Genomic DNA, 56,220 nt, shown 5'->3' with positions numbered 1-56,220 from the left:
CTAGTCGCGCCTGACGCGCGACGGCCTCGTCGATCATCCGGCCGGAGGGGTCGACCGCGACGCCGGACCCCGCACCGGTCAGAGCGTCCAAGACCGCGAAGGCCTCGACGACCTCCTCGACGGACGGCGTGAAGACCTCGTTCACCACCGCGACCTGGGCGGGGTGGATGCAGGCCCGGCCGACGAAGCCGAGCCGGGCGAGCCCCTCCGTGGACACCTTGAGGGCGTCGAGATCGCGGAACTCGGTGGAGACCGACGCCATCGGCGGCGCGATGCCGGCCGCAGCCGAGGCGAACACGACCTGGGAGCGGGCGAAGAGCAGCTCGCGCTCGTCGGGTCCGGTCCGGATGCCGAGGTCCGCCTTGAGGTCGGCCTCGCCCACCTGAAGCCGCTGCACCCGCGGCGCGACAGCGATCTCGCCGGCTCGCATCACGGCGCCGGCACTCTCCAGGAGCGGGATGAGCTTGGCGGCCGAGCCGAGCGAGGAGAGCAACCGGTCGAGCTCGACCAGCTCGCCGGCCGACTCGGTCTTCGCGACGAGGAAGCCGCTCAGGGCCGGTGCGCCGGCGACGGCACGGACATCGGCCTCGCGCAGCGCTCCAGCGTTGATCCGCACCCAGACGCCGACGTTGGCGAGCTCGGGGAGGTCGTGCACCCAGGTGCGAGTGATCTCGCGAGCCCGGTCCTTGTTCGCCGCGGTGATCGCGTCCTCGAGGTCGACGATGACCTCGTCGGCGCCTCGATCCAGGACGCGGAACAGCTTGTCCTCGGCATCCCCGGGGACGTAGAGCGCGGAGCGCGCGAGCAGGTTCTTAGCCAACATCTGGTGTTACCCCTCCAGGCTGAGCAGGAACGCGGCCACGGTAGCGGGCCGAGTGAGCGGCGCGTCGTGGCCGCCGTCGAGGACGACGTACGGCGTCGCCGCCGCGTCCAGGCGGGAACGCGTCGTCCCGCACGGATAGGTCGGTGGTGTGTCCGAGAAGAAGGCGTAGCTCGCCGGCGCGATCGGGGCCTCGCCCGCCCGGTCGAGCGAGGGCGCGAACGGCGTCGGCGCCAGCCGCGCATTCACCCAGGCCGCCATGGCCGCGTCGATGTCGCCACCGACCTCGAGCGGGCGCGACGGGATCATCGCGCTGCGCGGCGGCAGCATCGTCTCGGGCGGCGGGGTCGCGGCGATGTCGACGGCACGCTCGCCCGGCTGCGGCACCGCGGCGTCGAGATAGACGACGGCGCGGACCCGCTCGGCCGCCACCCGGGCGACCTCGTGCGCCACCACCCCGGCTTGGCTGTGCCCGACCAGGACGACGTCGTCGAGATCCTCGACCTCGAGGAGTCGGACCACCTCGTCCACCCAGACGTCCAGTCCCACGGCGTCCTCGGCCAGGGTCGGGGCGTAGACGTCGTGCCCGGCCGCGGTCAGGAAGGGCCGCAGGCGGCGCCAGGCCCAGCCGCCACGGAAGGCCCCGTGCAGCAGCACGAAGGTGGTCACGGTGCGTTGCCCGGCTCGTCGATCACGACGTCGAGGTACTCACGCGGGTAGGAGTCGTAGGGCTCGAGGTGCTCGTACATCAACACGGTGTGCTCGACGTACCCCTCGGCCTTCGTGCACTCCTCGTAGTTCTCGACGGTGTCGAAGAACCTCAGGTGGGTGAAGTGCCACGGGTTCTCCTGACCACGCACCAGGCGCCGGCCTCGGAATCCCGGGTGGGAGCGGAAGAAGCGACCGAACTCCTCGTTCAGCCTGATGTAGGCCTGGGCGTCTTCCTCGGTCTGCTTGGTCCACGCTTGACTCACAACGACGATCATCACGAACCTCCTGTCAGAATAGATCATATATCGTTAGGCTCATCACATGACGAATAGCGTTCAGACGAAGACCATCCACGAGTTCCTGGCTGACGAACCGAACGTCGACCGCTCCGAGCTCTGGGCCGCCCTGTGGGGGATCCTCAGCGAGGCCAAGGACAAGATCACCGCCGAGCTCGACGTGACGCCCTACCACTCCGGTGCCGGGCTGGAGTACTGGACGTCGGAGGACGGCAACTACGAGGGCTCCCTCAACCCGTACACCGGCGACCCGGACAACGGCGTCGAGTGGCTGGTGCACTCCTGGATCGGCAACCGCAAGGCCTCCATCCTCGACATGAACCTCCAGGTCTGGCTCGGCCCGCACATCGACGTGCCGCACCTCGTCCTGGTCTTCGGCACCGTGCCGAACATCTTCCACTTCTCCGACGTCGTGCCGCGGCGCGACCCGATGGTCGACATCGACTACCTGAACAAGTACTTCGACCCGGAGAACGCCAAGTGGCTCGAGCTCCGCGGTGACGACCGGTTCATCTGGTCCGTCAGCCACGGCACCTACATGCGGGCCTTCAACTCCCCCATCGCCAACTCCTACATGGCGACCTGCCCCGACGCCGAGGCCGTCGAGATCCTGCGCGAGGCCGTGCGCGACCGGGTCGACACGTGGCTGCAGTGGGTCCGCGACGCCCAGCCGGTCCCGGTCGAGGAGCGTGCCGCGCTGCGCGAGCGCGACCACCTGGTGCGCACCTACGGCTACACCCAGGACCCGATGAACGAGCTGTCGAAGAAGTTCCTCGGTGAGCAGCGGGTCAACGAGCTGGTCGCCACCCGCGCCGGTCTCGACCAGATCGAGGCCCTGCGCAAGGGTGGCGTCGCGTGAAGGTCCTGGTGATCGGTGCCGGACTGGTCGGCTCCGCCGTCGCCGAGCGGCTGATCGAGCGCGGCGACGACGTCACCGTGACCGCGACCAGCGCAGAGAAGGTCGCCACCCTGACCGAGCGGTTCGGCTCGGCCCTGGTGGTGCGCGGCTCTGACGCCGATGCGGTGGCTGCCGCCGTCGCCGGGGTCGACGCCGTCGTGATCACCGCCGGGCCGTCGGCCCAGACCTCGATGACCCCCGAGGGTCGCGCGGCGACGTACCACGACGTGCTGGTCAAGACGGCGGAGAACGTCGTCGCGACGACGTCGCCCAGCACCCGCCTGGTCGCGCTCTCGTCGCTGTCGGTCTACGGCGACGCCGCCAACCACCTCGCCCTGATCGACGAGTCCTCGCCGGTCACCGCGTCGGCCGACCCGAGCCCGAGCAACTTCCTGGCGATGGAGCGGACCTACGCCGGCGCCGGGGATCGTGCGGTGGTCTTCCGCTGCGGTGACATCTTCGGTGCCGGTGACCCGCCGATCGAGCAGAAGGTCGCGATGGCGCACCAGTACCTGAACGGCTCCGTGCCGTTCTCGGCTGACGCGCTGCTCTACCGGTTGCACGTGGAGGACGCGGCCGACGCGATCCTGCACGCGCTCGATGCCGAGCTGAGCGGGGTCTACAACCTGACCCATGCCGAGGTCGGTCCGCGCAACGCGGACCTGTTCGACTCGATCAGCGCCCAGCAGGGTCTGCCGCCGCTCGAGTACCGCGACGAGATCGCCGCCCCGTCGGCGCCGATCTCCATCGCCGCTCTTCAGGCGACCGGCTTCACGCCCAGCCGTTCGTTCTGACGCAGAACCACCAGAGCCGCTCTGATCCTTCCGGATCGGAGCGGCTCTGGTGTTGGTGGAGCTGGGAGGTCCGTCGACCTCAGACCGTGGCGCGACGGCGCAGCAGGACGATGCCGGCTCCGCCCATCGCGATCAGGCCGAAGCCCCATACAAGCACGACACCCACGTTGGTCGCGCCGGTTGCGGGCAGCGTGCCAGACCCGGTGCCGGAGCCGGAGCCGGAGCCGCTGGCTGCCTCGGTCCCGACCGTGAGGGTGCCGATCGAAACCGACTTGGCCGTGCAGCTGGCGTCGATGCTCATGTCCGGGAAGTTGAAGGTGAAGGTCCGGACGAGGACGGCGAGCTCGTCGCCAGCGGCCGCGACCGTGCCGGTCAGGGTGGGAACCGGGACCGCCTGCTTCGGGTCGGCCTTGGCCTGGGTCGTCCCCGCCAGAGTGGTCTTCTTGCCGCCGACCGTCAGCCCGAGGGTGACGTTCATCGTGCCGTCGATCACCACAGGGGCGATCCCGGGGAGGTTCGTCATCGTCGCCGAGAGCGAGACGTCCGCCGAGGGGCTGGAGCGGTACCCGGCGACCGTGATCGTCGGGTTGTAGGTGAAGGCGCTCCCGAGCGGGTGCAGGACACAGGCGTAGGCGGCCTTGCCCTGAGCGGGCTCACCGGTCGCGTCCGCAGTGGGCGTCGCGCTCGCCGAGGTGCCGGAGCCCGGCTTCGCGGTGGCCGACGTGATGGTGGTCGGGGTGACGGGCGGCGGAGGCGGCGTACCGGTGACGATGGTCAGGTTCCCCATCGCTGCGCCAGCGGTCGGCGTGCACGTGCCCGTCAGACCGGAGAGCTTGAACGTGTACCCCGTGATAGCCACAGCGACCTCGGGTGCCGTCGAAGTGAAGGTCCCGGTGGTGTCGGGCAGCATGAATTCCGAGTTGGGGGGTGCCACAGCGCGTCCTGAACCTGCCAGCGTGACGGCACCCCCGTCCGCCGTCAGCTTCAGCTGGTTGGTGACGTTGTAGTTGAGGGCGACCGGCGAGACCGGCTCCATCTCGGTGGTGTGGGCCGTGACCGTCACGAGGTTGGTACCGGCAGGACGCACCGCCGACAGAGTGACCGTCGGATTCCAGGTGTAGGAAGGAGTGTTCTCAGTGACCGGGACCAGGCAGGTGAAGGTCACCTCTTTCGCCAGGTCGCCGGTCGCAGCCGACGCGCTCGGCGCGAACGGGACCAGGCTGGCGACAACGATCCCCGCCGCCGTCAAGGCGGAGCGCAGCCGGGTCACGCCGCGCTCCCGTTGCGTCCGCGACGCGGCTGCATCATCAGCATGATCCCGACGCCACCGGCGATCAGGGCACCGGCACCGAGGAGCAGGAATCCGACCGCGCCGTTGGAGCCCGACGCGGTGACGGGGCCGGACACGGTCACGGCCGTGGTGGTGGCGGCGGAGGTCGCCACCGGCGCAGCGGGCGCGGCCGACGTCGTGGGCGCCGCCGGGGCGGGCGCCGGCTTGCCGAAGTAGATGTCGACGACGTACGTGTTCGCCTTCACCTTCTCCGGGGTGTTGCCGGTCGGGAGCGGGGCGCCGGCGATGACGCACGGCTCCTTGGTGCAGTCGTGGCTGCCGAACTTCTCCTTGACCACGATGGTGAAGGAGGCGACGTTGCCCGAGGCGTCGGCGTTCTTGAACGTCGCACCACCGCTGGTGTTGCAGTCCGCCGGACCGGTGTAGCCCTTGATGCACTGACCGATCGCGATGCTCGCGAGGTTGGCGTCGAAGCCGCCCCCGGAGATCGTCAGGGTCTGGCCGTCGGTCAGGTTGTCGGTCGCGCTGACGGTCAGCGTCGGCGCAGCGAAGCTCGGCGCAGCGGTCAGCAGCACCAGCGCGAACGCTGCCACCCCTGCCAGCAGCCGCCGGATCGTGCGTGGGCGTCGACGAGTCACGTCAATCTCCTCCGTGTTCAGGAACATCATCGGGTCGGCACCGGCTCGATCTCGGTGCGGGTCTGGTCATCGGGTCCGACCTCAGCGGCGAGGTGGACCCCGGAACGGTGGATCGCGGCCTGGTCGGCGCCGAGGTACGACGTCACGACAGCGGGGTCGGTCCGGACCGCGTCCGGGGTGCCACTGGCGATCACCCGGCCGAGGTTCATCGCGACCATCCGGTCGCACAGCCGTGACAGCAGCGGGAGGTCGTGCTCGATGATCACCATGGTGGTGCCGAGCTCCTCCCGGATCGCGAGCAGCAGGTCGCCGAGGGCGTCGGACTCGCTCTGGGCGATACCGGCCGACGGCTCGTCGAGCAGCAGCACCCGCGGCTTGAGCGCGAGCATGCAGGCGATCTCGACGACGCGGCGCGTGCCCGTGGAGAGCTCACCGACGGCGTGACGCGCGTAGCTGGTCAGCCGCATCTGCTCGAGGATCAGGTCGGCAGCAGCGGCCTTGTCCCGCTCGGCGGAGCGGACGCCGAGCGCCGAGGTCCACAGCTGGGTCGGCTCGACCGACTCCAGCGCGACCATCACGGTCTCGTGCACCGTCAGCGTCGGGAACAGCGCCGCGTCCTGGAAGGACCGGACGAGACCCTCGCGGGCACGCTCCTCCGGCGTGGCTGCCGTGACATCGATGCCGTCGAAGATGATCCGACCCTGGTCGGGCTTGGTGAAGCCGGCGACGATCTCGAAGCAGGTGGTCTTGCCGGCACCGTTCGGGCCGATCACCCCGAGGATCTCCCCCGGCGCGACCTCGAAGCTGACCTGGTCCACGGCGACGACGCCGCCGAACCGGCGACCGACACCCTCGACCGTCAGGATCGGGCCGTAGCCCGGCGCGACCGGAGCAGCGGCGTCCAACCGGTCCAGCTGGGGACGCGACCGCAGCGGGGACGTGCCCTCGGCCCCTCCCCCGACGCCGTGACGCTCGCGGAGCGGGTCGAGCCCGGCACGACGGGCGAGCCAGTCGTAGACCCGGTCCCGGCCGCCGATGAGGACACCACCGATGCCGTCCGGGAGGAAGATCACGATGAGCAGCCAGGAGACCGCGAGCACCGCCTGGCCGACGGTGCTCATCCCAGTCAGGGCGGGCAGGCCGACGATCAGCAGAGCACCGACGAGCGGGCCGAGCGTGACGGTCAGACCACCGATAACGGTGAGCGCGACGACGTCGATGCTGGCCTCGGCCGGGAACGAGTTCACGGTGAGCTGGGACTGGCCGTGGCCGATCACGATGCCGCCGAGGCCCGCCAGGGCTCCGGAGATGGCGTAGAGCTGCATGAAGCGGAGCCGGTTGGGGACGGTGAGCGCCCGGGCGGCGTGCTCGTTGTCACGCAACGCCTGCAGGATGCGACCGAAACCGCCGTGCCGCAGGTTGTTCGTGATCCACACGCCGATGCAGAGGGCGAGGATCGCGAACAGGTAGTAGTCGACCGCATAGGTGAGCGGGTAGTTCCACCAGGTCGGCTTCGCCGGGGAGACGCCGTCGCCGAGGAAGAGCTCCTGGCGCAACAGCCAGGTCGACGTCGCCAACGCGAACGCGAGGGTCGAGACGGCGAGCGCGAGTCCCTTGAGCCGCATCGCGGGGATGCCGACCAGCGCCGAGGCGATCGCGCCCGAGACGATGCCGCAGAGCATGCCGAGCAGGAAGCTGCCGGTCGCCTCGGTGACGTGGATCGAGGCAGCAGCCGCGATCCCCGCGTAGGCGAACTGACCCAGCGACAGCTGGCCGGACAGACCGGTGAGCAGGCCGACACTCAGGCCGACGAGGGTGTAGCCGGCCACCTGGGTGAGCACGGACGCCGTGTCGTTGCTGACCACCCAGGCCAGCCCGAAGGCGACCACGACACCGACCGCGACGCTGACTCGCGGCAGCCAGACGATGCTGCGCACCGACTGGTAGGCCTTCGGCAGCGGCGGCAGCACCACGCGACGCCAGCGGCCCTTGTCCTGGCCGGCGCGGCCGAGGCTCGGCTGGCGCAGGAGGGCGACGACGATGATCAGCGCGATCACGACGGTGACCAGGTCGGCGGTGTCGGGGTTGGAGAGCAGGATCTGCTCGATCACGCCGAGGCCGAGCGAGGCGGCGATGGCGATCGGGATCGAGGTCATCCGGGCGATCACCGCACCGGCGAGACCCTTGAGCAGCAGGCTCGGCCCAAGGCCCTCCATGCCGGCTCCGGCCGTGGTCGGGGTGACCAGGATCGCCGAGAACGCGGCGATGCCACCGGCGATGGTCCACGCCAGCGTGGCCATCCAGCGGGCCGGGATGCCCTCGAGCGCGGCGACGTCCGGGTCGTCCGCCGCAGCGCGGATGGCGATCCCCATCCGGTGGTGGCGCAGGAACCAGCCGAGCACGGCCAGGACGACCGGGCCGAGGATCAGCATGGCGACGTACGGCGTGCCGATCGGCAGCGACTGGATCTCGAAGGTCGGCAGGCCGGTGGGCTTGGGGAACGTGAAGCCGCTGACACCGTCGGTGTTGATCAGCAGGGCCATCACCAGGATCAGCTGGGACAGACCCAGCGTGGCGATCATGCCGACCATGCTCGGTCGGCCCTCGAGGCGTCGGACCACGAGGATCTCGATGAAGCCCGACAGCAGGCCCGCCACCACGATCGCGACGACGAAGGAGACCCAGTACGGCGCCCCCCAGTCCCCCACGAACAGGGCGAGCATCGAGGCGCCGAAGGCGCCGACGGAGCCGTGGGCGAAGTTCACGAACCGGCTGGAGCGGTAGACCAGCACCAGACCGACTGCGAGCATGCCGTAGGTCAGGCCGGTGAAGAGACCGATGACGAGCCGGTCGAGACCGAAGTCGAAGCCGCCCATCACGCACTCACCTCGTGGGCGTGGCCGCCGAGCATCAGGGCCTGGACCCGAGCGGGGTCGGCGGCCAGGACATCGGCGCGTTCCTCAGCGATGATCTCGCCCTTCTCCATCATGTAGACCCGGTCGACCAGGGACAGGGCGACGTTGACCGACTGCTCGACGAGCAGGACGGCGCTGCCGCGCTCGTTGAGCCGGCGGACGAGCTCCATCAGGCCGCCGACGACGACCGGCGCGAGGCCGAGCGAGAACTCGTCGATGACCAGCACCCGCGAGTCCACGACGATCGCCTTGGCCAGCGCGAGCATCTGCCGCTCGCCACCGGACAGGTTCGAGGCGGGCTGGTCGCGCCGGGCGTGCAGCCGCGGGAAGACCTCGAGCGCCGCCTCGCTGGCCTGCTTGGCCCAGCGCCGGTCCGGGGCGCCGTAGGCGTGCATCGCGATGTTCTCGGCGACGGTCAGCGACGGGAAGGTCGCCTGACCCACGACCTGGCACAGTCCGAGGCCGACCCGCTTGCGGGGAGCCATCGTGGTGACGTCGACGTCACCGAGGTGGACGGTGCCCGCGTCAGGACGCAGCAGGCCGCCGATCACCTTGAGCAGCGTCGACTTGCCGACACCGTTGGGGCCCAGCAGCGCGACCTTCTCACCCTCCTCGACCCGGAGTCCGGCGTCGAAGAGCACCTGGACCGGGCCGTAGGAGGCGCGGATACCCGCGACCGACAGGGCCGGGGTCCCGGCGCTGGATCGCGCCAGAGGCGCCGCGAAGTCACTGGTCATCGAGGGGCACCTCGGGGCCGACGTACACGAAGTGGCCCTTGTCCTCGTCGAACTTGAGCACGCGGTACGCGCCGGGTGCCGCGCGGCCACCGTTGCCGAGCGTGTTGCCGAAGCCGGAAGCGGTCTGGAACTCGGTGCCGTGAGCGTCGACGGCCTCGGCCCACCCGGCGGCGTTGAACGTGCCGTCGGCGGCCATGTTGTCGGCGCCGAGCTTGAGCAGACGCGTGGCGTCGCAGTAGGGCAGCGCCACTCGGGCGGCCTCACGCGAGGGGAACGTGATGCCCGCGTCGGAGTAGATCTTGAGGCAGTCCTTCTCCGCGTCGCTGCTGGGGAACTTGTAGTCGCTGTCCGGGACGTCCTGCGGCGGGTGGAAGCCGATCCCGACCATGCCGTCCATCGTCCCCGCGGGGATGGTGTCGGGGTTGTTCACGAAGAAGGTCGGGTTGTCGAAGCTGGAGATCGCATAGCGCGGGGTGAAGCCGTCCTGGGTGGCCGCGACGCTGGCGAAGACGCTGGCCAGTCGGGAGCCACCGAGGAACATCACCCGGTCCACGCTCTTGCTGCGGAACGTGACGGCCGCCTGGGTGAGCCCCTCGAAGAGGCTGCCCGTGTCCGTGGTGTCGACCCACGAGACCGACGGCGTGACGCCGGCGTCCTTGAGCAGCGGGACGGCGAGCTTCTCGATCGCCTCCCGGTTAAGCGGTGAGTCGGCGGCGACGAGGCCGACGCTCTTCTCCCCCTTGAAGAAGTCCTGCTCGCCGAGCACCTTGATGAAGGAGCGGACGAACGCGTGGTACTCCGGGAAGCTGGCCGTCCAGAGGTACGGGGACTGGTCGTCGAGGTAGTCCTGGCTCATCGCGTAGAGCGAGGCGTCCAGGACCAGGGTGTTGCGGTCGGTGTAGCAGGGCCGCGCGTTGGTCTGGTACTGCCCGGTCATGACGACGGCGAAGGCCTTGTCGTCCTGGGTGATCTGGTTGCAGAGCTGCTCCTCGGCGGCCGGGGAGTCGGTCTGGGCGTCGTAGAGGCGAAAGACCGCTTCCATCTTCTTGCCGTTGAGCCCGCCGTTGGCGTTGACCCAGGTCTCGAGGGCCTTGACCTGCGCCTTCTGGTCGCCGACCGAGGCGGTGTTGAAGCCGGTCAGCTTCTTGACCGCGTCGAGGTCGACGGCGACGAAGTCGACCTTGACCGTGTCCGCCGTGACGCCGGGGCCGTTGGGGCCCGCCGTGCCGAGGTCCGAGGCGGTGTTGCCGCCGGGCATCCAGGTGCCGCAGCCGGCGACGGCCAGCGCGACCGCTGCGCCGACCCCGCCCAGGCGCACCAGCGCCGAGCGATCCCGCGACCACTTCCGCTTGCTTTGCACAGCTCGTCCCTCGTCGATCATTCGGTAAGAATATACGATATCTAGTTTGCGTGTCAGGAGGCTCGAGCGCCTGATTTCGCGCCCTGACCCGCCCACCAGCGCTCGGCGGCCTCCAGATCCACGATCGCGTCGGCGTCAGCCGGGGCGAGCGGGGTGGCCGCCACCTGGGGCGCCGGCGTCTTGCGCGAGGCCACCCGGTAGCCGACACCGACGATCAGCAGGGCGAGACCGATCGCGTCGAGGGCGAGCAGACCCCACGGGTACGACGACCACGGGACGACGAAGGAGCCGGCCTCGTCCTCGCCGACCTGGACGACGACGTTGTAGGTGCCGATCGCGGCCGGGGGAAGCTCCACCGGGACGCTCATGATGACCTGGCCACCGGGCGGGATCGAGCCGGTCGCCGTGGTGATCGGGAGCGGCACGACGTCGGCCGACCGACCGACCGCAGCGCGCACCATCGGCGCGGGGACCGTGGCGGTGCCGGTGTTGGTGAGGACGAAGCGCAGCGTCCGGGCCGGTGCGCCACCGAAGAGCACGCCGAGGTCGTCCTGGCCGTCGAGCCGGATGTCGGAGACCACGAGCTGGCCGGTGCCGGTGGCGACCTCGCCCGGCGCCACGGGGGCGGTCGGGACCGGGATGGCCGCGGGCGGCGTCGTGGTGGTGACACCACCAGTGGTCGTGGTCGTCGTGCCTCCACCGGTCGTTCCGGTGTCGGTCTCGGTCCCGGAATCGGTCTCGGGGCCAGCAGCGGGAGCACCCGACCCGATCACGCCGGAGATGACGTAGACCGAACCGATGTGGCTGGTGGTGCGGGCCTGGTCGGCGATGACGGAGACCGTCGCCGCGTCCTTCACCGTGTAGCTCGCGCTGAACGTGCCGGTCGCGTCGGCGCGGGCCGTCACCACGCCGTCACCGGTCCGGGCCGAGGAGCTCGAGGTCCCGGCGAAGCCCTGGATCGTGATGTCGCGGGTCGGGTCCCACCCGGTGCCGGCGAAGGTGACCGTGGTGGAGTCGGCGTTGAGCTTCTCCGACGCCGCCATCGTCTGGACGCCGAGGACCGTGAAGGGCGTGGACGCCTGCGCGGTGCCGGCGACGACGCGCAGCGTGCCGCTGCCGGGCGCGAGCGCGGGGACCATGAAGGTGGCCGTGCCGCCGCCGTTCTTGCCGAGGGTCAGACCGGCCACGCCGAGGCAGTCCGTGGCACTGGGACAGAACTGGATGGAGGCGCTGGCACCGGAGATGAGGCCGGTCACCTCGATGGTGACCTCGTCGGCCGGGCGGGCCGCGTTGGTGACCGCCTGGTTGGTGACGTCGTCGATCGTGACCTTGGACGTGGCGGCGGCATTGAAGGTCGTGGTGACATCAGTCGGCAAGGGCCAGGTGGCGGGGTTCTTGCCCGGCGTCGCGGTGCCGAGCACCTGTCCGTTGCAGGCCACGCTCAGGGTCCCGGCTGCGTTCGCGAACGTGACACCGACGAGCTTGACGTCGTGCGCGCCGGCGGCGTCGATCGGGAAGGTGGTCCCGGCCGTCAAAGCGGTGACCGGCTGACCGGCCGGCACCGTGAGGTCGGCCTTGGTGAACGCCGGAAGGTTCGTGCCGTCGACCGAGACGACGAACGTGGCTGAGCCCGTGAAGGCGGCACCGGAGAGCACCGGTCCGTCCGTGATCGTGACGTCCACGCGACGCTCGCCACCCACAGCGGTAGCGCCGGAGGAGGCGAGCTGAACACCGCCGGTGGGCGAGCTGGTCCACGGCTCGAGCGATGTGGAGACGTCGTCGATCGGGGTCGTCGGCTCAAAAGCCCAACATCCGCCGCTCGGCGTGACAGGATCGGCCGCGGCTGACGGCGAGGCGTTCACACCGATTCCGAGCCCGACGACGGTCGTGGACAGCACCAGCAGGGCTGCGGCAGTCCGCCCGGGCACCGCCCGTCGGATAGACCTCGTGACCACGCCGCCTCCTTCTTCGTTCACAGCATGACAAACCTGAATGTAGCGATGATATATTTTCTCCATGAAAAGCGCAGCAGGTTCGGCGACACGTTCCGCAATGCGGATCGTTGCCGAGATCGCGATCACGCTCGGCGTGGTGCTGCTGCTCTTCGTCGTCTACCTGCTGGTGTGGACCGACCACCGCACGACGGTCGCCCAGAAGGACCTCCGTCAGGAGTTCCACGCCTCCCAGGCGGCCAAGCCCACCAGTGACGGCAGCGCGGGCGACGGCGTCGCGATCCTGCACATCCCCGCGCTCGGGAAGAAGTGGCAGTGGGTCGTGGTCGAGGGTGTCGGCAATGAGGACCTGGCGCTCGGTCCGGGTCACTTCCCCGGCACCGCCCAGCCGGGAGAGATCGGGAACTTCGCCGTCGCCGGCCACCGCGCCACCCACGGCGAGCCGTTCGCCCACCTCGACAAGCTCAAGGAGGGCGACCCGATCGAGGTCGAGACTCCGAAGGGCTGGTTCACCTACCGAGTGACGTGGACCCGGATCCTCGCCCCGACCGCCACCGAGGTCCTCGCCCCCGTGGCCGGACACCCCGGCATGGCGGCCACGCAGCCGACCCTCACCCTGGTGACCTGCAACCCGCGCTGGGGATCGACCGAGCGTCTCGTGGTCGGCGCCCAGCTCGTCGACCAGCGCCCCGCCTGATCCCTCTTCTCGTCGAGATGGCCCGTCTGGGCTGCCGAGATGGCCCGTCTGGTCCGCCGAGATGGCCGGTCTGGGCCCAGAACCCTCAAGTCGACCGCATCAACCCTCAAGTCGGCGGGCGGCGGGAGTCGACTGATCCACGTTCAACCAGTGCTCGATCGCCGGGAACACCCACATCATCAGGGCAGCGAGTACGACGACGACCAGTGCGACGAGCTCGATGGCCTTGAGCCAAGCCGGGCCGGGCAGGAGGCGCCACAGGGCGGCGTACATGAGGCGAGCCTAGAAGGGGCCGCCACATGGAAACGGTCCCCCCACGCCGACAGGTGACGTAGGGGGACCGCGATCGGGGGGTGGCGGGTCAGGCCCGCCGAGAGCCGGGCCGGCGCAGCGACGCGCGCCCGGAGAGGTTGGCGATCGTGCCCGCACCGAGGAGGAGCAGGGAGCTGGCGATCAGGAGGAAGAGCGGAACGAAGGCCGTCTCGCCGGTGTGTGGCAGCGTTGCGCTGCCCGACGTGCTGGACGCCAGCACGAGTGAACCGACCCGCAGCGTGCCGAGCGACGTATTGGACGGCACGGCGCAGTCGGCAGTCAGCTCCGAGCCGTCGACCTCGAAGGTCGCCGAGGAGATGGAGATCGGGATCTCGTCGGCGTTGGACTCCAGCGTCCCAGTCGCCACCGGCACCGGGATCGCGGACTTCGCCCCCACCGAGATGGTGTCCTCCCCCGTGAGGACGACGGGGGTGCCATCAGCCGTCACCGGCAGGCGTACGGCGAGGACTCCATCGATCGGTTGGGTGGAGATCCCCGGCAGACGGGACAACGTAGCCACCAGCCGGACCGGCGCGCCGGCGGCCGCCCGGGTTCCACTGACCGACACCGTCGCCGGGTAGTCGAAGGCACTCCCCGCAGGCGAGACGGTGCAGCCGAAGGTGACGCTGCGTGTCGCAGCCATGCCCGACGAGCCCACCAGGACCGCGGTCGCCGAAGCAGTTGCCAGGGGCACGGTCGAGACACTGGTGGTCGCGCTCGGCGAGGTGCTCACCGACGGGCTGGTCGACGTCGACGGGGAGGTGCTGGCTGACGTGCTCGGCGAGGTCGAGGGGCTGGTCGACGGGCTGGTCGACGTCGAGGTTGAGGCGGACGGCGACGGCGAGCTGGTCGCGGCCGCGGCAGTGAACGAGCCGGTCAACGAGGTCGGCACCGGAGCGGTCCAGGGGTTGTCGCCCACTGGGTTGCCCGAGGCCTGCCCGTTGCAGTCGATGTAGATCTTGAACTTGGCCGCGAGATAGGTGACGCCGTCGAAGACGACCGTGTTGGTCCCGGCGACAGCCGTGAAGCTGAAGGTGACGTCTCCGCCGGCGATGGCTACGCCGCCGGCCGCCTTGCCGAAGTCCTTCACGCCGGTGACGATCGTTCCGTTCGCGTTGAAGCGGAAGGTGCCGATGAGGTCAGCGGCCGGTCCGCCGTTCTTGGGACCCTTGTTCCAGGTCAGGGTTCCGGTAACGGTCTGGCCAGCGGTCGGCGACGCGGGGCTGAACGTCATCGCGTAGTCGGCCGGGCCAGCCGGCGACGCGGCGGAGTCGCTCCAGGGTGCCAGGCCGCTCGAGACATTCCCGTCGGGATCGCCCTCGTACCAGACCCAGCAGCCTCCGTCCGGGGTCGTCGCTGATGCCGGCGCCGCGCCGATCACGGAGCTGACCGCGCCGGCGAGGGCGAGGAGGAGGGCGAGGGTGGTTCCGACGAGCGTGCGTCGTGATGTCGTCATGAGCGTGAAGCCGTTTCTGCAGGGGGGCGGACGGTGCCGGGCGCGCTCTCAGCGAGAGGGACGAGGTCCTCGACCTCGACGCGACCCTTGACCCGAGAGAGGACATGAGCTCGTTTGGCAGCAGCGGGACTGAGCAGGAACCCGCCGAGCGACTCGACGTAGACCACGTCGGGCAGCGGGTAGGCACGGCCTTCCAGGCGCAGGAGGGCGTCGGCACGTTCACGGCGCTTGCCGGCAGTGCGACGACGCCACACCGCCCACCCGATCGCGAGGAACCCGATCAGGTTCAGCGCGAACAGGCCCCAGGGATAGCTGTGGCCCATCGCCGTCCGCAACGGAGCATCGGCGTCGCCCGAGGTGGTCGCGACCGCGAAGTAGCTGCCGAACGTTCCGGCGGGCAGCCGCGCATCGATCGTCACGTCCACGCTCTGCAACGGTTCGATCACCGCATCGGTGACGGTCACGTCGGTCGGCTCCAGGTCGTCGGACTTCCCGACCCCGACCTTGATCGACGGGTTCGTGGCGACCAGGTTGCCGCGGTTGTACAGGGTGACGATGACGCTCGCGTCCTGCCCGCCACCGAAGAGCGACGCGACACCGCCGTGGGCCTTGACCCGGACGTCCGTGACCACCACGTCGGCCTCAGGTCCGGCCACCTTCGGCGGTGTCCCGACCCGGTGGCCCACCACGGTGAACGGCAAGTCGAGAGTGATGGGCGCACCCGAGTACGTGGCGACGCGGACGATGCACGGACACGGCTTCGGAGGGTCCCCGACGATCAGGTCGAGGTACAGCCTTCCGTCCTTGTCGGCAGCTCCGAGTTGGCCGGTGCTCTGGTCACAGGCGTTCGAGCCGCCAACGCCGAGGTTGCCGCACACCACGCCCTGGACCTGGGCGTACGCCGGCCAGCCGGTGCTCTGCACGATCGCGTGCTCGCCGGGCAACGCACCGACGGGCGAAACACTGCCCGCGACGCCTGCGACACCGGGGTCGGTGTCAGCGGCGCGGGCAAAGCCCGAGCCACTCACGAGGCCCCAGACAGCGAGGGCGGCGAGCGCGAGGCGGGCGAGGCGGGCGGCGAACGTCATGGGGTTCCGGTGAGGTCGAGGGCCGGCGCCTGCTCAGCAGTCTGCATACCGCGGGCCACCGCCGTGCGACGACGCTGGATCCCGAAGCCGACCGCGACCAGTACCGCGAGGCCGACAGCGAGCCCGGTCCAGGGGGTCTGCCAGTTGACGGCATCGGCATGGGCGGTGGCGCCTTCGTTGGACGTGGCCACAACCTCGGTGGAGAGGCGGTCGAACCAGCGAATGCCGTTGACCCGGGCGGTGAGCTGCACCTGCTGCCCGGGCAGCAGATCGACCAGGCCCTTGGTGTGCGTGGTCGCCTGGTGGCCCGCAAGGCCACCGACCTTGATCGCGGTGTCAGGCGAGAGCCGGACGTTCCCGGTGTTGGTGATGGTGTAGGTGACCGTGCCACTGCCGGATCCGGCCCACGGCAGGATCCCACGGTCGGTGGCGAGCTTGACCTTGCTCACCGCGAGGCCAGGCGTGGTGGGTCCGGCGACGCGGAGATAGAGACGGGCGCCGATGGCCCGCTGGACGCCGATCTTGACGTCGCCCTCCTCCTGCGTCCCTTCGATGGCTTCATTCAGAGCCACCACTCCACCGACGTGGTCCCCGGGAGTGGCGTTCTGCGGAACGCGGACACTGAAGGGAACGTCGACCTGGGTGTGGCCGGCGAGATGGATCTGGGTGATCGGCAGGGCGACCCAGGACCCGACATCTGCCTGCGCCTCGTCGTGCCCCTTGAGCGCAAAGAATCCATCGGTGGCGGTGTTGAAACCGTCAGCACCGTAGAGAGTGAAGGTGAGCGTCCGGGCGGTGAGGTTCTGGACCCGGAGCTTGTCCTTGATCGTGGCGCCGGGGGCTGCGTCGTAGACGAAGTAGCTGCGCGGTGCTGCCGAAGCGGACGTCGGTGGGGTCGGGGTGACGGCCCAGCTGCCGTTGTCGGCGGCCTGCGCGGAACCGCTGGAGATCACGAGGAAGCCGACGCACGCCACGACGGCTGCGGCCAGACGGGCGCGAAGGCTCATGGGGATCTCCTGTGGGCTGTGGGGGGGTATCCGGCCGGGCGCAGGGGAGCGCCCGGCCGGATGGTGGTGCTAGGTGTTCAGGACCGACTCACGACAAGGTGAGCGTGAGCGTCCCGATGTAGGCGCCGGACTTCTGGTTGGCCAGAAGCGACAGCGACAGCCCGGCGTCAGCAGCGGTGTCGCCACCGCTCACCGTGTCGGCGCCGAGCGCGGTCGTGGCGACCGAGCAGAGCGGCTTCGCGGTGGCGGCGTCAACGAACGCACCCGCCGCACCGGTGGAGACGGTGTCGTCGTTGTTGACGGCATCCGCGAGGCAGGTCGGCGTCCAGCTGAGCTTGTCCGGAGCGATCGCCGTCGGGCCGTTGAGTCCGGAGAACTTGCCGGTCAGCGACCAGCCGAGAGCGCCACCGCGGTAGTCCTTGACCGTGACGTCCTGGAGCGAACCCGTGGAGGTCTGCGCGGTGCCGTTGAGCGTGACGCCCGACATCACGACGTTGCCGCTGACCTTCGAGGTGGTCAGGTTGCCGGCGGTGACCGTCAGGTTGACCGTCTCGAGCAGGGCACAGGTGCCGCTCGAGGCAGCGCCGACCTTGGCCGTGCAGGAGTCACCGGAGAAGGTGAACGTCGCGCTGGCGAAGTTCACGACCGGAGGAGGCCCAGCGGCGTGGGTCCGGCTACCGCCGACGTACGCGGTCAGCGGGTCGATGACGGTGAAGGTACCGCTGATCGTTCCCGTGGCCGAGGCGGTGACGGTGATGGTCGCGTCGGTGGTCGCACCGGGCGGGAAGGGCGGGCCGGCCTTGTAGCCGCCGACCGTGACGACCTGGTTCGGGTCCCACCCGGTGCCGGTGAAGGGCACGATCGAGTTGGCGCCACCACCGGCGAGGGTGGTGGTGAAGGTCGCGGAACCGAGGACCGTGATGGGGGTCAGGCTGACGTCGGACCCGCTCGTCACCTTCAGCGCCCGCGAGCCGGCAGTCATGGTCGCCGGCACGGTGAGGGTGCCGGATCCGGTGCCGTCGCCGGCCACCGTCAGGGTGCTGGACGCGGCGTTGCAGCTGGCGCCGCTGGCGTCGCACAGCTCAGCAGTCGCCGTACCGGGGGTGAAGTTGGTGACGCCGAAGCTGATCACGTCGCCGTTACGCGCGGAGTTCGTGACCACCTGGTTGCTGATCGCGCTGACCGTAGCGGTCGGGCCGCTCGCAGTGAACGCTGCGGAGACGATGTTGGTGTCCACCGGGTTCGTCGCGGGGTTGTTCCCTGCGACTCCGGAGGTCTGGCCGTTGCAGTTCACCCGGGTGAAGAAGCTCGGGATGTCGTAGATGACCTTGCGAAGCTTGACGCTCTGCGAGCCCGCAGCGGTGATGGTGTACGAACCGGTGATGGTGTCACCGGGGATCGTTGCGGCGCCACCGGCGCTGAACGCCTTCGAGATCACCGGCAGGTTGGTGCCGTTGACCGAGAAGTAGTAGTAGGCGGTGCCGCTCGCGGGCGGCCCACCGTTCTTCGGCCCCTTGTTGAAGGTCAACGAGATGTTGCGCGTCTGGCCGACGACGGTCCCACCACTGGTGCTGAGCACGTAGTCGGCGTTGCCCGCCGGCGCTGCCGCGGGATCGGCCCAGGCGGCGAGGCTGGTGGACGTGCTGCTCGCGGGCACCACGTCCTCAATGTCGGCCGGGGTCGTGGGCGAATAGACCCAACACCCACCGGTCGGCGTCGCGGCCGAGGCCGAGGTCGCCGAGAGGCTGACCAATCCACCGGCGGCCACGAGGCCCGCCACTGCTCCGAGAAACAAACGATTCTTGACTCTCATCTACCCGGTTCTCCCTTTTTCGGGTAATGGATCGCCCCTCCAGACGATCCGAGTACGCAAGACCTGTCCCTGCATCGCGCCATGGAGCGCGGTAATCGGTAGATTCGTGGAATAGATGAGATATTGTCAATGATATATTCTAAATTCTTTCTACCGGAGCGCGAAGCTGGCATGAATGGACCCCAGCGGATCCCCCGGATTGATGAAGCGCCGCTCGAGCGATCAGGAGGAACGGGTGTACCGGTTGCTCTGGGACCGCCTGCCGGGCTCCCCCACACTCCGCGCGCTGCTCCTGACGGGCCTGGTCATCGGCGTCGTCGCCGTGCTCGTGCTGGTGGTCTTCCCGGCTGCTGAGCGCCGGCTGCCGATCGACCAGATCACGCTGCGCACCTGATCCGCTGTCGCCTCAAGCAACGCCGACAACCCCACGCCCTCAGGGCGTGGGGTGATCGACGTCGGAGCCGGGGCTGAGCGCTCAGTACTCGCGCAGCAGCGTGCCGTACCCGTGCAGCTTGTCCTCGATGCCGTTGTCGCGCAGCGCCATCCACCAGGTGGCGGCGTTGATCGCGATCACCGGCTTGTCGAGCCAGCGCTCGGCCTCGTCGGCGAGCTCGGTCATGCAGAGGTTGGTCCCGCACTGCACGATCGCGTCGACGTCGGAGTCGTTGATCTCGATCAGGGACTCGCGCAGCGTCTTCTCGGGGACATGGGCGATCGCGACCGCGGACTCGCAGTTGAGTCCCTTGATCTGGCCGACCTCGAAGCCGAGCTCGGTGAAGAACTTCCGGACGTTCGCATCCCCGATCGGGGTGTACGGCGTCACGACGGCGATCTTCTTCGCACCGAACAGGTGCAGCGCCCGCTCGCAGGCCTCGGCGCCGGTGGCGACGTCGAGCCCACCCGAGAGCTCCTTGATCTGGGCCACGAACTGGCGATTGCCCTCGACGCCGTCCCAGAACGTCTCGGCGCTCATCCCCATCACCATGTAGTCCGGCTGCATGGTCATGATGCCTTCGACGCAGTCGGCCATCGAGGCGCGGATCTGCTCGAGCAGCGCCTCCATGCCCTCGTCGTCACCGATCCGGCCGTCACGGATCAGGATCCGGCCGTAGTGCGACGTCACGCCGGGCACCCGCATCATGTCGAACTCGGGTTGGACGATGGTGTTGGTGCTCGGTGCGATCACACCGAACTTGCGACGCCATCCCAGGCGATCGGTCACGTGGAGACTCCTACGTTCTCTGTTTCATCCGCCGTAGCCGGGACGACCCGCTTGCGGATGCCGAGGGCACCGAGCAGGAAGCAGAGCTGGACCACGGAGTTCGTGAGCTGCTCCATCCACTGCACCTCTTCGGACTGGTGCGGCCGGGCGGCCAACGGCGGCAGCACCAGGGTGCCGACGATGTAGACGGCGTAGAACGCCATCCCGACGTTGAAGCCGAGCCGTTTCGAGAGCCGGATCCCGAGGATGCCGACGAAGACGGCGCCGAGGGCGGAGATGACCAGCAGCGGCCAGGTGTCGCCGGCCTGGAGCGCGAGCAGCGCACCGAAGCCCGGAACGACGAGGAACGGCCACCACGGGGCCGCCTTCCCCCGCCAGATGCCGATCAGCGCCCAGGCGATGCCGGCGAAGCCGAACGCCAAGCAGGGGAAGAGCATGTTCTCGAGGATCGGGTAGTTGCGGCAGGGCTCCGCCGCGACCAGCGTCTTCCAGAGTGCCTTGCAGAAGCCACCCAGGGTGATCAGGGCGCCAGCGAGCAGGGCCGGGATGCGGATCGACGGAAGAACCTTGCCGGCAGCCTGGGCCAGCGTGACGGAACCGGCGCCCGCGAGCAGCACGGGGACGAAGTCCTCGAGTGCGAGGGTGAGGCCGTACTCGGTGCAGGGATCGATCGCCATCAGGCGTTGACCTTCTCAGTCGCCGCAGCACTCGGGTCAGCGAAGATGTCGCGCTTGCGGAAGCCGGCGGTCATGAACCGACCCATCGCCTTGGGCGTGGTCAGCCACGCCACCCGCGACCCGGACTTCTTGGCGGCGAGGAGGTGCTCGACCAGCCACGGCGTCACGGTCTCGACCCGGTCACCCAGGATGTTGAAGATCTTCCGGGCCTTCTCGAACGCCTCGGGGTCACCGTCGTAGTCGTCGACCAGGAGGTCCGTGGCGACGATGCCCGGCGAGAGGAAACCGACCTTCACGTCGGTGCCCTTCACCTCCTTGACCAGCGTCTCGGTCAGGTAGGTGACGGCGCGCTTGGACGCACCGTACGGGCCCATCCCCGCCTGCACCTGGCCGGTGGAGCCGAAGCCCTCCATGTTCCAGATCCAGCCGCCGCCGGCCTGAGCACCCAAGCCGGCGAGCGCGACGGCACTGCCGTTGGCCGCGCCGTACAGGTTGGTGGCCACCACGTGGGCGAGGTCGGTCTCCGGGGAGTCCTTGAACGGACGCCGCGGAGCCGAGACACCGGCGTTGTTGATCCACACGTCGACGCGACCGAAGGTGGCCAGCGCGTGGTCCCACAGCTCCTGGACCGACTCGCGCGAGGCGACGTCGGCCGGAATCCCCGTGATCCGCGCGTTCCCCTCGTACGCCGCCAACGCGGCGTCGACGCTCGCCTGGCTGCGTCCGCAGATCACGACGGAGCAGTCACGGGCGAGGAGCTCGCGGACGAGCCCGGCGCCGATCCCGCGGGTACCGCCGGTGACGACGACGACCCGGCTCACCGGGGTTCCCAGGCGAGCGAGCCGTGCACGAAGTGGGTGGTGGTGTCGCCCCGCATGAGCTGCCAGACGATGGCGAGCTCGCGGGTGTCGGGGTCGATCAGGAACTCGCGTCCACGGATCTTCTCCACCCCGGTCGCGTCGGGGCCGACCAGGTGCTGGGTGGTGAAGAGCGCGCGACCGTAGCCGGTGGCGTTGCCGAAGACCTCGGGGCCCTCGAACATCGTCCGGGCGCCGTCGCGGTAGCGGTCGAAGGTGTACTGACGCTCGAGGTCGCCGGACCAGCTGATGGTGTGGCGGGCCGAGCGCAGCGAGGTCGGCTGGTGGTCGATCTCGACCTGGACCTTGCCCTCGTGCTGCTGGTCGGCGGAGTTGAGGAACAGCTCCCCGACCCAGGCGCCGGCCTGCTTGGTCGGCAGCACCTGCGGCTTGGAGCCGCGCTGCTGCTCGAGCTCACGCCACTCGTCGACGAAGCGCTGGGTGGCCGGGTTGGTCTCGCGGTCGAAGGTCCGCTTGTAGACACCGTTGAAGACCGCGCAGACGGCCCAGCCGTCGCTCAGCACCGAGGAGTAGACCTGGGTCTCGCCGTCGGCGAGGACCTGGTTCCAGGTGCGCAGGTCGGCCTGCCAACCGGGCGAGTAGTAGTTGGCGTCGACGAACAGGCCGTAGGGCTGGCCGGTGCCGTAGAAGTCGGGGCCGGTGTAGACCCGGTTCTCGTCGGAGTCGACGACACCGAAGTCGAACTGGGCACCGAGCTCGAACCGGTTGCGCAGCGGGCCGGCACCGGAGAGCTTGGAGTCCATCCAGTAGCGAGCACCCTCGGCGGTCACCTCACTGGCGCGGGCGATCGACTCGAAGCCGACGTGGTTGCCCTGGGCGTCGAACAGCCCGGGGATGCCGTGCCACTCGCCCTCGATCTTCTTCTGCCACTCGCTGGTCTCGACCGACTCGTTGACGCTGCTCATGCGAGCACCTCGCTGGGGATCTCGTTGGTGACAAGGAGGGTGCGGATCGACTCGGCGACCGGCTCGGTCAGCAGGCCGCTGATCTGGGCCCAGACCTTGTCCACGTCGGGGCTGAAGAGCAGCGCGCGGTTGCGGGCGTCGCGAGCCACCAGGTCGACGTCGGCGAGGTCGGCGACGACCGCGTCGGGCACGTCACCCTCGAGCAGGCTGAACCAGTGGTCGCGGTAGGCGTTGACCGGACCGTTGAGCGAGGCGAAGCCCTCCTCGGTCGCCCGGTGGGCCAGCATCCAGGCCGACATCACGGAGACCTGGCGGGGCTCCAGCGCCGCCTTGGAGAAGCGCTCGTCGGCCTCGACGGCCGCGAACGTCTCGGTCAGCGGGGTGTGCGCCCAGTCGTTGTAGACCATGTGCGTGCCGTGCTCGGCACGCTGGATCAGGTCGAGGTGGAAGGCGAAGTAGCCGTGCGCCGCGACCGAGTCCAGGGTGAAGTGCGGGACCGGCGAGTCGTCGGGCATGAAGGCGAAGACCATGTGGCTGTCGAGCCCGATCTGGGGCACGACGATGCCGACGTACACGGCCTTGGCGATCTTCTCGCCGCTGAAGACGCGGACGGTGCCGACCGGGTCCGGACCCATCACCGAGGTGAGGGTGCGGAAGGGTCCGCCGTCGGCGCCGGTGATCTCGGTGAGCTTGCCGCGCTCGACGATGCTGTCGAGCGTGGAGACGCACAGGTTCTGGGGAAGGCTCACGCCTTCACCTCCTTGGGCTCGGTCTTGTTCGTGGTGGTCTTGCCCGGCGCCGGGGCTGCGGCCGGTGCGGGGGCTTCACCGCGGCCGGTGAGGATCTCCCGGCTGCGGACCTCCTTGAAGTTCCAGGCGGTGGCGAGCTCGGGCACCTCCTTGCGGGCCGGTGACGGGATGACGCGCTGCTCGACGCGGGCGGGGCCCTCGCCGACGATCGTGTTGCCCTCGACGCTCCAGCCGGCCTCGATCAGCTCCTGCCGACGGCGGCGGTAGAGGACGGCGTTGTAGTCGCTCTTGACGTGGAGCTCGTCCGAGAGGTCGAACGGCAGCAGCTCGGGGCGGACGGTGTCGACGATGACCTGGTCCTCGTAGAGCACCTTGAACACGCGACGACGCGCGTCGGCGTCGGCCCACTTGCCCTTGAAGAAGGTGCGCAGCGCGACGAACTTGACCAGCGTGGTCTCCTCGTCGATCGGGATGTTGACGTCGAAGATCTTCAGGTCGCCCATCGGCGTCCCGACCTCGAGCTGCAGCAGGTTCGGCAGGTACCAGGTCGTCGAGACCGGGACCGGCGGACGCTTCTGCAGGTCCTTGGTCTTGCTCGGGTTGAGCATGCCCCAGATGCCCTTGGAGTTCGGCGGGTTCAGGATCGCGGTCACCTTGCAGTGCCACGGGGAGGTCTCGATCTCGAGCTCGGGGACCTCGGGCTTCTCCCGGTTGCCGAAGACGCCGCCGTGCACGAACGGGGTGTGCGAGACGTCGACACCGTTCTCGAGGATGCGCTCGTAGTTGGACTTCCACAGGAAGCTGCCCTTGACGGCACGGAAGTTGACCGTGTCGTCGATCGCGGACCAGTCGGGGATCGGCGGCCGCTCCTCCTCCGGAAGATCGCCCATGTAGACCCAGATGAACATGTGCTTCTCCTGGACCGGGTAGGAGTCGACCCGCGCCTTGCGGGGGATCGGCTTCTCCGGGTGCGACGGGATCTTGCGGACCGCACCGTTCGGCTCGTACTCCCAGCCGTGGTACGGGCAGACGATGCAGTCGTCCTTCAGCGTGCCGCCCGAGAGCGCGGCGCCACGGTGGACGCAGAGGTCCGACATCGCGACGACGGAGTTGTCGCTCGCCTTGCGGTAGATCACCAGCTGCTGGCCGAGGAGCTTGACCTTCTGCGGCTTGCCCGGGAGGAGGTCCTCACTGAACTCGACCGCGTACCAGAAGTTCTTGAACATGCGCGTGCCTCCTAGCGACGACGGATGTCAGCGAAGGGAGACGCGTCGGTCCCCGTGGGCTGGTCCTTGAGGTAGCCCTCAAGGGTGGACTCAGCGTCCTGCGCGACCTCGCCGGAGGCAAGACGCGCGGTGAAGAAGGTGATCAGCAGGTCGAACAGGACCGTCCGGAGCTCGTCCTGGTCCGCGACCGGCGGCTCCTCGAGGAAGCCGCGTGCCGAGGACGGGTCCTCCGGCGAGGCGGGCAGCATGTGCCCCGCATCGGCCAGCCGGACCAGCCAGGTCTCGGTGGCCTCGGGGATCGCCTCGAGGAAGGTCCGCTCCACCGGGTCGTGACCCGGCGCACCGGCGGTCTCGCCGTACCGGATGGCGCTGGCGGCGATGATCCCGTCGGCGGTGCCGGCGATCAGCATCACCGGAGCCGTGATCGGCGCCGGCAGCAACGTGCCGGCCGGGAAGCCGAGCTGCTGGGAGGCCATCGTGTGCGAGCCGTACGTCGCCACGGCGCGGACCTGCGGGAACCACTCCGCCCGGGCCGACTGGAGCGCGACGGTGCCACCGGCCGAGTGACCGAACAGACCGACCCGGTCCACGTCGAGCAGGCCCGCGAGCGGGCCCTCCGCGTTGACCTCGGCGAGGGCGTCGAAGAGCGGCGCCAGTGCCTGCGTGGTCGGCCGCGAGCCGTAGCTGCCCGGGCCGACGGCGCCGATGTCGACGCCGGGCGTGAGCCCGTACTGGCCGGGAAAGAGCAGTCCGACCCAGTCGTAGGTGACGGCGATGATGCCCGCCGCGGCGAACGACGTCGCCAACCCGGTGTAGCCGGCGGAGGAGACGTTGACCCCCGGCACCAGCACGACGACCGGGTAGGGCGCGCCCGTCGGGTCGGGACGGAGCATGCCGCTCATCCGCTCCACGTCGGTGCTCGCCGGCAGGGCCGGGAAGCGCACCGTCACGTGCAGGGTGTCGTACGGAGCCGCCTCGCCCGGCACCCGGACCGCGAGGCGGTGGGTGCGGACGAGGACGTCGCTGGAGGTCATGAGTCGAACTGCGCGCGCGGGAGGACGCGGTCGCCACCCCAGAGGGCGCGGATGAGCTTCTGCGTCATCTCCTCGCCGAAGAAGCGGTCACCCATCTCGTTGGCCGGGTCGAGCTCGGCGATGTTGCGGCGCACGGCCTCGTCGCTGGCGGCGAGCGCGGCACGCTCCTCGACGGGGACGATCTCGGCCTCGTCGACCCAGGCCAGCCAGCGGTCGAGGTGCGCCTCGGCCAGCTCGGTGGCCAGGTCGGTCATCCGGGAGTCGCTCGGACCCATGAAGCAGTACGCCGTCGGCGAGAGGTTGGCGCGGACGAAGGCGCTGCGGCTGACGAAGGGCTCGAGCCAGTCGTTGTTCTGCTTGACCTGCTCCCACTCGTCGTTCAGCGGCGCGTAGTACTTGTTGTAGGACTCGACGTCGCCGGACAGGTAGGTGCGCGGCACGGAGTCGAGGAACATCCACCCCATCGGGAAGGCGCCGAGGGCCATGCCGAAGTGCGGGACCTTGACGTGCGGGCCGAGCCAGATGGTGAGGTGCACGTTGACGAAGCCGGCGGCCGAGTTCTCCATGTGGGAGTGGACCATCCAGTCGATCTCCGGGCCGCTGTAGGCACGGACGCTGCCGTTCGGGCCGCCCTCGGAGGAGAAGGACTCCAGCTCATCGGTCGAAGGGTCACGGGTCAGAGCGAAGCGCTGGTGCACCTTGGCGGCGAGGCGCTCGATCAGCGCCGACCAGTCAGCGAAGAGCGCCGAGACGTCGGTCGGGCCGGCCTCGTCGAAGTACTCCTGGACCGACTTGAGATTCTGACTCATGGACTTCCCCTCCTAGATGACACAAGAAATATATCCTATCCGGATTCCGGATGCGAGGTGTTTCACACCGTCGGATACGCGGCGGCGCCGGACCCGGTTCCGCCTTCGCGGAACGCGGCCGGGGCGTTGATCACGCACTCCTGGGTGTACTCCCGCAGGCCTTCGTCGCTGTACTCGCGACCCCAGCCCGAACGCTTCACCCCACCGAAGGGCGCGTGCAGCGCCATCCCGGTCCGGTTGTGCGTGTTGATGAACGTGAAGCCCGCCTCGAGCCGGGCGGCGACGTCGAACGCCCGCGCCTCGTCGACGGACCAGACCGAGGCACCGAGTCCGAGCTCACCGGCGTTGGCCCGACCGACGACCTCGTCGACGGAGTCGTAGGCCAGCAGCGGCAGCACCGGGCCGAACTGCTCCTCGGCGACGATGGGGTCGGCGTCGTCGGCACCCTCGATCAGGGTGGGCACGACGTAGTGGCCGCGGCCCAGGTCGGTGTCGGCGTCGACGGTGCCGAGCACCGTGGCGTGCGCACCGCGGGCGGTGGCATCGGCGATCAGGGCCCGGAGGCGCTGCACCGAGGCGGCGTTGACGACCGGTCCCATGGTGACGCCGGCGTGGAGCGGGTCACCGACCCGCAGCACCCGGTCGGCGGCGGCGATGATCCCGGCGCGCAGCTCGTCGTAGCGCGACCGCGGCAGGTAGAGCCGCTTGATCGCCATGCAGACCTGGCCGCTGGTGGCGAAGGCCGCCATCACGAGTCGTTCGTAGTCGGCGTCGTCGAGGGCGGCGTCGTCGAGCAGGATCGCCGGGTCGTTGCCGCCCAGCTCGAGCACGCTCGGGGTCAGCGACCGACCGGCGAGCCCCGCGATCGCGCGCCCGGCACCCTCACCCCCGGTGAAGGCGACCCGACGGACGGACGGGTGACCGACCAGGGCGGTGGCGACCTCGGCCTCACCGTGCACGACGTGCAGCACGTCAGCCGGGAGCTTCGAGGCGAGGACGTCGACGACGGCACCGATGCCGAACGGGGCGAACGGCGACGGCTTCATCACCACGACGTTGCCGGCCGCGAGCGCGGGCGCGATCTTGAGCATCGCCAGGATGATCGGGGCGTTCCACGGGGTCACGGCGGCGACCACGCCGAACGGACGGTGCTGGCGGACCAGGCGTCCGCGCTCGTCGTCGAGCACCGTGTCGGCGAGCACCTCGGTGCTGCGGCCGACGTACCAGCGCAGCAGGGTGAGGGCGAAGCCGCACTCGCCGCGGGCGTCGCCGAGCACCTTGCCGGTCTCCCGCGCGACCAGCTCGGCGATCCGGTCGAGCTCGGGTTCGAGCGCATCGGCGGCGGCGCTGAGCTGTGCCGCACGATCGCTGACGGACCGAGCGGCCCAGGAGACCTGGGCCGCTTCGGCACGACGGACGATCGCGTCGACCTGATCGACGGGGGTCGGGGCGACCTCGCCGACGATCTCGTCGGTCCGGGCCGGGTTCTCCCGGATCACGCGACCGGCAGGGGCCGCAGTGAGTCGATCATCGAGGTCCGACGCAGGTAGAGCCGGCTGGCCTCCCGGTCGGCGGCGAGCTCGCGCAGCGAGGCGTGGTGGGCCGCGCGGGCGTCCTCGTCGGTCTCGCGCAGGTTCTTCCAGTTGTCGTGCGTGATCGCACGGACGTAGGAGAGCGCCACGTCACGACGGGCCTCGAGGACCTCGTCGAGCTCGGCGAGCATCGCGCCGGGCTGCGAGCTGTCGGCGAGCACGTTGACCAGCGCCCGGGCGACGAGCACGGCGTCGTGGATGCCGCTGTTCATGCCCATCCCGCCGAGCGGGTTGTTGACGTGCGCCGCGTCGCCGATGAGGACCACGTTGCCGCTGCGGAAGCGGTCCGCGACCCGCTGGTGGACGCGGTAGAGCGAGGCGTGCAGCAGGTCCCACTCACGACCGAGGTCGGCGACGCCCTGCAGCCGCTGCTGCACCCGGGCCGGGTCGACCTCGACCTCGTCGGGGCTGTCCGGGTCCGTCGGGAAGAGGATCCGCCAGTGCTCCGGGGTGCGGAGCAGGACGAGCCACTCCTCCGGGTCGAAGATGTAGTTGACCGCGGCGATGCCGGGCAGCGCGGCGGTCAGGTCCTCGGTGGTCGAGGCGACCAGGAACCGCTCGGGGTAGGTCATGCCCTCGAACTCGGCACCGATCTGGTGACGCACCACGGAGCTGGCGCCGTCGGCACCGACGACCCAGTCGGCGGTGAAGGTCTGACCGGCCTCGGTCGTCACGGTGACCGTGGGACCGCTCTGGACGACCGTGCTGACCCGGGCGTCGAAGACGACGCGAGCGTTCGGGTAGCTGGTCAGCGCCTCGAGGATGATCGGGGTGAGCTTGCTCTGCTCGCACTGCACCCGGAACGGGTACGGGGTGTCGGCGGAGAGCGCACCGAGGTCCAGCTCGGCGATCGGGCCGGCGGCCCGGTCGCGGTACTGGAAGGTGGTCGAGGTGATGCCGCGCTCGAGGAGCACGTCGAGCACGCCGAGGTCGGCGAGCATCTCCAGGGACGGCGGGTGGAAGGTCGAGGCCCGCGACTCCGTGGCCAGGCCGGATCCGGCCTCGAGCACAGTGACCTCGACGCCGGCGCGCGCCAGCACGAGGGCAGCGGTCATGCCGACCGGGCCTGCGCCGACGATCAGGGTCGAGCTCATGCCTGGTTCTCCTCTGCGATGTGGAGCGCGAAGGCGCCCTCGACCCCGACGACGCGGGTTCCGGTGAAGATCCGGATGGTCTCCACGGTGCCTTCCTCACCCATGCCCGACCAGCCCCAGGCGGGTCGCGGCGTCATCAGGTGGAGGCTCATGATCGTGGTGCCGTTGACCTTGACCTCACCGGCGTTGACCTCGCGGGCCACCGCCAGGGCGGCGTCGGTGTCGGCACCGATGACGTAGCCCTCCAGTCCGAAGGGGGTGGCGTTGGCGAGCTCGATCGCCTCGGCGACCGTCTCGTAGGTGTGCACGGTCGCGACCGGGCCGAAGAGCTCCTCCAGGGCGCTCTCGCTCGGGACCCCGGTCAGGAACGTGGGCGCCAGGAAGTTGCCGCTCGCGGGCAGCGGGGTGGTCGCGTGCACGGTGCCACCGGCTTCGACGCGCTCGGCGATGCCGGCGGCCAGGCGGTCGCGGTGCAGGGCGTTGATCACCGGGCCGAACTGGGTGGCGGGGTCGAGCGGATCACCGACGACCAGACCGGCCAGCCGAGCCTCGAGGGCCTCGACGATGGCGTCGGCCTTCGCCGCGGGGAGGATCAGGCGACCCAGCGCGCGGCACCACTGGCCGTTGAGCGTGGTGAGCAGGTCCGCGGCGTGCCGAGCGGCGTCGGCCGGGTCGGCGTCGGGCAGGACGAGCAGCGGGTTGTTGCCACCCAACTCGAGCTGCAGCGCGGTGAAGTTCGCGGCACAGGCCTGAGCCACGGCCCGACCACCGATCAGGCCACCGGTGAAGGAGACGGCGCGGGTGCGGGTGTCGGTGACCAGGGCGCCACCGACGGCGGGGCCGCCCTGGACGAGCTGGAACGTGCCGGGCTCGACGCCTTCGGCGGTCAGCACGCGGTCGATCACGCGGGCCAGTGCCGTCGTTCCCCAGGCGGCGTACTCGCTGGGCTTGAGCAGCGTGGGGGCGCCGGCGGCGAGCGAGCTCGCGACCTTGTGCGCCGCCATCGGGGCCGGAGCGTTCCACGGCACCAGGCAGACGGCCGGGCCGAGCGGGAGCCGGTTGACCTCGACGGTGCGGCCGTCGTCGGTGGTGGCGGTCTCGGACATCACGCCGGAGCGCAGCATCTGCGCGGCCAGGTGGAAGGCGCCCGGGACGATCACGCCGACGATGCTCGTCTGGGTGATCGGGACGCCGGTGGCCAGCGACTCGAGCTGGCTGATCCGAGCGACCTCGGCGGCGAGTGCCGCACCGACGGCGTCGAGGATCTCGGCCCGACGCCCCGGGGCGGTGGTGCGCCACGAACCCGACCGGTGCACCCGGTCGGCGGCAGCGAGCGCCGCCTCGACGTCGTCGGAGCTGGTCTCGGTGGCGCGACCGACGGTCTCGCCGGTGTACGGGTCGACGAGCTCGACGGCGAGCTCGCCGGCCGGCAGCGTCCAGACGCCGTCGACGAGCTGCTCGAGCGCCGGGTGGATGCCCGCGGGGCGCAGCTCGGCGGCTGCCGCTGCGACGGTCTCGGTCACGGTTCCGGTCATCGGGCGGCCGCCGGGGTCGCTGCGCCGTTGCTGGCGGCAGCCTTCTCCATCACGTCCTGCGTGGTCAGGCCGGCCCAACCCTGCTGGTCGACGATGGTCTTGGCGAGGTCGAGCTTGCCGCGCTCGGCGGGGAACGCCTGGACCAGGCCCATCGACGTGTCGCGCATCGCGCGGCCGATGACGTTGCCCATCAGCGCGCCCGACGTACCGCACATCTTCAGGGCATCGGTGGCCACCGAGAAAGCATGCTCGCAGATGGCGCCCTTGGCGAGCTTCCAGCTCTTGACCACGTCCTCCTTGGGCAGGATCGGCGGCTCGCTGGCCTCCAGGTCGATCTGGCGGCGCAACCAGAGGTGGGCCTCGGCGAGCGAGGTCTCGGCGTTGCCGATCAGCACCTGGTGCATCGGGCTGGAGGCGATCGGCTTGCCGGTGTCGGCGAACTTCGCCGTCATCGTGCGCTCCATCGCGTAGCTCCACACACCCTGGGCGACACCGGCGTAGATCGCGGCGATGGCGATCTGGTTGCCGACCCACGAGCCGCGCGACATCGTGGTGGCGCGGGTGAAGCCGCCGGGCACGGTGAGCGCCTCCTCGTCGGGGACGAAGCAGTTCTCCAGCACCAGGCCGTGGTTGTCGGAGGCCCGCATGCCGAGCCCCTTCCAGTGGGTGCGCGGACGCGAGCCGACGGAGTCCTTGGCGACGAAGAAGATCGAGAGACCGTCGATGCCCGGGATGTCGTCGCGGCGAGCGGTGACGAGGTAGTAGTCGGCGGTGCCGGAGAGGCAGCCGAACGACTTCTCACCGTTGAGCAGCCAGCCGCCCTCGGTCTTGGTCGCGGTGGTGAGGATCAGGACGTTGGCGTTGCTCGCCTTCACCGCCTCGCTGGCGAAGTTGGCGAGCATCAGCTGCTCGGCACCCATCCGGCGGAGCACCTTCTCGGAGAAGGCGCGGACCTCCGCCTCCTCGGCCGGGTCGGTGTAGAGACCGGCGTCAGCGGCCGCGAGCGGCAGCATGCCGCGCGAGGAGGCCGAGCAGTGGAAGAAGTAGGCCAGCGCGGTCGAGCCGCAGACCGTGCCGAGCGCGTACGTCGTCGCGGCGAGGTCACGCAGGCCACCACCGAGGCCGCCGTACTCGGTCGGGACGACCAGTCCGAGCAGACCGGAGTCCGCGAGGAGCTTGACGTGACCGGGCGGGAAGGCGCCGAGCTCGTCGGCCTCCTCGGCAGCAGCAGCGATCTGGGGCAGGATCGACTCGACCCGCTCCATCCTGGCTCGCTCGTCGGGAGTGAGGTCCGGAAGCAAGTGCTCTGCGGTCAACTTCTGGCTCATCCAACGGCTCCTACGATTGTGGCGTCCTGAGACACCGGTGATGACAAAACAGTGGTGGGGTCGGCCGCGGACTGCGTGCTCCCACGCAGACGCTCGGCCAGGTCGTGCAGGGCGGCGGTGTCGATGTCGACCTCGACCTCCATCTCCTCGAGGAGACGCAGGAGGTCCTCGGTCGCGACCGAGCCGTCGACTCCGGCCAAGGTGGCGTCGAAGTGGCAGACACCGCTCTTGAGCGCGGTGAGGGCCTTGACCAGGCCGAGGCGGTCGCGGTCGTGCAGACCGAGCCGGACCGGGACCGGGCGGGCCAGGGCGACGACCTCCTGCAGGAGGCGGCGGACCTGGAGCGGCGTCGCTCGGCCAGCTTCGTCGCGCAGTCCGATCTCGGCCACACCCGTGGTCGAGACCGAGGCGACGGCCTCGAGGACGCGGTCGAAGACGTGCGGCTCGAAGGCACCGCGCAGGTGCACCACGGTGCGGTCCTCGATCCCGGCGAAGTCGGCCAGGGTGGCGGCGATGCGCTCGGGGTCGGCCGGGTCGAGCTCGACCTCGACGACGGTGGCACCGGCGCCGAGCGCCTCCTCAGCCTCGGCGCGGCCGGTGACCAACGTGCTGGCCAGGGCCGGCAGGGTGCCGGTGGCAGCCGTGGCGGCCAGGTCGGCGACCCGGACCCGGACACCGGTCGCGGCCAGCTCGACGCCGAGGTCGGGGCGCGCGTGCTGCGCCAGGACCGCCGTGTCGGCCAGTGCCGCGGCAGGCGGCAGCACGTCGGCGAACTGACCCCACCCGCGCGAGTGGAACAGCAGGGGCGCGGAGCGTCCGGCGGCACTGCCGGCCAGGACCTCTCCCACGAAGATGGTGTGGTCCCCGCCGGGGTAGGTGTGCACGATCCGGCAGTCGACCCAGCCCAGAGCTGACTCGAGCAACGGCACGCCGGTGGCCGCGGTGGTCCAGGGCTCGCCCGCGAACCGGTCGGTCACTCCAGGCTCCATCCCGGCGAACCGGCGACCGACGTCGGCCTGGTCCTTGGCCAGGATGCTGATCCCGAAGACACCGCTGTCAGCGATCAGCGCATGGCTGTAGAGCGTCGTCGTGAGGCAGATGGAGACCAACGGCGGGTCCAGGCTGACACTCGAGAACGAGCTGGCCGTCATTCCGTGCGGGGCTCCATCAGCATCCAGCGTCGTGACAACGGTCACTCCACTGGGCCATTGGGCCATCACGTCCCGGAACGTTCGGGCGTCGATCATGTCGCCTCCTCTCGGGACAGAGAATATACGATATCGACTTTGATGGCACGCAAATCTCCAAGTAGCCCAAGTTGCCGGCTTCGAGCGGTCTCGGAATATATGATTGGTCCGACCGGCCCGGAGCTCTCCGTGCCGCGTAGTAGAGGACGAGGCGAAGATCCGGATGAGTCGACGTAGTAATGCCGACGGCGTGAGGCCGATCGCCCACCACTCCCTGGTGGACCGCGTCACCGACGAGCTCCACCGCGCGATCCTCAACGGCGACCTGCCGCCGGGTTCGACGGTGTCCATCGTCGACCTGTGCGAACGCTTCGACATCAGCCACATCCCCGTGCGCGAGGCACTGCGTCGCCTCGAGAGCGAAGGCGTGATCAGCCTCCGCCCGGGACGTTCGGCCCTGGTCGCGACGGTCACGACCGAGGAGCTCGCGAACATCTACCACCTGCGCAAGCTGATCGAGGGCGACCTCTGCTACCGCGCCGGCAAGAAGATCTCGCCCGAGCGCGTCGCCCACGCCGAGGAGGCGCTGGCCGAGTACGTCGGCATCGAGCGTGAGCCCGCGGCCCTGGCCGCCAAGCACCACGCCTTCCACGAGGCGATGCTGCTCGACGAGATCGGCCCGGCCGACGCCAACATCCTGCGGGTGCTCTGGAAGGCCTCCGACCGGTACCTGCACCTGCTGATGGCCGACCTCGACCACGCTCCGGAGACCCAGGAGCGTCGGATCGACGAGCACCGTCACCTGCTCGACCTGGCAGTTGCCGGCGACAGCGAGGGACTGCGGGCCGCGTGGATCTCCCACCTCGAGAGCACCGAGTCGGCGCTGATGGCCGCGCTCGAGACGCGCGACGCGGTCGCCGCCGCACCTGCCTGAGCGGCCGCTGATCACCTGACCTCGCCGAGGTCGACGACCACCTTGCCCAGGTTCCGCCCGGCCATCAGCCCGGCGAAGGCTTCCGGAGCCGACGCCAGACCCTGATGGCGTTCCTCGGTCAACGGCAGCGCGCCGCTGGCCACCAACGCGCCGACCCGCGCCCGACTCTCCGCGGCGAGGTCGAGGTGGTCGTAGACCACCATCCCGTGGACCTCGGCGCGGGCCGCCATCACGGCACCGGCGCGCAGTCGCGTCGCGGCGGCGCCGTTGTACTGGTCCATCAGGCCGCACAGGCTCACCCGCGCCCCGACGGCGAGCTGCTCCATCACCACGTCCAAGGTGTCCTGGTCGCCGAGGTGGAGGTAGGCGTCGATCCGGTCGGGACACGCAAGGGCCAGCTCGTCGGCCCAGTCGGTACTGCCGCGCACCACCGCGGCGTCGTACCCCTGCGCGAGGGCGGCCTCCCGCTTGGCCTCGCTCCCGACGATCGCGACGGTGCGGGCGCCGGCGGCGCGAGCGAGGGCACCGGTCACCGATCCGACACCGCCGGTGGCGGCGCCGACCACGACGGTCTCCCCCGGGCCGGGTCGCAGGTGCCGCTCGATCACGGCGACGGCGGTCAGACCCGGCATGCCGAGCGCGCCGAGGTTCGCCGAGGCGGGGACACCGGGGACCGGCACCAGCAGCTCGGCGCTCGCCGCGTCGACGACCGCTTCCCTGCGCCAGCCGGTCTCGGCCAGCACCAGCGAGCCGACCGGGTGCGAGGCGACGTCGGAACGTCTGACCCGTGCGACCGCTCGCCCGGGGATGACCCCGCCGGGCACGACCGGAGCCTCCGCCAGGTGCGGGCCACCGAGGAGCGAGCGGACGTAGGGATCGAGCGAGATGGTCTCGACGTCGACCAGCAGCTGGCCCTCCCCCGGCTCGACGGCGGGCACGGTGGTGAGGGTGAAGTCCTCGGCGACCGGGACCCCGACGGGGATCCGGGCGAGCACGACCGCCTCGACGCCGCTCATCGCTGCACCGGGGCGGTGCGTGCTCAGACCGCGGCCGGCGACGGCTCGACCAGGACGGCCGCGAGGTCCCACGGGCGACCGTCGACCAGGTCGGTGCCCTTGCTCACGAACCGGTTGACCGCGCAGGCGGGACGCAGGGTGGCGTAGGTGATCGGCTCGGTGGCGAGGACCGGGTCGGGCTGGCTGATGATGCCGCTGAACGGAGCGCGGTCCGGTGCCCACAGGGTGAAGTCCGTCGAGAGCGGGACCAGCACGCCGGCACCGTGGGCGCCGGGACGGCTGGCCGCGGCCAGGTTGAGTCGGTTCTCGGCGGCGCGCTCGAGCAGGAGCAGGTCGAGGTCGCGGGCCTCCTGCGTCACGAACGGCACGGCGACCACGTCGGCGTCCTGGAGCGCGGCGAGGCGGAACGTCTCGGGGTAGAGCGCGTCGTCGCCGACGATCACCGCGAGACGGCCCCACGGCAGGTCGACCACGGCGAGGCCGTCACCGAGATCGGTCGCCCACGGGTGACGACCGGCGGCGTGCAGCTGTCGCTGGGTGAGCACGACACCGCCGGCGGTGATCGCCAGGCCGTGGTGCGCGGCGCCGACGGCGACGCTGGTGACGACGGTCGCGGTCGAGCCGGTCAGCACCGCGGTGAGCGCCTCGACGGACGGCCCGGCCAGCTCGGGAAGCACCACCAGCTCGGCGCCGTGGGCGACGGCCTCGGCGACGAGCGCCAGCACGTCGGCGTCGACGGACGGGGCGAGCACCGCGGCGCGGAGCTCGTCGGCCCCAGCGGCGCGCTGGCGTCCGCGGGGCTCAGCCACCAGGGCGCCGTACAGCTCGGGGCGGCGGGCGGCCATCACGTCGGTGCCGTCGGGGCGGGTCTTGTCGTCGGCGGCGTCGATCTCGATGTCGGCGATCACGACCGCCTCACCGGTGCGGGGGCCGATCGCGACCACGGTGCCGTCCGGCGCCACGATCTGGGCCTCGCCGGCGCCGTGCAGCCGGTCGACCGGAACGCCGACGCGCTCGGCGACGAAACCGATGCTGCGCTCGGGCACGAGCGGTCCGACCTTGTTGGCCGCGACCACCCACACCTTGTTCTCGGCCGCGCGGACCGGGACGTGCAGCGAAGCCTCGTCCAGGGCGAAGGAGTTGAGGCTGTTGAGCAGGATCTGAGCACCCTGGACGGCCAGCATCCGCGGGGTCTCGTTGATCACGCCGTCCATGCAGGAGTAGAGGCCGACCCGCCCGAAGGCGGTCTCGATCACGGGCGAGGGTTCGGTCGCGGGGTCGAGGTGGTCGCGCTCGCTGCCCATCAGGACCTGCTTGTCGGTGACCAGCAGGATCGCGCCGTCGGCGCCGAAGAGGATGTTGCTGCCGGTGGTGCGGCCGTCCTCGCGGGCGAGCGTGCAGTTCGCCATCAGGTGGATGCCGTGCTCGGCCGCCTTCGCGCCGAGCGCGGTGACGAACGCGCCGTCCAGCGTCTCGGCCTTGCGACGAGCGTGCTCCCGGTCGTCGTACCAGGAGACGTGGTTGCAGAACTCGGGCAGGACCACGACCTGGGCGCCGTCGGCGACCGCCGCATCGATCATCCGCAGGGCGGTGGCGAGGTTCTCCTCAGCCTCCTCCGTCACTGCGTACTGGACGGCTGCCACACGAACCGACGACATCGTTTCACCTCTCATATATGATCTACGACTTAGACCAGTGTCGCACATCACGCACTGCCCACGATAGGAGAACGCCGGATGTCGGAAGCGATCCGAGACGAATCCGAGACCTCCCCCGAACCCGGTGGACTGATCACCGTCGAGGCCTTCGCCGGCCGGGATCCGGTGACCATCGATCCGACCAAGGCAGCCCCCTTCGGCTGGTGGGTCGCGCTCGTGATCGCACTCGTCGCGTTCATCGATCGGGTCGAGTACAACCTCGTCGCCGGGGCGCTGCCCGCGATCCAGGACCACTTCGACTTCGGTGACACCGTGGCCGGCGCGATCCCGACCGCCTCGGCCATCGCCGGCGTGCTGCTGCTCCTGCCGGCCGGTCGACTGGCCGACCGCGGGCGCCGTACCTCCATCGTCGGACTGGTCGTGCTGACCTGGGCCGCGTGCTCGGTGCTCAGCGGGGTCGCAACGACGTTCGCCCTCTTCTTCGCCAGCCGGATCCTGCTCGGTGCCGCCGGCCAGCTCTACAACCCGCCGGCCTCCAGCCTGCTCGCCGACTACTACCCGTCCGGCTCGCGCGGGAAGGCGTTCGGATTCGAGCGCGCCGGCTACTACCTGGGCCTTCCGGTCGGCGTCGCCCTCGGTGGCGTGCTGGCCTCGGCGATGGGATGGCGGTCGGTGTTCCTCGTCGTCGCGGTCCCTGGCGTGCTCGTCGCGATCCTGGTCTTCATGCTGCGGGAGCCGCTGCGGGGACTGGGCGACCGGATCGACCGGGCCACCCGCGCGGGAAGCGCCACGGCCGCTGATGCCGTGGACACCTCGCACGCCACCACGATCTCGACCTCGATGTTCGCCGATGCCCGCAACGTGCTGCGGATCCGCTCGCTGGCCGGCGTGATCGGCGGGCTCTCGCTGCTCTACCTCGGCCTCGGCGGGCTGTTCTACTGGTTGCCGACGTTCCTGGAGCGGACCGAGGGTCTGGACTACGACGCCGCGGCCGGTCTGGCCGGCGGTGTCGGCGGCACCGGCATCGTGATCGGCATCATCCTGGGCGGCCGCCTGGGCGACAAGCACCACGCCGACCGACCGGCCTGGCGGCTGCGGGTCGGGGTCGGCTTCCTCGCCCTCGGCGCGTTCTCCCTGACCGGCGCGGTGCTGCTCTCCGGGCTGCCGATCCGGCTCACCCTGATCACGCTGGCCTGCGTCGGTTTCGCCGGCGCGATCCCCAACCTGACCGCCGCCTCGGCCGATGTCGTTCCCGCCAGCCGCCGCGGCGTCGGCTTCGCGATGCTCCAGCTGGTCACGACCCTCGGCGGCGCCGCCGGTCCGCTGGCCATCGGTCTGCTCTCCGACGCGCTGGGCTCGCTGCGGATCGCCCTGCTGTTCCTGGTGCCGCCGCTCTTCGGCGCGATCGCCCTGCTGACCCGCACCTTCAAGCACTACCCCGAGGACGCCCGAGCAGCCCTCGAGGACTGAGCACCGCTCCCCGAACCCCCGCACGCAGAAGACCCGCCCTCCGAGTTCGGAGGGCGGGTCTTCTGCGTGTGCGGGATCAGCCCCAGGTGTGGACCACCGCGGTGCCGGACAGGTCCGGGGCGGCGGTTCCGGCCGGGACGAACGACCAGGTCTGCGCCTCGGTGAAGTAGACGTCGGCGTCCACGTCGAACGTGGCACCGGCGGCCTCGGCGAGGACCTTCACCTCACCGACCAGGCCGGGGCGCGCGCCACGGGTGACGCCGGGCTCGACCTGGAGCAGCTCCATGGCGCCGGCGTTGTCGGCCTCACCGTCGGCCCAACCGCCGCCGGCTCCCGAGAAGAAGACCACGGCGGCGGTGCCGTCCAGGGTCGACGTCGCCGAGCGGGTGGCGTGCGGCTCGACGATGAGCATCTCGCCGACGCCCACGGTCTTGCCGCTGATGCTGAGGGCGCCGGAGATGACGACCATCTCCTCGCCGGCCGGCTGGTTGCCGACCGCGTCCCGGGTCCACCCGTCGGCGAACTGGACGACGACGGTGCGGGTGCCGCGCTCGGCGTCGGCGCGCAGCATCGCGATCCGGGCCGGCTTCTCGGCACCGGCGATCTGGTGCTCGGTCCAGGTCAGGTCAGGACTGGTGAGGTCCACGGTCAGGACGGTGCTCACAGGGTCACTCCTCGGAAGTAGTCGATGATCTCGGCCTCGCCCATCACGTCGGCGTACTTGGAGTCGAGGTCGAAGAGGTTCTGCTCGTGGGTGGCGAGCTCGCGGTCACCGCAGGCCTCGGCCACCACGAGCGGGCGGAAGCCGTTCTGCAGCGCGTCGAGCGCGGTGGCCCGGACGCAGCCGCTGGTGGAGAAGCCGAGCACGACCGCGGTGTCGATGCCGCGGGCGCGCAGGGTCGAGGCCAACGTGGTGCCGAAGAACGCCGAGGCGTACTGCTTGGTGACGATCACGTCGCCCTCGACCGGGGCCGGGGACTCGGGGAAGTCGATGAAGGGCGAGCCCTCCTCGAAGCAGGTCAGCCCCGGCACCTTGACCGCGAACCACCCACCGTCGGCGCCACCCGGCGCCAGGACGACCCGGGTGAAGATGACCGGGACGCCCGCCGACCGGGCGGCCTCGACCACCCGGTCAGCGCTGGCGCGGGCATCCTCGAAGCGGCCACCGTCATCGCTGAACGGCCCGTCCTCGAGGTAGGCACGGCAGACGTCGACCACGATCACGGCGGGCGCCGTACCGGGGCCGATCCGACCGCGGAATCCGACGGCGGCGTAGTCGTCCGAGCGTGCGTCCGTACTCATCAGTGCGTCCCGATCCCCTTCTAGTGACTTCGACTCAGATGATTCCGCGGGCCTCGAGGTCCGCGCGCTGGTCGGCGTCGATACCGAGGATGTTGCCGTAGACGTCCTCGTTGTGCTCCCCGAGCTTGGCGCCGGTCCACCGGATCGAGCCGGGGGTGCCCGACATCTTCGGCACGACGTTCTGCATGGCGAGCGAGCCGAACTGGTCGTCCGGGACGCGGACGATGGCCTCGCGGGCCTCGAAGTGCGGGTCGACGAGCATGTCCTTGGGACGGTAGATCCGGCCGGCCGGGACCCCACCCTCGTGCATCATCTCGAGCAGGTCGTCGGCGTTGTGCTTGGCCGTCCAGAGCGCGATGTAGTCGTCGAGCTCCTCCTGGCGCTGGCCGCGCTCGGCGTGACCGGCGTACTTCGAGCCGGGGGCGGCCAGCTCGGGCTCACCCATCAGCTCGGCGAGTCGGGAGAAGACCGAGTTCTGGTTGGCCGCGATCAGGACGAGCTGGTCGTCCGCGGTCGGGTAGACGTTGCTGGGTGCGATGTTGGGCAGCACGGCGCCGGTGCGCTCACGCTGGTAGCCCTGGACGTCCCACTCGGTGACGAGGCTCTCCATCATCGCGAGCACGGCTTCGTAGATCGCGCTGTCGACGACCTGGCCCTCGCCGGTGACGTCGCGGTGGTGCAGGGCAGCGAGCGCTCCGACGGTGGCGTGCATCGCGGCGAGCGAGTCACCGATCGAGATGCCGGTGCGCGAGGGCTGCCGGTCGGGGTCGCCGGTGGTGTAGCGGATACCGCCCATGGCCTCGCCGATGGAGCCGTAGCCGGCGCGGGAGGAGTACGGGCCGGTCTGGCCGTAGCCGCTGACCCGGACCATGATGATGCCCGGGTTGACCTCCTTGAGCTTCTCGTACGAGAGGCCCCACTTCTCCATCGTGCCGGGACGGAAGTTCTCCACGACGATGTCGGCGTCCTTGACCAGCTCGAGGAACATCGCCTGGCCCTCGGCCTCGCGCAGGTTGAGCGTCACCGAGCGCTTGTTGCGCCCGACGACCGGCCACCACAGGTAGGACCCGTCGACCTTCTCGCGGCCCCACTGACGCATCGGGTCGCCGACCTTGGGCGGCTCGACCTTGATCACGTCGGCGCCCTGGTCACCCATCAGCGTGCCGCAGAAGGGGCCGGCCAAGAGCTGGCCAGCCTCGATAACCCGGACGCCAGCGAGCGCCCCACCTGCACTGTGCGAATCGTTCATGAGGGAATCATATATTCGATATACTTCTCTTGTCAGCGACATCAAGGAGTGGACAGTGAACGCACCAGCCCCAGCGACCAGCATCGCCGCAACCGCGGCAGTGGAGATCGTCGAGGTCTCGCCCCGCGACGGCCTTCAGAACGAGAAGCGCCTGCTTCCCACGGAGACCAAGATCGAGCTGGTCCGCCGCAGCGTGGACGCGGGTCTGCGACGGGTCGAGGTGACCGCCTTCGCTCGCCCCGACCTGGTGCCGCAGATGGCTGACGCCGAGGACGTGCTCGCCGGACTGCGCGACGTCCCGGACCTGTCCAAGATCGGACTCGTGCTCAACCGTCGCGGCCTGGACCGCGCCATCGCCGGCGGCTGTGACGAGGTCACCGTCGTCGTCGTCGCCAGTGACGGCCTGGCGATCAAGAACCAGGGTGTCGACACCCAGGCCCAGGTCGCCGCCTGGCTGGAGACCGCCGCCGCCGCCAAGGAAGCAGGCCTCAAGACCACCGTGCTGCTGGCTGCCGCCTTCGGCTGCCCGTTCGACGGAGCCGTCCCGGTCGAGCGCGTGATCGAGGTCGCCAAGGCCTGCCTCGCGGCCGGCCCCGACGAGCTCGGCGTGGCCGACACCATCGGCGTCGGCGTCCCCACCCACGTGACGAAGCTGATCAGCGGCCTGCGCGCCCTCGACGCCGACCTCCCGCTGCGCGCGCACTTCCACAACACCCGCAACACCGGCTACGCCAACGCGGTCGCCGCGATCGCCTCCGGCGTCACCGCGCTGGACTCCTCGGTCGGCGGCATCGGTGGCTGCCCGTTCTCCCCCGGCGCGACCGGCAACATCGCGACCGAGGACCTGCTCTACATCCTGCAGAACTCCGACGGCATCGAGATGGCCCACGGGGCCGACGCGATGTCGCTGGCCCAGACCGGCGTCTGGATCTCCGAGGAGCTCGGTCTGCACCAGGCTCCCGCCCACCTCGCCCGCGCGGGCTGGTTCCCGCCCGTCGCCGCCGCCGCGGCACGCTGAAAGGTCCTGTGATGGAAGCGGTTCACGGCTTCAACGGCCATGCCTTCGCGGTGCTCCTGCACATCATCCTGTTCGCCTACTGGCTGGGCGGGGACGTCGGCGTCTACTACGCCAGCCGCTACATCCTGAAGTCCGACCTCGGACCCGAGGCGCGAGCGGTCTCGACCAAGATCATGCACGGGGTCGACATCGCTCCCCGGATCTCGCTCGTGCTGTTCCTGCCCAGCGGCATCACGCTGATGGCGTGGGGTCCGCTCGGCGACAAGTTCTTCGTGCACGGCTGGCTACTGTTCCTGGTCTGGGTGGCCGGGCTGACCTGGCTCACGATCTCGCTGATCGACTACCGCGGCGGGAACACCCCGATGGCCCGGTTCTCCCAGCGCGCCGACCTGCTGGTCCGCTACGGCCTCTCGGCCGGCCTGGCCGTCGCCGGCCTGTACACGATGATCGCGACCGACCCGTTCGGCGTCACCACCAACCCGAAGTGGCTGGGTGCCAAGGTCCTGGTCTACGGCCTGTGCATCTTCTCCGGCGTGATGATCCGGCGCGCGCTGCTCCCCTTCGGTCCGGCCTTCGGCCACCTCGTCACGCAGGGCTCGACCCCGGACGTCGAGAGTGCGATCCTGCGCTCGATCAAGCGGTGCGAGCCCTGGGTCTACGGCATCTGGGGGATGGTCATCCTGGCCGCGGCCCTCGGTGTGATCAAGCCCGGCTCGACCGCCTTCTGAGAGGAACCCTGAGATGAGTACGTCGCCCCGCCAGCGCTGGCTCCTCGCCATCGCGGGAAGCATCGCCGGTCTCGGCGTGGCCTTCCTGGTCCGCCGGTTGCTGACCGACTCGGGAGTGCCGCAGGCCGCCCCGGTCGCCCTCCCCCTGCGCTGCCGGGTCCTGGGCCACGGCTGGACCGCGCCGAAGGCCGGCCAGCTCCCCGTCCGACACACGTGCCGGCGGTGCGAGTCCCTCGATCTTCCCCTGTCCTGAGAGGTCATCCCATGAGCGCCACCCTCACCAGCACCCTCACGAAGGGCCGCAAGTTCGCCCTCGTCCTGCCCTCGACGAACACGTCGGTGGAGCGCGAGTTCCACCACCTCCGTCCGCAGGACTGCTCCTGGCACACCGGTCGGATCATGATCAAGGCCCCGGCCCTCGACAGCGCCGACGCGTTCGGCGCGTTCCGCGAGTGCCTCAACGAGGCGCTCCCCGAGGCGCTCGAGGTCGTGATGACCTGCAAGCCCGAGTACATCGTGATGGGCATGTCCGCCGAGACCTTCTGGGGCGGCGTCCAGGGCAACGCGGCCTTCGAGGCCAACGTCCGCGAGCTGACCGGTCTGGAGGTGACCACCGGCGCCACCGCTGCCGGCGAGGCGCTGAAGGCGTTCGGCGCGAAGCGGATCGGGATCGTGACGCCGTACCAGCCGGTCGGCGACGAGCAGGTGGTCGCCTACTTCACCGAGCTCGGTTTCGACGTCGCCGCGATCACCGGTCTGCGCTGCGACTCGGCGACCTCGATCGCCGACGAGACACCCGAGGCGCTGCGGGCAGCGTTCCTGTCCGTCGACGGCCCGGACGTGGACGCACTCATCCAGTGCGGCACCAACCTGGAGTGCATCGCCGTCGCCGCCGAGCTGGAGAAGGAGCTGGGCAAGCCGGTGATCGCGATCAACCTCGCCACCATGTGGCACGCCTTCCGGGTCAACGGCATCGAGGACAAGATCGCCGGCTACGGCTCGCTGATGGAGCTGCACTGATGTTCAACCACGTCGGACACCTCACCCTGTCGGCCGACGTCACCGACGGCCAGGTCGACGGGATCGTCGACGGGCTGCTCGCTCTGCCCGGACAGGTCGACGGCCTGGTCAGCGCCGAGGTCGTCCGCGACGCCGGCCTGACCCTCGGCAACGCCACGCTGCGCTTCCACATGCGCTTCGTCTCCGAGGACGCCTGGCGCGCCTACGGCAAGCACCCGGCCCACGTCGCGGTCCTGACCGACCACATCAAACCGGTCCTGGGCTCGAAGGCCTTCGTCCAGTACGACGACGCCGCCGTGCGGACCGCCACCGCCTGAGTCACCACCGAACGCCAGAGGCGCCCCCAGTCGATGACTGGGGGCGCCTCTGTTTGGGTCCGTGGACCGGGGGTCCGGACTCAGACGTCGGTCGGCATCGCGTTGGTGCCCTGGCGCATCCGGTCGCGGTAGGAGCCGGTCGGGAACTCGCGGTCCTTCAGCTTCTCCATGAAGCCGCGCAGGGTGCGGTTGCCGTAGGACGGGGCGACGTGGTCGACGACGGACCAGTACTTCGCGGCCTCGAGGTAGAAGACGACCGGCTTGAGCTGCTTGCTGAGCTTGCTCAGCTTGCCCAGGCGGGCGATCTTCTTGTCCCACGACTCCATCGTGATGACTTCCCAGTTGGGCGCCTTGCCGTTGATGTCGAACATCATCTGGCCGGCGTCCTTGAGCGTGACGAGGTTGTCCTCGGACCACGGGCCACCGACGGGCAGGACCCGGCTGTAGGAGTCGGCGTTCAGCACCTGGTTGACGATGAACTCGGCGAGGTCGCCGCGGTCGATCGGGTTGACCACGTTGTACTCACCGTGGTCGTAGATCCGGTAGGGCAGGCCCTGCTTGACGTCACCGAAGGCGACCGAGAGGTAGGGGAAGTACGCCGTCGGGCGGACGATCGTCCAGTTCATCGGGCCGTGGTGCTGGCCGATGAGCTCACCCTCGACCTGCAGCTTGTAGACCTGGGGGATCAGCTCGGGGCGGTAGACGCCGTAGTCGCTGATGTGGATGAACTGCTGGACGTCGTTGGCGACGGCGGCCTTGATCCCGTTGACGACGGCCTCGTGGTCGACGAGGCGGCAGTCCTCGGCGTCGTTGGGCTTGCGGCCGCTCAGCAGGGAGATGACGACTGCGGTCGGGGCGGCGGCCACGGCAGCGGTCACGTCGGCAGCCTTGGTCGCGTCACCGACGATCACCTCGGCGTCGGCGTACTCCGCCTCGTTCTTGACCTCGGCGCTGCGCGAGAGCACCACCGGGCGGTAGCCGCGGCGAGCGAGCTCGGGCACCAGGGCGCGGCCGATGTAGCCCGTGCCGCCGAGCACGAGGACGCGCTCGCCGTTGCCGGAGCCGACCGGACCGGTCACGTAGGTGGTGGATTCGGTCGCCAGCAGGCGGCTGCGCAGCTCGTGGCTGTGCGCCTGAGCCGCCTGGGTGTCGAGGTTCGTGATCGTACTGAAGGCCATGCGTAGATCATATATCTTCTTCGACGAAATGGGGAGGAACTCCACCACGACTCCGGCCGTTGAGCAGAACATGAAGTGTCCGACCGACGGAGCCCTGCTGGTGATGAGCGAGCGCAGCGGCATCGAGATCGACTACTGCCCCGAGTGCCGCGGCGTCTGGCTCGACCGGGGCGAGCTGGACAAGATCATCGAGCGCTCGGTGGGCGCTCCTGCGCCGGCTCCGGCGCCGAGCCAGCCGCGACAGCAGCCGCAGCAGCAGTACAACCAGCAGTACCAGCAGCAGCCGTACAAGAAGAAGCGGGAGAGCTGGCTCTCCGAGCTCTTCGACTGACCGGTCCAAGGTTCAGCGGGGTCGCCAGCGCTTCCACAGCGCGGTGGCTCGGCTGCGCTCCTTGCCGTCCCACTCGATCCACACGTCGGCGAGCATCTCGGCCTCCGACGCCTCCCGCACCCGGCCGCCCAACGTGATCGTCCGGTCCAGCGGCGCTGGCCGCAGGTAGGTCACGTCCAGACCCGCGGTGACGTAGGGCAGGGCCGCACCGGGCAGCGGCGGCCAGCCGCGCTCGTACGCCGCGTGCGTGACGGCGGCCGCCGAGTGGCAGTCCAGCAGGGTGGCGATGATGCCGCCGTTGAGGAAGCCCAGCCCGTTGTCGTGCTGGGGCCACGGCGCGAACTCGGCGACGACCAGGCCGTCGCCCGCGTCGAAGCTCTTCAGCTGCAGCCCGTCGGCGTTCGAGGGGCCGCAGCCGAAGCACGGAAGGTCGGGGAAGTAGCGGTCCTGCAGCGCGCTGTCCGCGTTCATCCGTCCAGCCTACGAAGGGCCGTCGGCGGCTAGGCTGACCGCGCTGGGATCACGGCATGTCGGCGCAGTGGGGAGCCGCTTGCCCCGACGAAGGACGGCCATGGTCAGACCCACCATCCTCACGGTCGACGACGACCGGCAGGTCGCCGACGCGATCACCTGGGACCTCAAGGACCGCTACGGCGAGGACTACCGCGTGATCGGGACGACCTCCGGCGAGGAGGCCCTGGCACTGCTGGCCTCGCTCGCGCTCCGCGGTGATCCGGTGGCGCTCATCGTCACCGACCAGCGGATGCCGGTGATGACGGGGACCGAGCTGCTCGCCCGTTCCCGCGAGCACGCACCGGAGGCGAAGACCCTGCTGCTGACGGCGTACGCCGACACGGACGTGGCGATCGCCGCGATCAACGAGATCGGGCTGGACCACTACCTGCTCAAGCCGTGGGACCCTCCGGCCGAACGGCTCTTCCCCGTGGTCGACGACCTGCTCGACGACTGGCGCCGCGCGCACCCCGATCCTGCGCCGGCCCTGCGGGTGGTGGGTCACCGCTGGTCGGACCGCGCGCACGCGGTGAAGGACTTCCTCGCCCGGAACCACGTCCCGTACACCTGGCTCGACGTCGAGCGGGACGAGGAGGGCGCCCGGCTGCACGCCAGCGCCGGAGGTGATCCGGACGACCTGCCGCTCGTGCTGCCGCCCGGGGCGGAACCTCTCCGGTCACCGACGATCACCGAGGTCGCCACCGCGCTCGACCTGCACACCGCCGCGAGCCAGCCGCTCTACGACGTCTGCATCGTCGGCGGCGGACCGGCCGGACTGGCGGCCGCCGTCTACGCGGCCTCCGAGGGACTGAACACGGTCGTCGTGGAGGGTCGTGCCCCCGGAGGTCAGGCCGGACAGAGCGCCGCGATCGAGAACTACCTCGGCTTCCCCCGCGGGCTGAGCGGGGCCGACCTCGCCCAGCGCGCGATCGCCCAGGTCGCCCGTTTCGGCGCGGAGATGGTGCTCGCCCGCGACGTGGTCGGCCTGGAGCAGCGCGGCCCGGTCCGTGCGGTGATCCTCGAGGGCGGCACCGCGGTCGAGGCCCGGGCCGTCGTGGTGGCCAGCGGCGTCTCCTACCGCCGGCTGGAGGCCGACGGTGCCGACCGGCTCCAGGGGCGTGGCGTCTACTACGGCGCCACCGCGAGCGAGGCAGCCCAGTGCACGGGTGACGTGGTGTACGTCGTCGGCGGAGCCAACTCCGCCGGGCAGGCGGTGCTCAACCTGGCCCGGCACGCGACCCGGGTGGTGATGGTGGTCCGCGGCACGGACCTCCGCGCCGGCATGTCGCAGTACCTGGTGGACCGGATCGAGGCCACGCCCAACGTCACGGTGCGGCTGGGGGCCGAGGTCGCCGCCGTCGCCGGGGAGGACCACCTCGAGAGGATCAGCCTGCGCGACCGGGCCAGTGGCGCGACCGAGGAGGTCGAGGCGCCGTGGCTCTTCGCCTTCATCGGAGCCTCGCCCCGGACCGACTGGCTCGGGGAGACGGTCACCCGCGACGGGCACGGGTTCGTCCTCACCGGCCCCGACCTGGCCCGGACCGAGACCGTCAGCTGGACCCTGGAGCGACCGCCGGCTCCGTTGGAGACCAGCCTCCCCGGCGTCTTCGCCGCGGGTGACGTGCGCTCGGAGTCGATGAAACGGGTGGCCGCTGCCGTCGGAGACGGTGCGATGGCGATCGCTCTCGTCCACCGCTACCTGGCGTCGCTGTGAGCGCGATCGACGCGGCCGACCTGGCCGCGATCCCGCTCTTCGACGGGCTGACCGCGGACCAGCTCGGCGAGATCACCTCCCGGTCCGAGGAGGTCCGCTTCACCGCCGGGGACGTGCTGTTCACCGAAGGAACCCACGCCGACCACTGGTGGGTCCTGATGGACGGGGTCGTCGCTCTCTCGCGCCGGGTCGGCCGCGAGGACGTCGAGGTGGCTCGGATGGACGAGCCGGGTCGGTGGGCCGGTGGCTTCCGCGGCTGGGACGCCAGCGGCGTCTACCTGGCGACCGGCCGAGGCGTCGTACCCGGACGTGCTCTGCGGCTGGCCGCCGACGACCTCCGGTCCCTGCTCGACACCTTGTCCCCGCTGGGTGGCCACCTGGTCCGCGGGCTCTACCACACCGCACGGAGCGTGGAGTCGACCGCGCGTCAGCGCGACGCCCTGGTCACCCTCGGGACGATGGCGGCGGGCCTGGCACACGAGCTCAACAACCCTGCGGCCGCGGCGGTCCGGTCGACGGACGCCCTCGCGGAGGCCTGCGACGGTCTCCTCGGGGCGCTGAGCAGGCTCGCCGGCGACGACATCAGTGCCGCCCAGTTCGCCGCCCTCGACGAGCTGCGGCAGGTCGCCGCCGCCGTCCCGCCACCCCACGACCCGCTGGTGCTCGCCGACCGCGAGGACGAGCTGAGTCGGTGGCTGTCGGCCCGAGGGATCGGCGGAGCTCGCCGCACGGCCTCGATCTTCGCCGCCTCGGGGATCGACCTGCCCTGGTGCGACCGTGCCGCCGAGGTGCTCGGTGAGGCGCTCGGCCCCGGACTGGACTGGGTCGCGGCCACGTTGTCGGCCCAGGTGAACCTCGCACGCACCCGCGAGTCGACGCGGCGGATCTCGGAGCTGGTGGCGTCGGTGCGCTCCTACTCCCAGCTCGACCGCGCCTCCCGGCAGCGGACCGACCTCCACGAGGGCCTGGAGAGCACCGTGACGATGCTCGGACACCGGCTGCGCGACGTCGACGTGGTCCGCGAGTTCACCAGCACCGTGGAGATCGACGCCTACCCCGGCGAGCTCAACCAGGTCTGGACCAACCTGATCACCAACGCCGTCGACGCGATGGCGGGCACCGGACGGCTGACCCTGTCGACCCGGACCACCGGGGACGGCACCGCGGTCGTGGTGGAGGTGGTCGACACCGGGACCGGGATGTCGGCCGAGGTCGCGGAACGGGCCTTCGAACCCTTCTTCACGACCAAGGACGTCGGCCAGGGGACGGGGCTCGGCCTCGACATCGCCCGTCGCATCGTCGTCGAGCGTCACGACGGCACGATCGAGGCGCTGCCGACGGAGAGCGGCACGACGATGCGGGTCACGCTTCCGGTGGAACCCCAGTCCTGACCCTGGCGGACCACAGTGCCGCGATGGCAGGATCACGAATGCCTGGCAACCACCAACGGGGGTACCGATGAGCACCGACGCTGAACAGGTTCCGCAGTCCACCGTCGCGAAGATGAGCGTGCCGACGCTCACCGCCATGGTGGTCGGCAGCATGGTCGGAGCGGGCGTCTTCTCGCTCCCCGCCCGGTTCGGCGTCGCCACCGGCATCCTCGGCTCCCTGATCGCCTGGGCGATCGCCGGCACCGGCATGCTGATGCTCGCCTTCGTCTTCCAGAACCTGGCGATCCGCAAGCCGGAGCTCGACTCCGGTGTCTTCATCTACGCCAAGGCCGGGTTCGGGGACTACGTCGGCTTCAACTCCGCGATCGGGTTCTGGGCCAGCTCCATCGCCGGGAACACCTTCTACTGGGTCTTCATCGGCGCGACCCTCGGCGCGTTCTTCGACGGCTTCGGCGACGGAGCGACCGTGCTCGCGGTCGCGTTGTCGACCGTCGGGGTGTGGACCTTCCACTTCCTGATCGCCCGCGGGGTGCGCGACGCCGCCGTGATCAACCAGATCGTCACGGTCTTCAAGATCGTCCCGATCCTGGTCTTCATCGTCGTGATGTTCTTCTACTTCGACGCCGGCGTCTTCGCCGACAACTGGCTCGCCACCGGGTACGGCGACCTGGGCAACCTCAACGAGCAGATCCGCAACACCATGCTGATCACGACGTTCGTCTTCATCGGGATCGAGGGCGCCAGCGTCTACTCGCGCTACGCCAAGCGGCGCGAGGACGTCGGCCGCGCGACGGTGCTCGGCTTCGTCAGCGTGCTGGCGGTCTTCGCCCTGGTCACCCTCGCCTCCTACTCCGTCGTCCCGCAGCCGGAGCTGGGCGCGATCCGCCAGCCCTCGATGGTCGGCGTCTTCGAGTCCCAGGTCGGGCACTGGGGCGAGATCTTCATCAGCGTCGCCGTCATCGTCTCCGTGCTCGGCGCCTACCTGGCCTGGACGCTGATGGCGGCCGAGGTGATGTACATCCCCGCTCGCCAGGAGGACTTTCCGCGCTTCCTCGGCCAGGAGAACGAGCACGGCACCCCCATCACGGCCCTGGTGGTCACGTCGCTGGCGGTGCAGGGACTGCTGGCGCTGACGTTCGTCGTCACCGACGCCCTCAACTTCATGCTCGACCTCGCGACCAGCCTCGCCCTGCTGCCGTACCTGCTGGCGGCCGCCTACGCGCTCAAGATCGGGCTCACCGGCGAGGGCTACGAGGGCGTGTCCGCCGGCGTACGACGCAAGGAGTCGATCGTCGCCGGTGCCGCGGTGGCCTACACCGCGTTCCTCTTCGACGCCGCCGGGATGAAGTTCGTCGTCCTGATGGCGGTGATCCTCGCGCCGTTCTCGCTGCTCTACATCAAGGCCCGCAGCGAGAACGGTCGTCGTCTCTTCTCCCCCACCGAGTGGGCCCTCTTCGCCCTGATCGTGATCGCCGGAGTCTTCGGCGCCGTCGCGCTCTGGACCGGTCGCATCACCCTCTAGAGAAAGGCAGTTGCATGAGCGTCTCCTCGACGTACGGCGTCCACTCCGAGGTCGGCAAGCTCAAGAAGGTGCTGGTCTGCGCGCCCGGGCTCGCCCACCGCCGGCTCACGCCGAGCAACAACGACGACCTGCTCTTCGACGACGTGATGTGGGTCGAGAACGCCCAGCGCGACCACGCCGACTTCGTCAACAAGCTGACCCAGCGCGGCGTCGAGGTGGTCGAGCTGCACGACCTGGTCGCCCAGACGATGGCCATCCCCGAGGCGAAGTCGTGGCTGCTGGACCGCAAGGTGGTACCCAACCAGGTGGGTCCGGGGCTCGTGGACGGCACCCGTGAGTTCCTCGAGCAGCTGCCCGAGCGCCAGCTGGCCGACTTCCTGATCGGCGGCCTGGCGACCAACGACCTGCCGGAGGACTTCCGCTCGCCGTACATCTCGCTGGTCCGCGAGTCGACCGGGGCACGGGAGTACCTGCTGCCGCCGCTGCCGAACACGCTCTACACCCGCGACACCACCTGCTGGCTGTACGGCGGCCTCACCATGAACCCGCTGTACTGGCCGGCTCGCAAGGACGAGACCATCCTTTACAAGGCGCTCTACCAGTTCCACCCCGACTACGTCGGGTCGAAGGTCTGGTGGGGCGACCCGGACGAGGAATGGGGCCAGGCCACCTTCGAGGGCGGCGACATCATGCCCGTCGGCAACGGCGTCGTGCTGATGGGGATGAGCGAGCGGACCTCGCGCCAGGCGATCACCCAGGTCGCCGCCGCGCTCTTCGCGCAGGGTGCGGCGACCCGCGTGATCGTGGCAGGGATGCCGAAGCTGCGCGCCGCGATGCACCTGGACACGGTCTTCACCTTCGCCGACCGCGACATCGTCACGCTCTACCCGACGATCATGAACGCGGTGCACACCTTCTCCCTGGTGCCGAGCGACAAGGCGCCGGGCGTCGAGGTGATCGACGAGGGCACGACGCCCTTCGTCGACGTCGTCGCCAAGGCGCTGGGGCTGCCCAAGCTCAACGTGATCGAGACCGGCGGCGACGTCTACCAGTCGGAGCGCCAGCAGTGGGACAGCGGCAACAACGCCGTCGCCCTGGAGCCGGGCGTGGTCTTCACCTACGACCGCAACACGTTGACCAACACGCTGCTGCGCAAGGCGGGGGTCGAAGTGATCACCATCGTGGGCGCCGAGCTCGGCCGCGGCCGTGGCGGCGGGCACTGCATGACCTGCCCGATCATCCGTGAGCCGGTGGAGTTCTGAGCGAGCCACCTGCGGCGCGACCGGTGAGGTCGCGCCGACGTACCTGGACCATCCGTCTGGTCCTGGGGGCGATCCTGGTCGTCGCCAGCGTGTACCTGGTCCGGCTGGTCGGACAGGTCGACTGGGGCGAGGTCCGCGACGCCCTCGCCGACCTGACCTGGTGGCAGCCGATCGTGCTGCTGGTCCTGCTCGGGTTCCGCCAGCTCTGCGGCGCCCTGCCGCTCTCGCTCTACGTCCCCGGGGTGACCCCGTTCCAGGCCGTCCAGAACGACCAGGTCGGGATCCTGCTCTCCTCGTTCGCGCCACCGCCGAGCGACACCGCGGCGCGGACGGCGATGTTCTCCTCGTGGGGCGTGTCGGTCCCGGTCGCGCTCGCCGGGACGCTGCTCAACACGTTGACGCTCTTCATCGTGCGCTTCGGCGCGCCCGCGGTGGCGATCGCGCTCGCCCTGATCACCGGGGCGGAGATCACGGCCGGCTGGCTCGACCTGATCTTCATCGCCGCCTCGGTCACGATCCTGGTCAGCCTGCTGCTGATCATCCGCAGTGACGCGCTCGCCCGCCGTGTCGGTCTGAGCGGGGGACGTCTCGCCCACCGGTTCAGGAAGAGCGTCGATCCTGACGAGTGGGCCGAGGGGTGCGTGCGGTTCCGGGCGAACGTCGCGGAGAACTTCCGCGGCGGCTTCCGCGGGTCCCTGCTCGCGACGGTCGGCATGGTGGTCGTCGACTTCACCATGCTGCTGCTGTGCCTGCGCTTCGTCGGGCTCAGTGCCTCGGAGGTCGGCGTGGCCCCGATCCTGATCGCCTACCTGTTCGCGTTCCCGTTGACCCTCTTCCCGTTCTTCGGCCTCGGACTGGTCGACGCGGCGGTCATCGCCGCGGTGGCCGGTGCGGCGAGCGTGGCCGGAGCGGAGGCGGCCGAGGCGGCGGCGATCGCCGGGCTGATCGTGTGGCGGGTGTTCAACACCGGCGGCCCGCTGGTCCTCGGAGGGATCGCGCTGGTCGCCTGGAAGGCGACGCTCGGCAAGCGGTTGTCGGCGGGCTAGCGCCTCCGGCCGGACGTCAGTCCGAGCGTCCCGGCGGTGACGCAGGCCAGCGCGACCGCCGCGGTGAACCACGGGAAGATCGCACCCAGGCCCCACTCGGTCGCCGCCCAGCCCGCCAGGACCGCGGGGATCGCCATCGCGGCGTAGGCCAGCAGGTAGAACGCCGACATCACCTCGCCGCGCTGGTCGGCCGGCACGAACCGGCCGAGGTAACGCAGCGATCCCCCGAAGGCCAGCCCGAACGCCAGGCCGGTGAGGACGGCCGAGACCACGACCAGCGCGGCCTGGTGCGTGTGCAGCGCCAGCACTCCGAGTCCGAGCGCGGCGGCGGTCCCGAAGTCGCCGGTGATCGCGGCGGTCCGGGCGTCCCACCCTCCGCCGACCGCTTGGCTCACGGCCGCCGCAGCTGCCATCGCCGCGACCACGATGCCGCCGAAGACGAGGGTGTGCACGCCGGTCTGCTGGCCGGCGAAGGCCGGGAACAGCGACAGGTAGACGCCCAGCACCGACCAGGCCGCCATCACCCCCAGCACGGCGAACCGGAACTCGGTCCGGATCGACGCTGGCACGGCCGGGCGCGCGATCCGGATCCGGGCGCCGGTGCGGCGGTGGTGCGGCTCCGGGATCGGCAGCAGCACCAGCAGCAGGAGGAGCACCACGAACCCGATCACCGCGTACGGCGTGACGAGCGGGTCGGGCCCGTACTGAGCGAGGAGAGCCACGCCGAGGACCGCGACCGCGATCCCGAGGTTGAACATGATCCCGGTGAGGTGGCCGCTCCGAGCACCGTGCTCGGGGCGCAGGTCGAGGAGCGCGGCCGACCCCACCACCACGGTGGTGCCGACGGCGACGCCGTGCAGCGCGCGGGCGAGGAGGAGCGACGTGACCCCGTCGGCGGTGATGAAGAGCAGCAGGCCGGCGACCATCGCGACCAGGGCGCCCACCAGGAGCGGCTTGCGTCCGATGCTGTCCGAGACCACCCCCGCCACCACGGCCGCGACCAGGGCGCCGAAGGCGTAGACCGCGAAGATCACGGTTGTAGTGATCGGCGCCAGCGCCCATTCACGCTGGTAGATGCCGTAGAGCGGGGCCGGGGCACCGGAGACACCGATGGCCACCGCCATCAGCGCGACCAGCAGCGGGTAGGCCGGCACGGTGCGCCGGCCGGTCAGGCTCGGGAAGGTTGTGCTCATCGCTGGCGTTCTCCTGGTGCTAGGTTCGATAGAGATCGAACGTCGTATCCACCATAAGTTCGATCCGCATCGAACTTATTCCGACCCGATCCGGGAGAAGTGCATGACCACGTCGCACGAGAACGACCTGAGCGTCAGCAGCAGCCTGACGCCGGTCGCACCGCTGCAGCAGGTGCTGAACGCTCTCGCCGATCCGGTGCGGCTCGAGATGGTGCGACGGCTCTCCGGATCCGACGGCGAACCGGTCGCGTGCGCCCGCCTCTACGACGGGATCGGCAAGTCCACGGCCAGCCACCACTTCAAGACGTTGCGCGAGGCCGGGGTCATCCAGCGGATCGTGATCGACGGGCAGACCCACCAACGCCTGCGTCGCGACGACGTGGAGGACGCCTACCCCGGCGTCCTCGCCTCCATCATCGCCGCCGCGGGCTGACCGAACGAGGCTGGTTACTCGGCGAGGTCGACGTCGGTGGTCAGCTCGACGTTCGCCCACACCTCGTAGCCGAGCGGCGCCAGCTGGTCGATGATCGAGTGCCGGATGCCGTCCTCATCCGCGACCGTCCAGGCGCCCTCGACGACGAAGGTGACGTCGAGGTACAGCCGACCGCCGAGCTTGGTCGCGGCGACGTACGGCTCGGGGAGTCCGAACTGCTCGCGGGTGGCGCCGACGGCGCGGTGCACCGCGTCCCGGACCGCGGGTGGTGGCACGGCCTCCAGCAGCTCGAGTCCAGCGCTCCGGATCAGCCGCAACGGCACCGGGACGATCAAGGCGCAGGCGATCAGGACGAGCACCGGGTCGGCGTAGGCGACGGCCTCGCCCCAGCGGGTGCCGTCCAACCAGAGCGCCACCGCACCCCCGACGGCGATGACCGCACTGAGGAGGGCGCTCGCCCGCCACTGCGCCCGCTCCGCGGCGACCAGCTCGGAGCCCGACAGCAGGGCCAGCCACCACGCCAGGACGAGGGACAACACCGTCGAGGCGATCCCGTAGGCGAGGACTACTCCCGGCGAGACCTCGGCCCCGCCGGCCCGGATGACCACGATCGCGTCCCCGGCGGCGTAGAGCAGGGTGCCCAGCAGGACCGCACCCTGGACGCCGATGGCCAAGGGCACCGCAGCCTTCTTGCCGAAGGGGAACGTCGGGGTGGGTGCCGATTCGGCAGCCGCCGCAGCGAGCAACGAGATCCCGGACAGCACGATGCCCAGCACCGCGTAGAGCCCGTCGAACAGCAGCACCCGCGACCCGGCGAGAAGTCCCCAGACGACGGCGATCAACCCCAGGAGCGCCCCACCGGCGATCGAGACGCGCAGGGCGCGCTGCTCCCCCGCGCGGAGGTCAGCCGTGCCGCTCACCCTGCGATCGTCCCAGAACAGGCCCGCCGTCTATAGAGTCATCCGTGACCGATGAGGCGTGAGGCCAGGAGGCGGCCGTGGACGCACACGAGGCGAGGGCGACCAAGAAGCCCACCTTGGCCGATGCCCTCGTGCCGTTGGGCGCTCTCGCGGTGCTGATCGCGAGCTCGTTGGCCCTCTTCGGGCTCGATGCCCTCGACGGCCCGATCCAGGTCGCACTCCTGATGTGCTGCGCGATCGCGGCGTTGATCGCGATGAAGAACGGCCACGACTTCAGCTCGGTCCAGGAGGCCGGCAAGGGCGCCATCGCCTCGGTGACGAGCGCGATCTTCATCCTGCTCGCGGTCGGCGCCCTGATCGGGGTGTGGAACCTCAGCGGCACCATCCCGACGCTGGTCTACTACGGGATCCAGATCCTCTCGCCGGGCTGGTTCTACGCCGCGACCGCCCTGATCTGCGGCGTGGTCGCGCTCAGCATCGGCAGCTCCTGGACGACGGCGGCCACCATCGGGGTCGGCCTGGTCGGCATCGCCGCCCTGATCGGGGTCTCACCGGCGATCACGGCCGGTGCGGTGATCTCGGGCGCCTACCTCGGCGACAAGACCTCGCCCCTGTCGGAGACCACGATCCTGACAGCGCAGATCGTCAAGGTCGACGTCTACGAGCACATCAAACGGCAGGTGTGGACCTCGATCCCGGCGTTCGTGATCGCGTTCGTCGTCTTCCTCGTGCTCGGGGTGACCGGCCCCGACACGGTCTCCGACGCCGAGACCACCTCCGACCTGGACAAGCTCAACCAGATCTTCACCATCACCCCGCTCGCCCTGCTGCCGGTCGTGCTGCTCGCGTTCCTCTCGATCCGGAAGGTGCCCGCCTCGCTCGCCCTGCTGGCCGCGACCCTCTTCGCCGGTGTCCTCGGCGCCTTCCTCCAACCCGACGTGTACGCCGACTTCGTGGCCGGGACCGGCAACGTGGTGGTGGAGT

Annotated in this window: 55 protein-coding genes (2 of these 55 only partly in view); 19 read left to right on the top strand and 36 right to left on the bottom strand. The window is 70.2% G+C overall.

Annotation, left to right across the window (positions count from 1 at the left end):
• The 3 genes in view from ACZ5J1_RS19010 to ACZ5J1_RS19000 are tightly spaced (at most 6 nt apart) and all read right to left on the bottom strand, a layout consistent with a single transcriptional unit that may run on beyond the window.
• Positions 1–823: the 5' portion of an HpcH/HpaI aldolase/citrate lyase family protein gene (locus ACZ5J1_RS19010; protein ID WP_464561390.1), read on the bottom strand. The gene continues 20 nt to the left of window position 1, outside the view; only the first 823 of its 843 coding nucleotides appear in the window; it begins with the start codon at positions 821–823; its stop codon lies off the left edge, out of view.
• Between the two features lie 6 nt (positions 824–829).
• Complete coding sequence (locus tag ACZ5J1_RS19005; protein ID WP_464561388.1) at positions 830–1,489, bottom strand: alpha/beta hydrolase; 660 nt, start codon at positions 1,487–1,489, stop codon at positions 830–832.
• Positions 1,486–1,794: a hypothetical protein gene (locus ACZ5J1_RS19000; protein ID WP_464561386.1), complete on the bottom strand. Its 309-nt coding sequence runs from the start codon at positions 1,792–1,794 to the stop codon at positions 1,486–1,488. The genes ACZ5J1_RS19005 and ACZ5J1_RS19000 overlap by 4 nt, the downstream gene beginning before the upstream one ends.
• A gap of 58 nt (positions 1,795–1,852) precedes the next feature.
• On the opposite strand from ACZ5J1_RS19000, the gene ACZ5J1_RS18995 reads away from it, so the two are divergent.
• Positions 1,853–2,686 carry a hypothetical protein gene (locus tag ACZ5J1_RS18995; RefSeq protein ID WP_464561384.1) on the top strand — a complete coding sequence of 278 codons (834 nt, stop codon included), beginning with the start codon at positions 1,853–1,855 and terminating at the stop codon, positions 2,684–2,686.
• Positions 2,683–3,519, top strand: a complete 837-nt coding sequence (locus tag ACZ5J1_RS18990; protein WP_464561382.1) for an NAD-dependent epimerase/dehydratase family protein — start codon at positions 2,683–2,685, stop codon at positions 3,517–3,519. The genes ACZ5J1_RS18995 and ACZ5J1_RS18990 overlap by 4 nt, the downstream gene beginning before the upstream one ends.
• 79 nt (positions 3,520–3,598) lie before the next feature.
• On the opposite strand, the gene ACZ5J1_RS18985 is transcribed toward ACZ5J1_RS18990, so the two are convergent.
• From ACZ5J1_RS18985 to ACZ5J1_RS18960, 6 genes are read right to left on the bottom strand one after another with little or no spacing between them, the layout of a single operon-like run.
• Positions 3,599–4,789, bottom strand: coding sequence for an LPXTG cell wall anchor domain-containing protein (locus ACZ5J1_RS18985; RefSeq protein ID WP_464561380.1), 1,191 nt, complete (start codon positions 4,787–4,789; stop codon positions 3,599–3,601).
• Positions 4,786–5,448, bottom strand: a complete 663-nt coding sequence (locus ACZ5J1_RS18980; RefSeq protein ID WP_464561378.1) for a neocarzinostatin apoprotein domain-containing protein — start codon at positions 5,446–5,448, stop codon at positions 4,786–4,788. The genes ACZ5J1_RS18985 and ACZ5J1_RS18980 overlap by 4 nt, the downstream gene beginning before the upstream one ends.
• 26 nt (positions 5,449–5,474) lie before the next feature.
• Positions 5,475–8,324, bottom strand: coding sequence for an ABC transporter permease subunit (locus tag ACZ5J1_RS18975; protein WP_464561376.1), 2,850 nt, complete (start codon positions 8,322–8,324; stop codon positions 5,475–5,477).
• Positions 8,324–9,100 carry an ABC transporter ATP-binding protein gene (locus tag ACZ5J1_RS18970; protein WP_464561374.1) on the bottom strand — a complete coding sequence of 259 codons (777 nt, stop codon included), beginning with the start codon at positions 9,098–9,100 and terminating at the stop codon, positions 8,324–8,326. The genes ACZ5J1_RS18975 and ACZ5J1_RS18970 overlap by 1 nt, the downstream gene beginning before the upstream one ends.
• On the bottom strand, positions 9,090–10,460 hold the full coding sequence (locus ACZ5J1_RS18965; protein WP_464561372.1) for an ABC transporter substrate-binding protein: 1,371 nt from the start codon (positions 10,458–10,460) through the stop codon (positions 9,090–9,092). The genes ACZ5J1_RS18970 and ACZ5J1_RS18965 overlap by 11 nt, the downstream gene beginning before the upstream one ends.
• Before the next feature lie 53 nt (positions 10,461–10,513).
• Positions 10,514–12,388, bottom strand: coding sequence for a hypothetical protein (locus ACZ5J1_RS18960; protein WP_464561370.1), 1,875 nt, complete (start codon positions 12,386–12,388; stop codon positions 10,514–10,516).
• A gap of 124 nt (positions 12,389–12,512) precedes the next feature.
• On the opposite strand from ACZ5J1_RS18960, the gene ACZ5J1_RS18955 reads away from it, so the two are divergent.
• A complete protein-coding gene (locus tag ACZ5J1_RS18955; RefSeq protein ID WP_464561368.1) occupies positions 12,513–13,109 on the top strand; it encodes a class E sortase in 597 nt (198 codons plus the stop codon).
• A gap of 99 nt (positions 13,110–13,208) precedes the next feature.
• Here the strand turns inward: ACZ5J1_RS18955 and ACZ5J1_RS18950 are convergent, their stop codons facing one another.
• From ACZ5J1_RS18950 to ACZ5J1_RS18930, 5 genes are all read right to left on the bottom strand, one after another.
• Entirely contained in the window at positions 13,209–13,382 is a 174-nt protein-coding gene (locus tag ACZ5J1_RS18950) for a hypothetical protein (RefSeq protein WP_464561366.1), read from the bottom strand.
• A gap of 88 nt (positions 13,383–13,470) precedes the next feature.
• Positions 13,471–14,877: a hypothetical protein gene (locus tag ACZ5J1_RS18945; RefSeq protein WP_464561364.1), complete on the bottom strand. Its 1,407-nt coding sequence runs from the start codon at positions 14,875–14,877 to the stop codon at positions 13,471–13,473.
• On the bottom strand, positions 14,874–15,965 hold the full coding sequence (locus ACZ5J1_RS18940) for a hypothetical protein (protein ID WP_464561362.1): 1,092 nt from the start codon (positions 15,963–15,965) through the stop codon (positions 14,874–14,876). The genes ACZ5J1_RS18945 and ACZ5J1_RS18940 overlap by 4 nt, the downstream gene beginning before the upstream one ends.
• Positions 15,962–16,972, bottom strand: coding sequence for a hypothetical protein (locus tag ACZ5J1_RS18935; protein ID WP_464561360.1), 1,011 nt, complete (start codon positions 16,970–16,972; stop codon positions 15,962–15,964). The genes ACZ5J1_RS18940 and ACZ5J1_RS18935 overlap by 4 nt, the downstream gene beginning before the upstream one ends.
• Positions 16,973–17,060: 88 nt before the next feature.
• Positions 17,061–18,752 carry a hypothetical protein gene (locus ACZ5J1_RS18930; protein WP_464561358.1) on the bottom strand — a complete coding sequence of 564 codons (1,692 nt, stop codon included), beginning with the start codon at positions 18,750–18,752 and terminating at the stop codon, positions 17,061–17,063.
• A 268-nt stretch (positions 18,753–19,020) separates the two neighbouring features.
• Here ACZ5J1_RS18930 and ACZ5J1_RS18925 point away from each other — a divergent pair, with 268 nt between their 5' ends.
• Positions 19,021–19,179 carry a hypothetical protein gene (locus ACZ5J1_RS18925; protein ID WP_464561356.1) on the top strand — a complete coding sequence of 53 codons (159 nt, stop codon included), beginning with the start codon at positions 19,021–19,023 and terminating at the stop codon, positions 19,177–19,179.
• Between the two features lie 81 nt (positions 19,180–19,260).
• Here the strand turns inward: ACZ5J1_RS18925 and ACZ5J1_RS18920 are convergent, their stop codons facing one another.
• The 13 genes from ACZ5J1_RS18920 to ACZ5J1_RS18860 all read right to left on the bottom strand — a co-directional run bounded on the left by ACZ5J1_RS18920 (position 19,261) and on the right by ACZ5J1_RS18860 (position 33,081).
• Entirely contained in the window at positions 19,261–20,007 is a 747-nt protein-coding gene (locus ACZ5J1_RS18920) for a maleate cis-trans isomerase family protein (RefSeq protein ID WP_464561354.1), read from the bottom strand.
• Positions 20,004–20,684 (bottom strand): hypothetical protein, encoded by a 681-nt coding sequence (locus ACZ5J1_RS18915; protein ID WP_464561352.1) that lies wholly within the window; start codon positions 20,682–20,684, stop codon positions 20,004–20,006. Before ACZ5J1_RS18915 ends, ACZ5J1_RS18920 begins: the two co-directional genes overlap by 4 nt.
• Entirely contained in the window at positions 20,684–21,505 is an 822-nt protein-coding gene (locus ACZ5J1_RS18910) for an SDR family oxidoreductase (RefSeq protein ID WP_464561350.1), read from the bottom strand. The genes ACZ5J1_RS18915 and ACZ5J1_RS18910 overlap by 1 nt, the downstream gene beginning before the upstream one ends.
• A complete protein-coding gene (locus tag ACZ5J1_RS18905) occupies positions 21,502–22,467 on the bottom strand; it encodes a calponin homology domain-containing protein (RefSeq protein WP_464561348.1) in 966 nt (321 codons plus the stop codon). The genes ACZ5J1_RS18910 and ACZ5J1_RS18905 overlap by 4 nt, the downstream gene beginning before the upstream one ends.
• Positions 22,464–23,216, bottom strand: coding sequence for a hypothetical protein (locus ACZ5J1_RS18900; RefSeq protein ID WP_464561346.1), 753 nt, complete (start codon positions 23,214–23,216; stop codon positions 22,464–22,466). Before ACZ5J1_RS18900 ends, ACZ5J1_RS18905 begins: the two co-directional genes overlap by 4 nt.
• Positions 23,213–24,442, bottom strand: coding sequence for an aromatic ring-hydroxylating dioxygenase subunit alpha (locus tag ACZ5J1_RS18895; RefSeq protein WP_464561344.1), 1,230 nt, complete (start codon positions 24,440–24,442; stop codon positions 23,213–23,215). Before ACZ5J1_RS18895 ends, ACZ5J1_RS18900 begins: the two co-directional genes overlap by 4 nt.
• Positions 24,443–24,453: 11 nt before the next feature.
• Complete coding sequence (locus tag ACZ5J1_RS18890) at positions 24,454–25,476, bottom strand: alpha/beta fold hydrolase (RefSeq protein ID WP_464561342.1); 1,023 nt, start codon at positions 25,474–25,476, stop codon at positions 24,454–24,456.
• Entirely contained in the window at positions 25,473–26,285 is an 813-nt protein-coding gene (locus ACZ5J1_RS18885) for a hypothetical protein (RefSeq protein WP_464561340.1), read from the bottom strand. Before ACZ5J1_RS18885 ends, ACZ5J1_RS18890 begins: the two co-directional genes overlap by 4 nt.
• A 62-nt stretch (positions 26,286–26,347) precedes the next feature.
• Positions 26,348–27,784, bottom strand: a complete 1,437-nt coding sequence (locus ACZ5J1_RS18880) for an aldehyde dehydrogenase family protein (RefSeq protein ID WP_464561338.1) — start codon at positions 27,782–27,784, stop codon at positions 26,348–26,350.
• Entirely contained in the window at positions 27,781–28,971 is a 1,191-nt protein-coding gene (locus tag ACZ5J1_RS18875; RefSeq protein ID WP_464561336.1) for an FAD-dependent oxidoreductase, read from the bottom strand. Before ACZ5J1_RS18875 ends, ACZ5J1_RS18880 begins: the two co-directional genes overlap by 4 nt.
• Positions 28,968–30,494 carry an aldehyde dehydrogenase family protein gene (locus ACZ5J1_RS18870; RefSeq protein WP_464561334.1) on the bottom strand — a complete coding sequence of 509 codons (1,527 nt, stop codon included), beginning with the start codon at positions 30,492–30,494 and terminating at the stop codon, positions 28,968–28,970. The genes ACZ5J1_RS18875 and ACZ5J1_RS18870 overlap by 4 nt, the downstream gene beginning before the upstream one ends.
• A gap of 8 nt (positions 30,495–30,502) precedes the next feature.
• Complete coding sequence (locus ACZ5J1_RS18865) at positions 30,503–31,834, bottom strand: acyl-CoA dehydrogenase family protein (RefSeq protein ID WP_464561332.1); 1,332 nt, start codon at positions 31,832–31,834, stop codon at positions 30,503–30,505.
• Positions 31,831–33,081, bottom strand: coding sequence for a flavin reductase (locus ACZ5J1_RS18860; protein ID WP_464561330.1), 1,251 nt, complete (start codon positions 33,079–33,081; stop codon positions 31,831–31,833). The genes ACZ5J1_RS18865 and ACZ5J1_RS18860 overlap by 4 nt, the downstream gene beginning before the upstream one ends.
• Before the next feature lie 163 nt (positions 33,082–33,244).
• Between ACZ5J1_RS18860 and ACZ5J1_RS18855 the strand changes: the two genes are divergently transcribed.
• A complete protein-coding gene (locus ACZ5J1_RS18855) occupies positions 33,245–33,955 on the top strand; it encodes a GntR family transcriptional regulator (RefSeq protein ID WP_464561328.1) in 711 nt (236 codons plus the stop codon).
• Positions 33,956–33,966: 11 nt separating this feature from the next.
• On the opposite strand, the gene ACZ5J1_RS18850 is transcribed toward ACZ5J1_RS18855, so the two are convergent.
• Both ACZ5J1_RS18850 and ACZ5J1_RS18845 read right to left on the bottom strand, forming a co-directional pair.
• Entirely contained in the window at positions 33,967–34,971 is a 1,005-nt protein-coding gene (locus ACZ5J1_RS18850; protein WP_464561326.1) for an MDR family NADP-dependent oxidoreductase, read from the bottom strand.
• A gap of 23 nt (positions 34,972–34,994) precedes the next feature.
• A complete protein-coding gene (locus ACZ5J1_RS18845; protein ID WP_464561324.1) occupies positions 34,995–36,629 on the bottom strand; it encodes a nitrilase-related carbon-nitrogen hydrolase in 1,635 nt (544 codons plus the stop codon).
• A 78-nt stretch (positions 36,630–36,707) separates the two neighbouring features.
• On the opposite strand from ACZ5J1_RS18845, the gene ACZ5J1_RS18840 reads away from it, so the two are divergent.
• Positions 36,708–38,099 carry an MFS transporter gene (locus ACZ5J1_RS18840; RefSeq protein WP_464561322.1) on the top strand — a complete coding sequence of 464 codons (1,392 nt, stop codon included), beginning with the start codon at positions 36,708–36,710 and terminating at the stop codon, positions 38,097–38,099.
• 76 nt (positions 38,100–38,175) lie between these two features.
• On the opposite strand, the gene ACZ5J1_RS18835 is transcribed toward ACZ5J1_RS18840, so the two are convergent.
• The 3 genes from ACZ5J1_RS18835 to ACZ5J1_RS18825 are packed head-to-tail and all read right to left on the bottom strand — an operon-like array spanning position 38,176 to position 40,650.
• The gene (locus ACZ5J1_RS18835) at positions 38,176–38,763 is read right to left on the bottom strand and encodes a hypothetical protein (RefSeq protein ID WP_464561320.1); all 588 of its coding nucleotides are present in this window, start codon (positions 38,761–38,763) and stop codon (positions 38,176–38,178) included.
• On the bottom strand, positions 38,760–39,401 hold the full coding sequence (locus ACZ5J1_RS18830) for an isochorismatase family protein (protein ID WP_464561318.1): 642 nt from the start codon (positions 39,399–39,401) through the stop codon (positions 38,760–38,762). Before ACZ5J1_RS18830 ends, ACZ5J1_RS18835 begins: the two co-directional genes overlap by 4 nt.
• 34 nt (positions 39,402–39,435) lie before the next feature.
• Positions 39,436–40,650 (bottom strand): CaiB/BaiF CoA transferase family protein, encoded by a 1,215-nt coding sequence (locus ACZ5J1_RS18825; RefSeq protein WP_464561316.1) that lies wholly within the window; start codon positions 40,648–40,650, stop codon positions 39,436–39,438.
• Between the two features lie 55 nt (positions 40,651–40,705).
• On the opposite strand from ACZ5J1_RS18825, the gene ACZ5J1_RS18820 reads away from it, so the two are divergent.
• From ACZ5J1_RS18820 to ACZ5J1_RS18800, 5 genes are read left to right on the top strand one after another with little or no spacing between them, the layout of a single operon-like run.
• On the top strand, positions 40,706–41,668 hold the full coding sequence (locus tag ACZ5J1_RS18820) for a hydroxymethylglutaryl-CoA lyase (protein ID WP_464561314.1): 963 nt from the start codon (positions 40,706–40,708) through the stop codon (positions 41,666–41,668).
• An 11-nt stretch (positions 41,669–41,679) separates the two neighbouring features.
• Positions 41,680–42,396, top strand: a complete 717-nt coding sequence (locus tag ACZ5J1_RS18815; protein ID WP_464561312.1) for a hypothetical protein — start codon at positions 41,680–41,682, stop codon at positions 42,394–42,396.
• 13 nt (positions 42,397–42,409) lie between these two features.
• Positions 42,410–42,649 carry a hypothetical protein gene (locus ACZ5J1_RS18810; RefSeq protein ID WP_464561310.1) on the top strand — a complete coding sequence of 80 codons (240 nt, stop codon included), beginning with the start codon at positions 42,410–42,412 and terminating at the stop codon, positions 42,647–42,649.
• Between the two features lie 11 nt (positions 42,650–42,660).
• On the top strand, positions 42,661–43,416 hold the full coding sequence (locus tag ACZ5J1_RS18805) for a maleate cis-trans isomerase family protein (RefSeq protein ID WP_464561308.1): 756 nt from the start codon (positions 42,661–42,663) through the stop codon (positions 43,414–43,416).
• Positions 43,416–43,733: a Dabb family protein gene (locus tag ACZ5J1_RS18800; RefSeq protein WP_464561306.1), complete on the top strand. Its 318-nt coding sequence runs from the start codon at positions 43,416–43,418 to the stop codon at positions 43,731–43,733. The genes ACZ5J1_RS18805 and ACZ5J1_RS18800 overlap by 1 nt, the downstream gene beginning before the upstream one ends.
• Before the next feature lie 80 nt (positions 43,734–43,813).
• Here the strand turns inward: ACZ5J1_RS18800 and ACZ5J1_RS18795 are convergent, their stop codons facing one another.
• Positions 43,814–44,911 carry an NAD(P)H-binding protein gene (locus ACZ5J1_RS18795; RefSeq protein ID WP_464561304.1) on the bottom strand — a complete coding sequence of 366 codons (1,098 nt, stop codon included), beginning with the start codon at positions 44,909–44,911 and terminating at the stop codon, positions 43,814–43,816.
• Between the two features lie 70 nt (positions 44,912–44,981).
• Here ACZ5J1_RS18795 and ACZ5J1_RS18790 point away from each other — a divergent pair, with 70 nt between their 5' ends.
• Positions 44,982–45,242, top strand: a complete 261-nt coding sequence (locus ACZ5J1_RS18790; RefSeq protein WP_464561302.1) for a TFIIB-type zinc ribbon-containing protein — start codon at positions 44,982–44,984, stop codon at positions 45,240–45,242.
• Between the two features lie 12 nt (positions 45,243–45,254).
• Here ACZ5J1_RS18790 and ACZ5J1_RS18785 read toward each other — a convergent pair whose 3' ends face one another.
• Positions 45,255–45,713 (bottom strand): PaaI family thioesterase, encoded by a 459-nt coding sequence (locus tag ACZ5J1_RS18785; RefSeq protein ID WP_464561300.1) that lies wholly within the window; start codon positions 45,711–45,713, stop codon positions 45,255–45,257.
• Positions 45,714–45,813: 100 nt separating this feature from the next.
• On the opposite strand from ACZ5J1_RS18785, the gene ACZ5J1_RS18780 reads away from it, so the two are divergent.
• The 5 genes from ACZ5J1_RS18780 (at position 45,814) to ACZ5J1_RS18760 (ending at position 52,690) form a co-directional block, all read left to right on the top strand.
• On the top strand, positions 45,814–47,469 hold the full coding sequence (locus ACZ5J1_RS18780; protein ID WP_464561298.1) for an NAD(P)/FAD-dependent oxidoreductase: 1,656 nt from the start codon (positions 45,814–45,816) through the stop codon (positions 47,467–47,469).
• Complete coding sequence (locus ACZ5J1_RS18775) at positions 47,466–48,860, top strand: sensor histidine kinase (RefSeq protein ID WP_464561296.1); 1,395 nt, start codon at positions 47,466–47,468, stop codon at positions 48,858–48,860. The genes ACZ5J1_RS18780 and ACZ5J1_RS18775 overlap by 4 nt, the downstream gene beginning before the upstream one ends.
• Before the next feature lie 67 nt (positions 48,861–48,927).
• Entirely contained in the window at positions 48,928–50,382 is a 1,455-nt protein-coding gene (locus ACZ5J1_RS18770) for a basic amino acid/polyamine antiporter (protein WP_464561294.1), read from the top strand.
• Between the two features lie 14 nt (positions 50,383–50,396).
• Complete coding sequence (locus tag ACZ5J1_RS18765; protein WP_464561292.1) at positions 50,397–51,644, top strand: arginine deiminase; 1,248 nt, start codon at positions 50,397–50,399, stop codon at positions 51,642–51,644.
• 23 nt (positions 51,645–51,667) lie between these two features.
• Complete coding sequence (locus ACZ5J1_RS18760) at positions 51,668–52,690, top strand: lysylphosphatidylglycerol synthase domain-containing protein (protein ID WP_464561290.1); 1,023 nt, start codon at positions 51,668–51,670, stop codon at positions 52,688–52,690.
• Here the strand turns inward: ACZ5J1_RS18760 and ACZ5J1_RS18755 are convergent.
• On the bottom strand, positions 52,687–53,883 hold the full coding sequence (locus ACZ5J1_RS18755; protein WP_464561289.1) for an MFS transporter: 1,197 nt from the start codon (positions 53,881–53,883) through the stop codon (positions 52,687–52,689). The two genes, ACZ5J1_RS18760 and ACZ5J1_RS18755, sit on opposite strands and share 4 nt — an antisense overlap.
• 103 nt (positions 53,884–53,986) lie before the next feature.
• Between ACZ5J1_RS18755 and ACZ5J1_RS18750 the strand changes: the two genes are divergently transcribed.
• Positions 53,987–54,316 carry an ArsR/SmtB family transcription factor gene (locus ACZ5J1_RS18750; RefSeq protein ID WP_464561287.1) on the top strand — a complete coding sequence of 110 codons (330 nt, stop codon included), beginning with the start codon at positions 53,987–53,989 and terminating at the stop codon, positions 54,314–54,316.
• Between the two features lie 14 nt (positions 54,317–54,330).
• Here ACZ5J1_RS18750 and ACZ5J1_RS18745 read toward each other — a convergent pair whose 3' ends face one another.
• Positions 54,331–55,236, bottom strand: coding sequence for a cation efflux transmembrane domain-containing protein (locus ACZ5J1_RS18745; RefSeq protein WP_464561285.1), 906 nt, complete (start codon positions 55,234–55,236; stop codon positions 54,331–54,333).
• 77 nt (positions 55,237–55,313) lie between these two features.
• Between ACZ5J1_RS18745 and nhaC the strand changes: the two genes are divergently transcribed.
• Positions 55,314–56,220, top strand: the 5' portion of a protein-coding gene (nhaC, locus tag ACZ5J1_RS18740) for a Na+/H+ antiporter NhaC (RefSeq protein ID WP_464561283.1). It continues 590 nt past the right edge of the window; only the first 907 of its 1,497 coding nucleotides appear in the window; the start codon lies at positions 55,314–55,316; its stop codon lies beyond the right edge, outside the window.

It is taken from the genome of Nocardioides sp. JCM 18999 (assembly GCF_055391175.1).
The sequence above is the reverse complement of the archived record's forward strand: the minus strand, read 5'-3'. Positions and strand labels throughout refer to the sequence as shown.

Coding starts and splice junctions, on each gene's coding strand:
- ACZ5J1_RS18850 (WP_464561326.1), bottom strand. CDS start 34,971: ATGAGCGGCGTCGAGGCGGTCGTGCTCGCCCGGATCCCCGTCGGGGTC.
- ACZ5J1_RS18955 (WP_464561368.1), top strand. CDS start 12,513: ATGCGGATCGTTGCCGAGATCGCGATCACGCTCGGCGTGGTGCTGCTG.
- ACZ5J1_RS18805 (WP_464561308.1), top strand. CDS start 42,661: ATGAGCGCCACCCTCACCAGCACCCTCACGAAGGGCCGCAAGTTCGCC.
- ACZ5J1_RS18865 (WP_464561332.1), bottom strand. CDS start 31,834: ATGAGCCAGAAGTTGACCGCAGAGCACTTGCTTCCGGACCTCACTCCC.
- ACZ5J1_RS18770 (WP_464561294.1), top strand. CDS start 48,928: ATGAGCACCGACGCTGAACAGGTTCCGCAGTCCACCGTCGCGAAGATG.
- ACZ5J1_RS18750 (WP_464561287.1), top strand. CDS start 53,987: ATGACCACGTCGCACGAGAACGACCTGAGCGTCAGCAGCAGCCTGACG.
- ACZ5J1_RS18810 (WP_464561310.1), top strand. CDS start 42,410: ATGAGTACGTCGCCCCGCCAGCGCTGGCTCCTCGCCATCGCGGGAAGC.
- ACZ5J1_RS18845 (WP_464561324.1), bottom strand. CDS start 36,629: ATGTCGTCGGTTCGTGTGGCAGCCGTCCAGTACGCAGTGACGGAGGAG.
- ACZ5J1_RS18875 (WP_464561336.1), bottom strand. CDS start 28,971: ATGAGCTCGACCCTGATCGTCGGCGCAGGCCCGGTCGGCATGACCGCT.
- ACZ5J1_RS18830 (WP_464561318.1), bottom strand. CDS start 39,401: ATGAGTACGGACGCACGCTCGGACGACTACGCCGCCGTCGGATTCCGC.
- ACZ5J1_RS18860 (WP_464561330.1), bottom strand. CDS start 33,081: ATGATCGACGCCCGAACGTTCCGGGACGTGATGGCCCAATGGCCCAGT.
- ACZ5J1_RS18780 (WP_464561298.1), top strand. CDS start 45,814: ATGGTCAGACCCACCATCCTCACGGTCGACGACGACCGGCAGGTCGCC.
- ACZ5J1_RS18905 (WP_464561348.1), bottom strand. CDS start 22,467: ATGAGCAGCGTCAACGAGTCGGTCGAGACCAGCGAGTGGCAGAAGAAG.
- ACZ5J1_RS18795 (WP_464561304.1), bottom strand. CDS start 44,911: ATGGCCTTCAGTACGATCACGAACCTCGACACCCAGGCGGCTCAGGCG.
- ACZ5J1_RS18800 (WP_464561306.1), top strand. CDS start 43,416: ATGTTCAACCACGTCGGACACCTCACCCTGTCGGCCGACGTCACCGAC.
- ACZ5J1_RS18855 (WP_464561328.1), top strand. CDS start 33,245: ATGAGTCGACGTAGTAATGCCGACGGCGTGAGGCCGATCGCCCACCAC.
- ACZ5J1_RS18890 (WP_464561342.1), bottom strand. CDS start 25,476: ATGACCTCCAGCGACGTCCTCGTCCGCACCCACCGCCTCGCGGTCCGG.
- ACZ5J1_RS18755 (WP_464561289.1), bottom strand. CDS start 53,883: ATGAGCACAACCTTCCCGAGCCTGACCGGCCGGCGCACCGTGCCGGCC.
- ACZ5J1_RS18995 (WP_464561384.1), top strand. CDS start 1,853: ATGACGAATAGCGTTCAGACGAAGACCATCCACGAGTTCCTGGCTGAC.
- ACZ5J1_RS18935 (WP_464561360.1), bottom strand. CDS start 16,972: ATGAGCCTTCGCGCCCGTCTGGCCGCAGCCGTCGTGGCGTGCGTCGGC.
- ACZ5J1_RS18970 (WP_464561374.1), bottom strand. CDS start 9,100: ATGACCAGTGACTTCGCGGCGCCTCTGGCGCGATCCAGCGCCGGGACC.
- ACZ5J1_RS18915 (WP_464561352.1), bottom strand. CDS start 20,684: ATGGCGATCGATCCCTGCACCGAGTACGGCCTCACCCTCGCACTCGAG.
- ACZ5J1_RS18940 (WP_464561362.1), bottom strand. CDS start 15,965: ATGACGTTCGCCGCCCGCCTCGCCCGCCTCGCGCTCGCCGCCCTCGCT.
- ACZ5J1_RS18975 (WP_464561376.1), bottom strand. CDS start 8,324: ATGGGCGGCTTCGACTTCGGTCTCGACCGGCTCGTCATCGGTCTCTTC.
- ACZ5J1_RS18815 (WP_464561312.1), top strand. CDS start 41,680: ATGGAAGCGGTTCACGGCTTCAACGGCCATGCCTTCGCGGTGCTCCTG.
- ACZ5J1_RS18945 (WP_464561364.1), bottom strand. CDS start 14,877: ATGACGACATCACGACGCACGCTCGTCGGAACCACCCTCGCCCTCCTC.
- ACZ5J1_RS18950 (WP_464561366.1), bottom strand. CDS start 13,382: ATGTACGCCGCCCTGTGGCGCCTCCTGCCCGGCCCGGCTTGGCTCAAG.
- ACZ5J1_RS18895 (WP_464561344.1), bottom strand. CDS start 24,442: ATGTTCAAGAACTTCTGGTACGCGGTCGAGTTCAGTGAGGACCTCCTC.
- ACZ5J1_RS18790 (WP_464561302.1), top strand. CDS start 44,982: ATGAAGTGTCCGACCGACGGAGCCCTGCTGGTGATGAGCGAGCGCAGC.
- ACZ5J1_RS18840 (WP_464561322.1), top strand. CDS start 36,708: ATGTCGGAAGCGATCCGAGACGAATCCGAGACCTCCCCCGAACCCGGT.
- ACZ5J1_RS18765 (WP_464561292.1), top strand. CDS start 50,397: ATGAGCGTCTCCTCGACGTACGGCGTCCACTCCGAGGTCGGCAAGCTC.
- ACZ5J1_RS18885 (WP_464561340.1), bottom strand. CDS start 26,285: ATGAGTCAGAATCTCAAGTCGGTCCAGGAGTACTTCGACGAGGCCGGC.
- ACZ5J1_RS18825 (WP_464561316.1), bottom strand. CDS start 40,650: ATGAACGATTCGCACAGTGCAGGTGGGGCGCTCGCTGGCGTCCGGGTT.
- ACZ5J1_RS18785 (WP_464561300.1), bottom strand. CDS start 45,713: ATGAACGCGGACAGCGCGCTGCAGGACCGCTACTTCCCCGACCTTCCG.